Here is a 55,809-nt window from a genome sequence, read left to right on the forward strand (position 1 = left end):
ATTACAGCGGAAAGTCCGGGGACACGCAGTCCCCGGACAGGTGTATCAGGTGATGTCGGCCTTGCTCGGCTCGTCCAGCCCCATGGCATGCAGACGGGCGTAGTAGCCGTTGGCGGCCAGCAGTTGCTCGTGGCTGCCGCGCTCGACGATACGGCCCTGGTCCATGACCAGGATCAGGTCGGCTTTCTCGATGGTCGACAGGCGGTGGGCGATGACCAGGGTGGTCCGCCCCTTCATGACCTGGTCGAGCGCCGCCTGGATATGCCGCTCGGACTCGGTATCCAGCGCCGAGGTCGCCTCGTCGAGGATCAACAGTGGCGCATTCTTCAACAGCGCACGGGCGATGGCCAGGCGCTGGCGTTGACCGCCGGAGAGCAGCACGCCGTTCTCGCCGACCTGGGTATCGAAGCCTTGCGGCAACTGATCGACGAAATCCTTGGCGTAGGCCGCGGCGGCGGCGGCCTCGATGTCCGCACGCGGCGCACCGGCCAGGTCGCCGTAGGCGATGTTGTTGGCCACGGTATCGCTGAACAGCGTGACGTGCTGGGTCACCTGGGCGATGTGCCGGCGCAGGTTGAGCAGGCGATAGTCCTCAACCTCGACGCCATCCAGGAGGATCTCGCCATGACTGTGGTGGTAGAAGCGCGGGATCAGGCTGGCCAGGGTCGACTTGCCGCTGCCGGAGCGACCCACCAGGGCGACCATCTGCCCAGGCTCGACGGAGAAGCTGATGTCGTCCAGAACCAGACGCTCGGTGCCCGGGTAGGTGAAGCTGAGGTTGCGCACGTCGAGACGGCCGGTGACGCTGGCGCGCTCCACGGTGCCCTTGTCCTGCTCGGGCTCGACATCCAGCTGTTCGAAAATGCTTTCGGCACCGGCAACGCCCTTCTGGATCGTCGAGCTGACTTCCGACAGCTGGCGAATCGGCTTGGGCAGCAGGCCAGCCAGGGTGATGTAGGCAACCATGTCACCCGCCGACGCGTCGCCACGCAGGTACAGCACGAGGAACATCAGGATGGCCATGGCGGTGTAGATCACCAGCTGCAGCAGCGGCGTGTAGATGGCGCCGGTGCGGGTCATGCGCAGTTGCTTGTCGGTGTTGCTCTGGCTGGCATTGAGGAAGCGCTTCTGCTCATAGACCTCGCCACCGAAGCTGCGCACCACGCGGTAGCCCTGGATGGTCTCGGAGGCCACATGGGTCACGTCGCCCATGGCCACCTGGATCTTCTTGCTCTGCTTGCGGAATTTCTTGCTGGCGCGGCTGACCATGAAGGCGATCAGCGGCAGGATGGCGATCATCACCAGGGTCAGGCGCCAGTTCATCAGCAGCAGCGAGCCAAACAGGAAGACCACCGTCATGCCCTCGCGGATCACCACCTTGATCGCGTCCGTGGCGGCGCCAGTGACCATGGTGACGTTGAAGGTGATGCGGGAAATCAGGTGACCGGAGTTGTGCCTGTCGAAATAGCGGTTGGGCAGGGTCAGCAGATTGTTGAACAACTGCACCCGCAGGTCATGGACCAGGCCGAGGGAAACCTTGGCCAGGAAATAGTTGCCGAGAAAGGACCCCAGGCCCTGCCAGGCCGCGATCAGGATGATCAGCAGCGGCACCGCCTGGAGCAACTGCAGATCGCGTAGATAGGGCACATTGGGAAACAGGGCGGCTTCGGGATTGGACAGGCCATCGACGAAATACTTGAGGATGTAGCCCAGCATCGGTTGGGTCGAGGCGAAGATCAGGAAACCCACGATACTCAGCAGGAACAACCCGATATAGGGCCGAACGTAGCCAAGCAGGCGGAAGTAGATCTTCATGCTCGAAGGGCTGGCGGAGCCACTGGAATCGGTCATATCACGGAAAGGGAGTGGAAATGGGAGGCCGACTTTAACACAGCTTCATGAGCCGGTATTCGCGGGGCGCCAGGCGACAGGCCAGGTTTCACTGCGCAAAGGCAATGGCTGGGTTAGTATTGCCGCTCCTCAAATCATGACCAGCGTCCCGTATGTACCTGAGCAACATTCATCAAAGTGCCAATCGCCTATTCGACTTCATATGTTTATGGATACTCCCAATAGGCTATTTCCTGTTGCTGAGTGCGCTGTTCTTTCTGCCGGAGCGCAGCCTGCACCATAAACTCTTCTATCTACTGTTCAGTATTCCGACGCTTATTGCCTTGCTCGCGCGGCCGAGTGATTTGAGGGGCTTCATCCGCGAACCGATCGTCATCCTGTTCACTCTGTTCGCAGTCTACGCAGCCATCAGTATTGCCTGGAGCCCTTCCGAATCCGGCGCCAGCAGCCTGATCAAACGCCCCCTGCATACATTCATGCTGTTCGCCGGTTGTTACCTGCTGGTGCGCTACCGTCCCGAAACTTTGAATGCCATCTTCCTGGGCGCAGCCGTATTGGCCCTGTTCGCTTCCGCGCGAAGCATCTATTCCTTTGCCAGCACGTATGTGGAGGGACTGCGTCTGATCGGTTCGGGAGCCTTGGACAACCCGCTGCTCAGTTCCCATCTGTTCGGATTCTTCGCCACTTACTGGCTGTGCATGTGCATCGGCAGCAAGAACCTTCGCACACTTCTACTTAGCCTCGCGGCATTGTCGATCATGCTCACCGCGGTGCTCGCGACAGGCTCCAGGACTCCACTGGTCGCCCTGACAATAGCGGTGGGATGGGTTGCCCTTCTTCGTGCGGACAAGCGCTCGATTCCACTGCTGCTGGCCATTCCAACGGTCGCTATCGCCCTGCTCCTGATCGCTCCTGAAATGATCATGGGTCGTGGTGAATCCTATCGGTTCGAGATATGGCAGATCAGTTGGAACCTGATTCTCGAACACCCCCTCTTCGGCCACGGCTACGATGCGCCCATGAGTGTCGACCTCGGCATCGGCTACATCCTCAGCGAACCACATAACTTCGCCCTCGGTGTGCTCCACAACCTCGGAATTGTCGGATTCTTACCCTGGCTGGGGATGATCGCTTACGGCCTGTACAGCGGCTGGAAACACAGGAAGGAAGCCCCCTTCGTACTTGCCTCGGCACTGCTGGCATTCGGTATCGGTGCAGGCCTTACCGAAGGGGGAGGCATTCTGTCGCGCCCCAAGGAGCACTGGTTCCTGTTGTGGATTCCCCTGGCCCTGATCGCCGCGCTGAACATCGCTCATCGGGCCAGCAGGTTGCTGTGCATCGACGCCCGCGCCTTGAACGCAGAGCAGGCCGGACAGTTGGTCGCCGGCGGGAAGGTCATCGAGGAAGATGGTCGGGGCCCCAAAGTGATTCGCCTGCAGGATGGCAGCTTTCTGAAGATATTCCACCGTCGCCGCTGGTATACCTCGGATACGTTGAATCCCTACTCGAAGCGTTTCGCCCGAAACAGCCAGCAATTGCTCGCCCTGGGTTTCATCGCGCCGCCGGTACTCGATCTCTATCTCTATCCGGATGGCTCCAAGGGCGTGCGCTACCAACCGCTACCAGGCCGGACCCTGCGCCAGGCCCTGGAGGCCTGCGATACGCAGGATGCCCGCCAGATACTTGTTCACCGTCTCGGACGTTATATTGCGCAACTGCATGAACGAGGTGTGTATTTCCGCTCCTTGCACCTGGGCAATGTCCTGCTGCTGAACGACGGGGAGCTTGGCCTGATCGACCTGGCAGATATGCGTATCCTGCCATCCTCGTTGTCCCCTGGATTACGCCAGCGCAACCTGCGCCATATGCAACGCTACACTCAGGACCGCCATTGGCTGTTCGAGGAAAACCAGGAGGCATTGCTCAGTGGTTATTCCGAGATCGCGCCGTCCTGTACACAACGGATGCGTCAACATCTTGCATCCTCGAAGAATGAAAAAATAACAACATGTTGACCGCTCAACTGCTGGCAGTCACAGCCTATCTCCTGGCGCTGGCTACTGCGGCACTCCTGCTACACATTCCGGCCGTCGCGCGCAACCTCAAGGTTGCCGCAGGCCGCTCCACGGCTATCGACGGGTTGCGCGGCTATCTGGCGCTCGGCGTCTTCATCCACCATTCGGCGATCGCCTGGCACTTCCATCAAAGCGGCCAGATAGGCATGCCACCCGAGCGGGTCTTCGCTCAGATCGGCCAGATAGGGGTCGCTCTGTTCTTCATGATCACCGGTTTTCTGTTCTGGGACCGCTTGCTCAAGCAGGCACGCGGCTTCGATTGGCAGGCGTTCGCGATTTCCCGCATTTTTCGCCTTTATCCCCTGTACCTGCCGCTGCTTGCGGCGATCACCGCAACGGCGTTCTTCCTCAAGGACTGGGTGTTGCTGGATGCGCCGGCAGAACTGCTCAAACACCTGTCCCTGTGGCTGATCTTCGAACGTCCGGACATCAATCAGCTCGATGGCACCGGGACGCTGATCTCCAACGTCACCTGGACCCTGGCCTACGAGGTGTACTTCTATCTGGCCCTGCCCTTGCTGGGGATGATCTTCATCTACCGCGGCACCCACGTAAAAACCATTGCCTGCCTGGTCGGTCTGTACCTGCTGGCGCAGGTGGTGGGCTTCGAACACTCGTTGAAGAAGAAATATCTGCTCAGCTTCGTCGGCGGCATTGCCGCAGCGTACTGGATTCGCAGGCCGACACTGGTCGCTTGGGGCCGCAGCCGCATCGCCGCGATCCTGGCAGTAGCCATGCTCCTGGTAGTGATGACGATGTTGCGCAAGACCTTTGCAGTGTTTCCACTACTGCTGCTGAGCGTGTTCTTCTTCGTGGTGGTGTCGGGCAACGAACTGTTCGGTGCGCTGCGCCTGCGCAGCGCCCGCTGGCTTGGAGAAATCAGCTACAGCACCTATCTGCTGCACGGTTTCCTGCTCTGGTGGGTGGTCTATTACATCTATCCGCGGATGGGCCTGGCACTGGACGAGCCGCTACCGTTCCTGGGCCTGATCGCGCTGTGCTGCGTACTGCTGGTGTTGATTAGCAGTCTGACGTTCCTGCTCTTTGAAAAACCCGGGATCGCCAAGGGTAAACAACTCGCGCAGAAGCTGCGGCGCAGACGCGAGGCAAGACAGCCCACCAAGGCAGAAAAGGCCTGAGCCACCTCAGCACTGCCAAGCAGCCCGATACCCCGTGTCGTCAGTTCCGCTCAAGCGGTAGGAAAAACAGCCGTCCCAGGCCACGCCAGGTCTTGCGGGTAAAGGCCCGCAGCGGAATCTGCGCCAGCAGTTCACGCGCCAGCTTGCGGTCGCGATTGGCCACTTTGAGGAACATGGAGTTCAGCGCCTTGAACTTCACTTCCTCGTACGCCGGGTGATCACTGAACTTGGCGTAGATGCGCAGGATGCTCTCGATCATGAAGCGGTGATTCTTGTACGAGTTGGTCGCGTGCTTGCGATAGCGCGCCATCACCACCGGCAGGCCGTCGATGACATAGCCGGCATGGGTGATCTTCAGTTCGATGTACAGGTCTTCAAGGCGGATTTCCGGATCGAACCCCCCGACCTTCTCCAGCGCCTCGCGGCGAAACAGCAAGGTCGGCGCGGGTGGATAGGGCTTGCGTTCGAGAAACATGTCCTCGAAATCCGAGCGGCGGAAGGGAATATCGCGACGCTGGCGCTTTTCCGGGAACAGCTCGCCATTGGAGTCGATCAGCTCGATGTTGCCGGCGCAAATGCCGACCTCGGGCTTGTCGGCCATGTGCGCGACCTGGATGGCGATGCGCTCCGGCATCATGATGTCGTCCGAGCCGAACGTAGCCACCAGTTCGCCATGGGAACGGGCAATACCGTCGTTCAGCGTGCGGGTCAGCCCCTGGTTCTGCTGCACCTTGAAATCGAAGCCATGGATGGCCTGCAGGCGCTGGATGCGCTCGACGCTGTCGTCCGTGGAGCCATCGTCGATCACCAGCAGCTCGATATGCGGGTAGGTCTGGTCGAGCACGCTCTGGATGCTCTGCTCGATGTAGGGTCCATGGTTGTACGAAGCGATGATGACGCTTACCAGGGGTTGCTTGTCGGTCATGCCGGTTCCTTGTTGGCGTTGGCCAGGCCGGACTCGATCAGGTCCAGGTACTGCTGGCGGAATATGTCGATATCGTGGTGGGTCCGCAGATAGGTCCAGGTTTCCTCGCCCTTGGCCCGCAAGGCCTGCTCGTCGAGCGCCAGGTAGGTATCCAGCGCCCGGGTCAGTTGCGCCACGTTGGCCGGTTCCACCGCCAGCCCACCGGCGCCCTCGATCAGCGGCAGCATCGCCGGCACGCTGGAGGCGATCACCGGCAGACGCCCGCTCATGCCTTCGAGCAGGGCCAGGCCAAGGCCCTCGGCCAGCGACGGCATGGTCCAGATGTCGAACGCGCGCACGTATTGCAGGGCGTTTTCCTTGAAGCCCAGCAGGTGCGCCCGCCCGCCCAGGCCCGCCGCGTCGATCTGGTCTTGCAGCTTCTGCTGCTCGCGGCCGGCGCCGATGATCGCCAGGTGAGCCTGTGGATACTTGTCCTTGAGCGCGGCGAACGCCTGGATCAGGTGGGTGTGTCCCTTGACCGGCACCAGGCGGCCCAGGGCCCCGACCAGCCGCGCATCCTGGGGCAGGCCGAGCAGCTCGCGGGCGTGCTCGCGGGAATGCTGCAGGGATTCGGCCTGGGGAATATCGATGGCGTTGGTGATGGCGTGGGTGTTCTGCTCGGTGAACCCGCACTTGCAGTCGATCAGGTACTGCTTCACCGCCGGCGATACCCCGACGAACTGCCAGTGCCCATCGATCAGGCGCTGGGTCTGACGACGGCGATAGAACCGGTCGTATTCGCCGAAGCCGTGGGAAATGCCGATGCAGAGGGGAATCTTCAGCCAGCGGTTGAGCTGCAGCAGCATGTTGACCGGCTTGAAGCGATTGCAGATCACCACATCGAAGCCTTCCTTGCGGCAGAAGCGATAGAGCTTCCACAGCGCCAGCAGGCGCATGCCCTTGAGGGCCTTGTCGCTGAACTCGAAGTACACCGAATGATCGGAACGGCTCACCGGCTCGCCGGGACCTGGCCTGCCCTTGAGGAACGCCATGGTGGTTTCGAAACGCTCGGTCGGCAGGGCCTTGACGATCTGCTCGGCGAGATCGGCGAAGTCATGCCGCTTGATGTTGTAGTCCGGCTGCAGTTGCAGAACCTTGAAACGTCGCTTCATAGGGCTCCCTGGTGAAAACCGTGCTGGTCGAGCATCCAGCTCGACGAAGCGGCCAGTCGCTGGACCTCGGCCGGGTCGGGCGTGGGCAGCTTCGACCATTCGTTGCGCTTCCAGCAGACGAAGTGGAAATACGGGAATGCGCGCTCGCCATCCCGATCATTGGTCAGGCGCCCGTCGCGCCAGAACCAGTGGTGCGGGAAATCACAGCTGCCGTCGTGCCACTTGATCACGCCGCCCGGAGTACTGAAGGCTTCGGTGAACTCGCTGCGGCGACGCAAAGGGTTGAACTTGCCCACCAGCTCGAACAGCGGCTTGGGGAAGTTCTTGCGCCAGAGGAACAGGCGGCTGAACGCGCCTTCGTCGATGGCGTGGTGCTCATGATCGGTAAAACGCTCACGCCAGTTGCGGATCTGCTTGAACAGGCCGCGCTGATCGGCGGTGTTGCGCATCAGGCACAGGTGCCCGGCAACACGCCGCTCATGGGTGGAGAACAGATCGTTGCGGGCCAGGCGTTCGCAGGTGAAATAGGCTCGCAGGTCGCCGTAGATCAGATCGATGTCGCCGAACGCCCAGAAATCGTAACCGTGCAGACGGTCCTCATGGATGTAGCCGAGCGCCGGTTTGATGTCGCACAGTTTGTAGGCCTGCGCCGGGGAAAAATCGATGCCCAGGCGCGCCGACACCAGCCGGCAGTAGTCCTGGTAACCGATCGGCTCGACCCGCACGTTGGGCGGCAGGTTGTCCGGAACGCCACAGTCGCTGAACAGCAACCAGTCGATATCCGGATTGCGTCGGCAACTTTCGAGATAGAACGGCATCCAGAACGGCCATTGCCCGAAATACGGGATGACGAAAAGAATCCGCGGCTTGGATTTGATCACTTGAAGCTCACTGTCTTATTGATTCAGGGTACTCAGCGCATAGCACGAAAAGTGCCCTGCGCATCGCTCGGCAACATTTCGTACAACGATAAGTCCCTGTTTCTTTATTTTCGTTTCACGACCCAAAGAAGTTCGTGACGGCGCACTGCTTTGCGGAAGAACTCGTTTTCACCGAACGTCGACCCCCGCCGCCCCGCCAGCAGGCGTTGCAACACCCTGCGCAGGCGGCGCTTGAACGGCGGCCGCGGCTGCAGGTCATGCATCATACCCAGCGCCATGGCTTTGTCGCACTGGCGCCGAGGGTCCAGCGACAGACTGCAGGGCAGCCACAGATCGTCGCCTTCCGTAACCGGCGGTAGCGCTACCCCGGTACCGGTATCACCCATGGGCCAACGGTCGTTGTCATGCAGGTGATTGGCATAGCCGAGCAAGGTGTCCGGCTGCCAGTCGAGACCCTGCAGCGCCTCGACCACCGCCTGCTGGGCACAGAGGTGATCCGGATGCGGATCGAGCAGCGGGTGCGGCAGCACGATGACCTGCGGCCTGGCGGTCGCGATCAGCGTGCGCAGGTCGGCCAGCAGGTTGTTCCAGCTCGGCACGCCATCGTCGCCGGGCAAGGCCTGGTGGTTGAACTGGCGAAACGGCCGGGTATCGCTGGTATCGGCTTCGCGGGAGCCGACAGGCTGATCGGGGGCTGCCTGCATCGCCGGCAGTTGCAGGCAGAAATAGCCCAATTGCACGCAGCGCGCCTCGGCAACCCCGGCCCAGCGCGGTACCGCGATGCTGTCCCAGGCGCGCAGGCGGCCCTTGAGCTGTGCCGCGGCGGCGGGCGCCAGGCCCATCTGCTGATAGTGTTCGGCCTCGATCTCGCCCGCGGTCAGGGTGACGATCCAGGTTTCCTCGGCCTGGCTGTACAGGCCATAGGCCGCCAGTTCCGCATCGTCGGCGTGGGGGGCGATGACCATCACCCGCTGGCGACGATAGTCGGGATGACGGATGACCCACAGCTTCGGCTCGCCGAGCAACCGGCAGCGATGCCCGCGCAGCGCCAGCCCACCCTCGTCGAGCGCGGCCCCCATGCCGCCGAGGTTGAGATAGCGCAGCCCGTTCACGCCGCGTTCGAAGGTCTGCAGGTCGCGGGCTTCGCCGCTGCCGAGGAACACCCCGGGATCGAGGAAGCGGCCCAGCCAGCTACTCTTGAGCCGAACCTGGAGGATCAGGGTTTCAGTGCCGTCCAGCAGCAACGGCTGCTCCGTGTGCAGGCGCCCCTCGCGCAAACGCACCGGCTGCTCGCAATCATCCGGGAAGCGATAGCGATAATCCTGCGCGGGCGAGTAGAACAGGTGATCGGCGAACCAGGCTTCGTGGGCGACCCACGCCACCAGCGCGAGCAGCAAGGGTACCCACCAGGCCACCAGCACGCCGACGGCGACCAGCAGCACCAGGCCGACCAGCAGCGCCACGCGCTTGTTGCGCCGGTGGCGCCGGAGCAATTGCTGCTTGCGGCTCACAGCTGGAACACCGGCACGGGGTTGCACCAGCGGTCCTTGTACTCGCGATCCGCACGACCAAAGGAGAAACGCAGCGGCTTGTTGCGCGCCCGCGCGTCTTCCCAGGCGCTCTGGGTATTGAGGAAGCTGAGCACGCTGCCGGGACTGAACTCGCGGGTCTCGGGGTCGACGCCGCCGTTGATGTACTCGACGCTGACCCACTGCGGCGCTTCGACCCGGTACACCAGCTGGATGGCGATCGGCGTGTCATTGAGAAACACCACCGAGCCGATCAGCAGGGAACGCAGGCGCTCGACCGCCTCGGCCATGTGCTCGGCACCGGTGGCGGGGAAACCCCAGCGGCGCTGGAACAGATCGCAGTACATCGCGGCGATTTCCGCGCTGTCGAAATCCTGGATCGGCTTGACCACACCGCCCGCCTCTTCCAGCAGGCGCAGTTCGCGACGCTGGTTGTAGCGGAACTTCTTCGACAGCTCTTCCGGCTGGCGGGCCATGGCCAGCGCTTCGGTCTGCGGCTTGAGCCCGACGAAACGCCCCTGGTTGAGCTCGGAGAGGTAGCGCGCGGCATGGCGCAGCGGCGCCTGGGCAGTGTCGGCGGCCGGCAGGATGATTTCGGCGTTGCCGAGGTCGAACAGGCCTTTCTTGCCCTTGCGCTTGAGCACGTCCTTGGACAGGGCCAGGAAACGCCCCCAGGTCGGGATCGCCGCCTGGATCTCGCCGGAGTGCTGCCAGGCCAGGTAGCGCACCGGGATATCGGCCATCTCCGCCAGTTGCGCGACCACCAGTGGGTGAGTCGCGACGCTGCCGCCGAAGCGCGACCAGGTCTGTTCGTAGGTGCGTGCGTCGATGACGCTCCAGCCACGCTCGCGCCAGCCTTGAATAGAGTTGAGCATCAGACCTCCGCGGTCAGCGCGACGACAGCGGGCAAGCGCCAGAAAACGTCGCGTACCGCCTCGTCGGAAAAGCGCTGACGCAGGCGTTCCAGCATACGGGCGCGACATTCCTGGCGTTGCCCGTCATCCATCCCGGCGAGCACCTGCAGCGCTTGCGCCAGCCCGGCAGGATCGGCCAGCGGAAACAGCACGCCAACACCCTCGACGACTTCCGGTGCACCGCCACAGGCGGTCGCCGTTACCGGCACACCGGCCACCATGGCTTCCAGCAGGACCATGCCGAACGGCTCGTGGTCCGAACTCAGGGCGAAAGCGTCGAACGCGGTGAAGTAACGCCGGGCATCGGTCACCTGGCCGAGGAAGTCTACCTGCCCGGCGATGCCCAGCTCGGCGGCCAGGGCCTCCAGCTTGTCGGCGAGGCGCCCCTTGCCGAGGATCGCCAGACGGGCACCCGCCGGCAGGTTCGGCAGGGCCTGGGCGAACCCGCGCAACAGGGTCGCCTGGTCCTTGTCCGGATGCAGGCGCCCGACGTTGCCAACGATCCACGCCCGCGGATCCAGCTTCAGCGCCGCGCGCGCCTCGGCGGCGGGCACCAGCTGGCCTTGCAGCGCTTCGATATCGATGCGGTTGTACAGGGTCTGGATGCGTTCGGCCGGCCACTTTTTCAGCGAGCGGCGCATGTCGTCACGCACCGCGTCGGACACCCCGAGCAGGCTCAGACGCTTGCTGAACAGGTTGGCCAGCAACTGGCGGCTGCCGCGCTGGTAGTCACCGAAGGCGTGATGCACGCCAATGACCGCCAGACGCGTGGCCAGCAGTGCGATGTAGACGGGCTTGAAACGATGGGCGATGCAGAAACTGAAGTCGCGCGCCGCCACGATCCTGCGCAGCGCGGCGATCGCGCCCAGCTTCAGGCCACGAATGGCGCTGGAGCTGAATTCGAGAAACAGCACTTCGTCACTGGCGCAGCCCTCGGCGACCCGGGGATCGGCCTTGCCAGTGAGAAATACCGTGGTGACCTTGTAGCCGCTGCCGGCGAACAGGCTGGCGTACTGACGGGCGCAATCGAGAAAGGGCCCGTCATAGCCATGGCAGAACTGCAGGACGCGCTTGTCAGTCGAGCGTGTCATAGGCTTTCGCGCCGTCCTTCACCACCAGAATGTCTTCCATGATCAGGTACTGAAGGTCGGAACCGAAGAACATGTTCAGTGCGTCGGTCGGCGAGCAGATCATCGGTTCGCCACGGCGGTTGAGCGAGGTGTTCAGCGACACACCGTTGCCGGTCAGGACTTCCAGCGCTTTCATCATGTCGTAGTAGCGCGGGTTGTACTCGCGCTTGAGCACCTGGGCACGGGACGTACCGTCTTCGTGAACCACTTCCGGCACACGGGTCTTCCACTCTTCCGCCACTTCGAAGGTGAAGGTCATGAACGGCGCCGGGTGGTCGACCTTGATCATCTGCGGGCCGACGGTGTCCAGCATGGACGGGCAGAATGGCCTCCAGCGCTCGCGGAACTTGATCTGCTCGTTGATCCGGTTGGCCACGCCCGGCACGCTCGGGCAGCCGATGATGGAACGACCGCCAAGGGCACGCGGACCGAACTCCATGCGGCCCTGGAACCAGGCCACCGGATTGCCGTCGACCATGATTTTGGCGATGCGCTCCGGCATGTCGTCGATCTTGCGCCACTTCGGCGCGCTCGGATGACGGGCACAGGCGGCGATCACGTCTTCGTTGGAGTAGGACGGGCCGAGGTAGACGTGCTCCATCTTCTCCACCGGCACACCACGGGCGTGGGAGACGTAGGCCGCGGCACCGACCGCGGTACCGGCGTCGCCGGACGCCGGCTGGACGAACAGCTCCTTGAGGTCCGGGCGGGCGATGATCTTCTGGTTCAGCTTGACGTTCAGCGCGCAGCCGCCGGCGAAGGCCAGCTTGCCGGTTTCCTTGAGGATGTCGCCCAGGTAGTGGTCGATCATCTGCAGCGCCAGCTTCTCGAACAGCGCCTGCATGCTCGCGGCGTAGTGGATGTACGGCTCGTCGGCGATGTCGCCTTCGCGCTTCGGCCCCAGCCACTCGATCAGCTTCGGCGAGAAGTAGAAGCCCTTGCCCTTCTCTTTGTAGCGGCGCAGGCCGATGACGTTGGCGTACTCGGTGTTGATCACCAGCTCGCCATTTTCGAAGCTGGCCAGGCGCGAGAAGTCATATTTGCTGGCGTCGCCATACGGCGCCATGCCCATGACCTTGAACTCGCCGTCGAGCATCTCGAAGCCGAGGAACTCGGTGATCGCGCCGTACAGGCCGCCCAGCGAGTCCGGATCGTAGAACTCCTTGAGCTTGTGGATCTTGCCGTTCTCGCCGTAGCCGAAGAAGGTAGTGGCGTATTCGCCCTTGCCGTCGATCCCGAGGATCGCGGTCTTCTCCTTGAAGCCCGAGCAGTGATACGCGCTGGACGCGTGGGCCAGGTGGTGCTCGACCGGCTCGATCTTGATCTTCTTCGGATCGAAGCCCAGTTGCTCCAGGCACCAGACGATCTTCTTGCGGTAGCGCTTGTAGCGGCGGTTACCCATCAGGATCGCGTCGAGGGCGCGGTCAGGGGCATACCAGTAGCGCTTGGCGTAGTGCCAGCGAGCCTTGCCGAACAGGCTGATGGGAGCGAACGGGATCGCGACCACATCGACGTCGGACGGCTTGATGCCGGCCTGTTCGAGACAGAACTTCGCCGATTCGTAAGGCATGCGGTTCTTTGCATGTTTATCGCGCACGAAGCGCTCTTCTTCAGCGGCGGCGATCAGCTTGCCGTCGATGTACAGGGCCGCGGAAGGATCATGGCTAAGGGCGCCGGACAGGCCAAGAATCGTCAATGCCAAGGGTCTAGCCTCTTCATTCGGTAAAAATGCGCCCCGGCCTCATGGGCGGGCGGCGGCGAAAGGGCGGGATTATAGCGCAAAGCGGGTGGGCAATTGGAGGGGCGGTGGAGGCCCGGTTTTGCGGGGGAATGCTGAAGTTTTATTGATCTTGAGGGACTCATCGCTGGCAAGCCAGCGATAAGGCCCTCAAGCCCGCTACATCATTCAGCGATCAGCCAGTCCATGCGCCAACTGCCGCCGGTCTGCCCCAGGCACTCGGCCAGCCACGGCAGGAACGCGCGCAGTTCCTCCTCCAGCCCCCACGGCGGGTTGGCGATGGCCAGCCCGGAGCCATTCAGGCAGTCCGGGGTGTCCTGCGGATGCACATACAGCTCGACCCGCAGCAGCTTCGGCGCGCCGGTGCTGGTCAGGTCCTGGTAGAAGCGCACCAGCTGGCGCTGATCCTTGATCGGGTACCAGATCGCCGCGACGGTCTGGCGCATGCGCGCGATCGCCTCTTTCATCGCGGTGGTGCAACGTTTGAGCTCATCAGGCTTTTCGAACGGCGGGTCGATCAGCATCACCGCGCGCTTTTCCTGCACCGGCAGCAGCGCCCGCGGCACGTGCCAGCCCTCGCCCAGGTGCACGGCGACGCGCGGGTCCTTCTTCATGTTGTCCTTGAGCAGGCGCCCGTCTTCCGGGTGCTTCTCGTTGAGCAGCACGCGGTCCTGCTGGCGCGCCATGCGCCGCGCCAGCTCCGGCGAGCCCGGGTAGTAACGCAGTTCGCCATCGGCATTCAGGCGCCGCACGATGCGCAGGTAATCCGCGGTGATCTCCGGCAGATCGTCGCGCCCCCAGAGCCGGCCGATACCCTCGATCCACTCGCCGGTGCGGGTCGCCTGGTCACCCTGCAGGTCGTACAGGCCGAGGCCGGCATGGGTGTCGATATAGGCGAACGGCTGCTCCTTGCGCGACATCAGGGCAATGAGGCGGGTCAGCACGATGTGCTTGAAGACGTCGGCGTGGTTGCCGGCGTGGAAGGCGTGACGATAGTTCATGGCAACTCCTGAGGGGCCGGGAAGTTTACCCGTTCAGGCACGCGCCGTCAGGTTGCGCCCGCCGAAACGACAACGGCCCGCCTCTCGGAAAGAGGCGGGCCGTTTCAGACGACGCTAACGCAGGTTACTTGTTGGCGTGGTAGTCCGCGTCGGCCTTCTCGAAGCGCGCGACCATGCTGGACGACGCACGACCGGCCTTGCTCACCAGCACGATGGCGATGGTGGCGAAGAGGAAGCCCGGGATGATCTCGTACAGGCTGGTGCCCGAATAGTTCTTCCACAGGATCACGGTCAGCGCACCGACCACGATGCCAGCCAGCGCACCGTTGCGGGTCATGCCTTTCCACAGCACCGAGAGCAGTACCACCGGACCGAAGGCGGCACCGAAGCCGGCCCAGGCGTAGGCAACCAGGCCCAGTACGCGGTTTTCCGGATTGGCGGCCAGGGCGATGGCGATCAGGGCCACGGCCAGGACCATCAGGCGGCCGACCCAGACCAGCTCACCCTGCGAAGCGTTCTTGCGCAGGAAGGTCTTGTAGAAGTCTTCGGTCAGGGCACTGGAGCAGACCAGCAGCTGGCAGCTCAGGGTGCTCATCACCGCCGCCAGGATGGCCGACAGCAGGACACCGGCGATCCATGGGTTGAACAGGATCTTGGCCAGCTCGATGAACACGCGCTCGTGGTTCTCGGTGACCGGACCCGCCACTTCAGGATGCGCCGAGAAGTAGGCGATGCCGAAGAAGCCCACGGCACAGGTACCGGCCAGGCACAGGATCATCCAGGTCATGGAGATGCGACGGGCGTTGGCGATCGACTTCACCGAGTCGGCGGCCATGAAACGCGCCAGGATGTGCGGCTGGCCGAAGTAGCCCAGACCCCAGCCCATCAGCGAGATGATGCCGATGAAGGAGGCGTTGCGGAACATGTCGAAGTTGGCCGGGTTCTGCGCCTCGATGGCGAGGAAGGTGGTATCCACGCCACCGGTGGCCAGCAGGACGAAGATCGGCGTCAGCAGCAGGGCGAAGATCATCAGACCGGCCTGCACGGTGTCGGTCCAGCTCACTGCCAGGAAACCGCCGACGAAGGTATAGGCGATGGTCGCGGCGGCACCGGCCCACAGCGCGGTCTCGTACGGCATGCCGAAGGTGCTTTCGAACAGACGGGCACCGGCAACGATGCCGGACGCGCAATAGATGGTGAAGAACACCAGGATCACCACCGCGGAGATGATCCGCAGCAGACCGCTGTGGTCTTCGAAACGGCTGGCGAAGTAATCCGGCAGGGTCAGCGCATCGCCGTTGTGCTCGGTCTGTACCCGCAGGCGACCGGCGACGAACAGCCAGTTCAGGTAGGCGCCGATGGTCAGGCCGATGGCGATCCAGGCTTCCGACAGACCCGACATGTAGATGGCGCCCGGCAGGCCCATCAGCAGCCAGCCGCTCATGTCGGAGGCGCCGGCGGACAGTGCGGTCACGACGCTGCCGAGGCTGCGGCCACCGAGGATGTAGTCGGAAAGGTTCTTGGTGGAGCGATAGGCCATGAAGCCGATCAGCACCATTACCGCGATGTAGATCACGAAAGTGATCGTGATGGGATTGCTTGTCATGTATTGCGCCCTGGCGTTTGTTTTTATGTAGCGACAGCCTCAGACGAGGTTGCACCCAGGCCACGAATGCTATGCAACAACCCAAACGAGGTGCAACCATTTTTACAAAGGTAGTTGCACCTTTGACCAAAAATCCGACAACAGCCTCTTTTTGCTTCTTTTCGGCGCAAAAAAATCGTTTTTCATAAGCGAATGCACCTATAAAAGCCGTTTCAGTCGTACGGTTTTCCGCGACATGACGAGTTGCACCTCCGCTCGCGAAAAATTGGGTTGCACTAGGTTGCACCCGGAAACGCGCACGGCTAATCTTGGCGCCAGCTTAGCCACGGCCCAGTGGCAATAAAGAGGATAAGAAATGGCGACGACCACCCTTGGGGTCAAACTCGACGACCCGACCCGTGAGCGACTCAAAGCAGCTGCGCAGTCCATCGACCGCACGCCGCACTGGTTGATCAAGCAGGCGATCTTCAATTACCTGGAGAAGCTGGAGGGTGGCGCTACCCTGACCGAACTCAATGGTCAGCCCGGCAACCTGGCCGATGACGCGGGCGACGTGCAGCCCGACCACAGCCATCAGTGCTTCCTCGAATTCGCCGAAAGCATCCTCCCGCAATCGGTCCTGCGCTCCGCCATCACCGCCGCCTACCGCCGCCCCGAGCAGGAAGTGGTGCCGATGCTGCTGGAACAGGCCCGCCTGCCCGCCGCCCAGGCCGAAGCCACCAACAAGCTGGCCGCCGGCATCGCGGAAAAACTGCGCAACCAGAAGAGTGCCGGCGGTCGCGCCGGCATCGTCCAGGGCCTGCTGCAGGAATTCTCCCTGTCGTCCCAGGAAGGCGTGGCCCTGATGTGCCTGGCCGAAGCCCTGCTGCGTATCCCCGACAAGGGCACCCGCGACGCCCTGATCCGCGACAAGATCAGCACCGGCAACTGGCAGCCGCACCTGGGCAACAGCCCGTCGCTGTTCGTCAACGCCGCCACCTGGGGCCTGCTGCTGACCGGCAAGCTGGTCTCCACGCACAACGAATCCGGCCTCACCTCGTCCCTCAGCCGCATCATCGGCAAGAGCGGCGAGCCGATGATCCGCAAGGGCGTCGACATGGCCATGCGCCTGATGGGCGAACAGTTCGTCACCGGCGAGACCATCGCCGAAGCCCTGGCCAACGCGAGCAAGTTCGAAGCCAAGGGCTTCCGCTATTCCTACGACATGCTCGGCGAAGCCGCACTGACCGAGCACGACGCGCAGAAATACCTGGCGTCCTACGAGCAGGCCATCCACTCCATCGGCAAGGCCTCCCATGGCCGTGGCATCTATGAGGGCCCGGGCATCTCGATCAAGCTCTCCGCCCTGCACCCGCGCTACAGCCGCGCCCAGTACGAGCGCGTGATGGACGAGTTGTACCCACGCCTGCTGTCGCTGACCCTGCTGGCCAAGCAGTACGACATCGGCCTGAACATCGACGCCGAGGAAGCCGACCGTCTGGAGCTGTCCCTCGACCTGCTCGAGCGCCTGTGCTTCGAACCGCAACTGAGCGGCTGGAACGGTATCGGCTTCGTCATCCAGGCCTACCAGAAGCGCTGCCCGTACGTGATCGACTACGTCATCGACCTGGCCCGCCGCAGCCGTCACCGCCTGATGATCCGTCTGGTGAAGGGCGCCTACTGGGACAGCGAGATCAAGCGCGCGCAGATCGAAGGCCTGGAAGGCTATCCGGTCTACACCCGCAAGGTGTACACCGACGTTTCCTACATCGCCTGCGCACGCAAGCTGCTGTCGGTGCCGGAAGTCATCTACCCGCAGTTCGCCACCCACAACGCCCACACCCTGTCGGCCATCTACCAGATCGCCGGTCAGAACTACTACCCGGGCCAGTACGAATTCCAGTGCCTGCACGGCATGGGCGAGCCGCTGTACGAGCAAGTCGTGGGCAAGGTCGCCGATGGCAAGCTGAACCGTCCGTGCCGCGTGTACGCACCGGTCGGCACCCATGAAACCCTGCTGGCCTACCTGGTCCGTCGTCTCCTGGAGAACGGCGCCAACACCTCGTTCGTCAACCGTATCGCCGACCACTCGATCTCGATCCAGGAACTGGTCGCCGACCCGGTCGCCACCATCGAGCGCATGGCCACCCAGGAAGGCAGCGTCGGCCTGCCGCATCCGCGCATCCCGATGCCACGCGACCTGTATGGCAGCGAGCGGGCCAACTCGGCCGGTATCGACATGGCCAACGAGCATCGCCTGGCCTCGCTGTCCTGTGCCCTCCTGGCCTCCGCGCACAATGACTGGAAAGCCGCGCCGCTGCTCGGTTGCGCCGCCAGCCAGGAAGCTGCCGCTCCCGTGCTCAACCCGGCGGACCATCGCGATGTGGTCGGTCATGTTCAGGAAGCCACCGTCGGCGACGTCGACAACGCCATCCAGTGCGCGCTGAACGCCGCACCGATCTGGCAGGCCACGCCACCGGCCGAGCGCGCCGCGATCCTCGAACGCGCCGCCGACCTGATGGAAGCCGAGATCCAGCCGCTGATGGGCCTGCTGGTCCGCGAAGCGGGCAAGACCTACGCCAACGCCATCGCCGAAGTCCGCGAAGCCGTCGACTTCCTGCGCTACTACGCGGTGCAGGCTCGCAACGATTTCAGCAACAACGCACACCGTCCGCTGGGCCCGGTGGTCTGCATCAGCCCGTGGAACTTCCCGCTGGCGATCTTCAGCGGCCAGGTCGCCGCGGCCCTCGCCGCCGGCAACCCGGTCCTGGCCAAGCCGGCCGAACAGACCCCGCTGATCGCCGCCCAGGCCGTGCGCCTGATGCTCGAAGCCGGCATTCCGGAAGGCGTGGTGCAACTGCTGCCGGGCCGCGGTGAAACCGTCGGTGCCCGCCTGGTCGGTGACGAGCGCGTCAAGGGCGTGATGTTCACCGGTTCCACCGAGGTCGCCCGCCTGCTGCAACGCAATATCGCCGGACGCCTGGATGCCCAGGGTCGCCCGATCCCGCTGATCGCCGAAACCGGTGGCCAGAACGCCATGATCGTCGACTCCTCGGCGCTGACCGAGCAGGTGGTGATCGACGTGGTTTCGTCCGCCTTCGACAGCGCCGGCCAGCGTTGCTCGGCCCTGCGCGTGCTGTGCCTGCAGGAAGATTCCGCCGATCGCGTCATCGAAATGCTCAAGGGTGCCATGGCCGAAAGCCGCCTGGGCAACCCGGAGCGCCTGTCCGTGGACATCGGCCCGGTGATCGACGCCGAAGCCAAGGCGGGCATCGAGAAGCACATCCAGGGCATGCGCGAGAAAGGTCGCTCGGTCTACCAGGTCGCCCTGGCCAACAGCGACGAATGCAAGCGCGGCACCTTCGTCATGCCGACCCTGATCGAACTGGAGAGCTTCGACGAACTGAAGCGTGAGATCTTCGGCCCCGTGCTGCACGTGGTGCGCTACAACCGCAAGGACCTGGACCAGTTGATCGAGCAGATCAACGCCTCTGGCTACGGCCTGACCCTCGGCGTGCATACCCGCATCGACGAGACCATCGCCAAGGTCATCGACAGCGCCCATGCCGGTAACGTCTACGTCAACCGCAACATCGTCGGTGCCGTGGTCGGGGTGCAGCCGTTCGGTGGCGAAGGCCTGTCCGGCACCGGTCCGAAAGCCGGTGGCCCGCTGTACCTGTACCGCCTGCTGTCGACCCGTCCGGCCGACGCCATCGAGCAATCGTTCCAGCGCGGCGACGCCGGCAATGCGCCGGACAGCCGCCTGCGCGAAGCGCTGCTCAAGCCACTGGAAGCGTTCAAGGCCTGGGCTGCGAAGAACCAGCAGAACGACCTGGTGCAGACCTGCGAACAGTTCGCCCGCCAATCGCAGAGCGGCATCACCCGCCTGCTGGCCGGCCCGACCGGCGAGCGCAACAGCTACACCATCCTGCCGCGCGAGCACGTGCTGTGCCTGGCCGACAGCGAAGCCGACCTGCTGACCCAACTGGCTGCGGTGCTGGCGGTGGGCAGTTCGGCGGTGGTCCTCGACGGCGAACCGGGCAAGACCCTGCGCTCGCGCCTGCCGAAGGAAGTCCAGGCGCGGATCAAGCTGGTGGCCGACTGGAACAAGGACGACGTGCTGTTCGACGCCGTCCTGCACCATGGCGACTCCGACCAGCTGCGCGGCATCTGCGAGCAGATCGCCAAGCGTCCGGGCGCCATCGTCGGCGTGCATGGCCTGTCCTCGGGTGAAACCGCGGTGGCCCTGGAGCGACTGGTGATCGAACGGGCATTGAGCGTGAACACGGCTGCGGCCGGTGGTAATGCGAGCCTGATGACGATCGGCTGATAGTCGCCGGAAAATGAAACGGGGCGGGTTTTGCGGATTCCTTTGGGAATATCGCGAAACCCGCCCCGTTTTGTTTTCGATTGCCAGCGAATCGGGTATCGGCACACCACTACAAGTAAGCGAGCAACAGAAGCGTGGCGACACTGGAGAAGTACAGAACCCAGATAACCACACCCAATGTCATCCACCCCTTGTTGGCACCCGTGAATTCCGAGTTGGAACGCCCTTGCGGATCCTGCTCATGAGCATTGATAACGTGCTGAATGCAGCACACCAGCCAGAGAGTCGCTCCGAGTTGCAGCATCGATTCGATCAAATAGCGCAGATGAAGAGGCGCATCATGCTGCAGTTGTCCTATTGGCTCGGGCGTCATGGCTCCCGAAGCCAGGCTGATAATGACGATCATCCACATGGTCAAGGCCAGGTTCAAAGGCGACCATGCAAACTCCCGCCCCGACTGCCTGAATCCCTGATCGATCCTTTTCAGCAACGGGTAGATGAAAAGCACAGGAATGATGGCGCGCAACAAAGGAATCACGCGCTCTCCCGTAGCGGCCCGGTAAATGGCCCAATTCCTGTAGAACCAATAAAAGAGATAAACACCGGTCGTCAGCAGGCTCATGGTGATCAATTTGTTGATCGACACGACGAAGAACATCGGCTGCCGTGGATTATCGTGATCGATATCGGGGGCAATACTGCACGTCGACATGAAAATTTCCTTGTGATAAACGGGCGGCCATCAAATACCTCTCCTCGATAAATTGCTGTAGGCCCAATCCGATAGGTCAAAGGGAAAAGCCGAAAGATTCGAGTGACGTGCTGGGTGCCCCTAATACCCGAGAACAATCCAGCCTGATGTGAATATGGATATCCACAACCAGTTCACCGCCGTGAGCTGCGCATTCCCGCCCCCTTGCGGATCGCCTTCGCAGAAGTTGATCGCTCGCTGAACCTCGCCCAGCGCCAGGAGGAACAGGGCGATCATCATCAGCACCGCGTCAATCCACCCCGGAATGGGCAGCGACACCATCCACAGCTGGACGCCAAGCACCCACGCCAACAGCATCCCGCACGCCAACCACCAGGGCGACCACTCATAGTTTCGCCCCGAAGCACGAATGCGCCGATCGACCCGGCTCAACAGCGAATACAGAAATAACTCCGGCCACAGGATGCGCGGCAGCAGCATGACCCTGGCGCCACTGGCCCTGCGGTAGAGCTCCCAGTTGCGCAGGTACCAGAACAGGCCATACAGGCCGCAGGTGGACATGGTCATAAGGATCAGCTTCGGAATCGAGACAACGAAAAACGCAGGCTGAACTTCAACTGCCGGGGAAATGATCTCTGTAGACATGGAAAGGACCGTCGTGATGGGACGATCCATTTCACGATGCTTAGCGGGTTTACTGAAGCCAGCCCGTTCTAATCAAAAAGAATGATTTTTCCGACAAAGACGAAGCCCGGATCTCATGGGGTTAGATAGCACCCGAGCTCGCCCTGCTGATTCGGCTCTACTTCAATATCCGCCAAAGACTGTAGGTTTTTACAGACTCCGACAAGACTACGAAAGCGACCAGAAACCAGGAAGCCAAGCTCGGGACATAGGCCACTACCATTAAAAAAAACGAAAACGAGGGCAACATAAAAAACAGTCTGAATGGAACCTGAATCACCCCCAGATATGCCCCCATTCGCCACCCGAGAACTAACATTATCGAACTAAAAACTATCGAAATGTGCAACACAGCCCCGAACACAGCCAGCACTACTACAAAGCCGCCAAAGCCCTCGGTCATCCGGACCGAATTGAATACATCCGTAACATAAGGAATTTCATCACGACGCAGACACCCCTGAACGTAGATAGCCACAAAAATCGCGTCCATCAACCCCCAAAAGAACAGAGTTCTTCGCGCAACCTTACTGGTGAACGACCTCAATTTCCTCCCCCTCGGGCCTCGTAAACTTCATTCGCCACAGCCGGGGTCCATTGCCATGATTTACCGCTAATCTGCCAATGGTCATCTCCCTCCAGGTACCGCTGCTCTATGTTTCTTGTCACCCCGTAGATACGAACTACAGAGCTGTGCTTCATGTAAGCATCGTGGGCATCCAAGGGAACCCACTGCTGTGTCACTGTTTGCACGGTATTCGCAAAGTCCTTGCCATCAGACCCGAATAAGCGGCCCTCATCACCCATGGATGTAATACGGTTCGAGAAGATCACAGCGACATTTACCCCAGCATGTTTTTTGACATTTACTGTTCTCCATTTTCCAGGCCCTTGTTGCTCAGTACGAACCATCCCCGTTCCAACGGAACCTTCTTCCCGATTCCGCGCAAGCACCATGGACAACCATGGGTAATAATCATCAGGATAACTAACAAGTGGCTTCACCGGTCTTTCAGTAATCAAAAGCCAGTCACCCTTTCTTATTTTTGCAAGAACCTCTCTCTTGCTCTCGGGTGGAAAGTTGTAAAGTGAATAAACCCCACATGACCTCAGAAGTTCATCAAGTCCATCCAGGCGCCCCCGCGACATAAGCAAATCCTCGACTCGGGGCTCTGCGAAGAACGGACTTTCGATTCTATCTGGATCTTCATGCCTCAAATCCATCCAATGGACTAATTTCCTCATTCCGTCAGTTCCTAACACGTAAAGACGGAAATTTGAGCTCAGAACCTGCCCCTATAAAAACAGGAGTTTTCCCAGGATCCTGTATGACCCTTCCCTGTCTCTTGTCATCATCCCCATCAATCATACTGGCGCCCCACCTACCCCCCTTCCTAGACTCGCCCCACCCCGAATCAAAGGACCGCCGCCATGACCGAGACCCTGCTCAGCGCCCGCAACCTGGCGTTCGAACTCTATGAAGTGCTGGATGCCGAGGCGCTGACCCGTCGCGAGCGCTTCGCCGAGCACAGTCGCGAGACCTTCGACGCGGCGTTGTCCACCGCGCGCAGCATCGCCGAGAAGTACTTCGCCCCGCACAACCGCAAGGGCGACGAGAACGAGCCGCGCTACGAGAACGGCGAGGCGGTCCTGATTCCGGAAGTGAAGCCGGCGGTGGATGCGTTTCTCGAAGCCGGTTTCCTCAACGCCAACCGCGACTTCGACGTGGGCGGCATGCAGTTGCCGACCCTGCTGTCCCAGGCCTGCTTCGCCCACTTCCAGGCGGCCAACGCCGGAACCACGGCCTATCCGTTCCTGACCATGGGCGCGGCCAACCTGATCGAGAGCTTTGGCAGCGAGGAACAGAAACGCCTGTTCCTGCAGCCGATGATCGACGGGCGCTTCTTCGGCACCATGGCCCTGACCGAGCCCCACGCTGGCTCCTCCCTGGCCGATATCCGCACCCGCGCCGAGCCCTCCGCCGATGGCAGCTACCGCCTGCGCGGCAACAAGATCTTCATTTCCGGCGGCGACCATCCGCTGTCGGAAAACATCGTGCACATGGTCCTGGCCAAGCTGCCGGACGCGCCGCCCGGGGTGAAGGGCATTTCCCTGTTCATCGTGCCCAAGTTCCTGGTCAACCCGGACGGCAGCCTCGGCGCGCGCAACGATGTGACCCTGGCCGGGCTGTTCCACAAGATGGGCTGGCGCGGTACCACCTCGACGGCGCTGAACTTCGGCGACAACGGCAATTGCGTCGGTTATCTGGTGGGCAAGCCGCACCAGGGCCTGGCTTGCATGTTCCAGATGATGAACGAGGCGCGCATCGGTGTCGGCATGGGCGCGGTGATGCTCGGCTACGCCGGTTACCTGTACTCGCTCGACTACGCGCGCCAGCGTCCGCAGGGTCGCCTGCCGGACAACAAGGACCCGTCCACCGCCGCCGTGCCGATCATTGCCCACAGCGATGTGAAACGCATGCTCCTGGCGCAGAAGGCCTATGTCGAAGGCGCCTTCGACCTCGGCCTGTACGCGGCGCGGCTGTTCGACGACACCCAGACCGCCGAAACACCGGAGGCGCGCCAGCAGGCCCACGAACTGCTCGACCTGCTCACCCCGATCGTCAAGTCCTGGCCCTCGGAGTTCTGCCTCAAGGCCAACGAACTGGCGATCCAGATCCTCGGCGGCCATGGCTACACCCGGGAATACCCGGTGGAGCAGTACTACCGCGACAACCGCCTGAACCCGATCCACGAAGGCACCCACGGCATCCAGTCCCTCGACCTGCTCGGGCGCAAGCTGGCGCAGAACGGCGGGTCCGGGCTCAAGCAACTGGTGCGGCTGATCGCCGGCACCTGCGAGCGCGCCCATCGCTTCCCCGGTCTGGACGCCCTGCGCCAGCCGCTGGAGCAGTTGCTCACCCGTCTGCAAGCGGTGACCCTCGGCCTGCTCGGCGATCTGGCCAGCGGCAAGGTCAATGCCGCCCTGGCCAACTCGGCGCTGTACATGAAAGCCTTCGGTCACTGCGTGATCGGCTGGCGCTGGCTGGAGCAGGCGATCCGCGCCGAAGAAGGCCTCGCCACGGCCAACGACGCAGACCGTGACTTCTATCGCGGCAAATTGCAGGCGGCGCGATTCTTCCTCACCTGGGAAGTACCACCCTGCCATAATGACATCACGCTGCTCGAAGCACGGGACGACACCTGCCCGGGCATGCATGAGGAGTGGTTCTGAATCAGGGCCACCGCCATCCGGAGGCCCGTTCATGTTCGATTCCACCGCGTCGCTGCGCCAGCGCTTCGACAGCCTGCGCAGCGGCGGCGAGTTTTTCTCCCTGCGCCATGTGCGTCAGTCCCGTCAGCACCTGTCGGTGCGCAAGAACGTTGCCGAGCCGCCCAGCCTCGGGCGCGACGAAGGCGCCATGCTCACCGTGCGGGTCAATGGCGTCGAGGCCTACGCGGCCACCGCCGATCTGTCCCGGGCCGGTCTGCAGCAGGCACTGGACCGCGCCGAAGCGCTGGCCCGGCAGATCGCCAGGTATTCCCTGCTGGACCTGCGCGACCAGCCCGTCGCCACCGCCCGCGCCGACTACTGTTCGCCCGATCTGGAGCAGGCCTTCCCGTCCCTCGCCGAGTGCTACGAACTCCTCGACCGGGAGTCGAACTCGGTGCCGAAGGACGAGCGCCTGGTCAACTGGCAGGTTGGCCTCGGCCTGAGCAGCGTCGAGCAGATCTACTTCAACAGCGCCGGCGCCGAGCTGCGTCAGGCCCAGCGCTTCGTTTTCCCCGGCCTGAGCGTCACCGCCTTCGGCAATGGCGACAGCCAGACCCGTACCTTCGGCAACGACAACTTCGGTCGCCAGGGCGGCCCCGAGCTCATCCAGCGCAGCGGCCTGATCGGCGCCGGGGCGCGGATCGCCGACGAAGCCCTGCAACTGCTGCTGGCGCCCAACACGCCGAGCGGTACCCGCGACCTGCTGCTGATGCCGGACCAGATGATGCTGCAGATCCACGAATCCATCGGCCACCCGCTGGAGATGGACCGCATCCTCGGTGACGAGCGCAATTTCGCCGGCACCAGCTTCGTCAAGGCCGAGGACTTCGGCCATCTGCGATACGGCTCGAAACTGCTCAACGTGACCTTCGACCCGACCCTGCGCGAAGAACTGGCCAGCTATGGCCATGACGACGACGGCACGCCGGCGACCAAGCAGTTCCTGATCCGCGATGGCCTGCTGGTGCGCCCGCTGGGTGGCGCGCTGTCGCAGTTCCGCTCGGGGCTGGACGGGGTCGCCAACAGCCGTGCCTGCAACTGGAACCGCGCGCCCATCGACCGCATGGCCAACCTCAACGTCGAGCCGGGGGACCAGCCCCTGGAGCAACTGATCGGCGGCATCGAGCACGGCATCCTGATGCGCACCAACCGCTCCTGGTCCATCGACGACGCGCGCAACAAGTTCCAGTTCGGCTGCGAGTGGGGCCAGTTGATCGAGAACGGCGAACTCAAGGGCGTGGTGAAGAATCCCAACTACCGCGGCATCTCCGCCAACTTCTGGCGCAACCTCAGTGCCGTCGGCGATGCCGGCACCTTCCAGGTCCTCGGCACGCCGAACTGCGGCAAGGGCGAGCCGAACCAGGTGGTGCGGGTCGGACATGCCTCGCCGGCCTGCGTGTTCAGCCAGATCGACGTATTCGGAGGGGATGCCTGATGGCTGACCAATTCCTGCCTGGTTTCCAGACCCTGGTCGCCTGGCTGCGCGCCAACGTGCGGGCTACCGAGCACTTCACCCTGAGCTTTGCCGGGGAACATTCGCAGTTCGTTCGCTTCAACCACGCCAAGGTGCGCCAGGCGGGCGAGGTGCGGCAGTCGAGCGTCACCCTGCGCCTGATCGCCGACGGTCGCCAGGCCGACCTGGACCTGACCCTGAGCGGCGACGCCGAAACCGACCTGCCGCACCTGGGAGAAGCGCTGGAGCAACTGCGCCAGACCTTGCCGCTGATTCCCACCGATCCTTATCTGCTGCTCAACGACAGCGTCTGGGCGAGCGAGCATCGCCAGGACCAGCCCTTGCCCGACTTTGCCCGGGCGCTGGAGCAGATCGAGGCCGGTGCCGGCAACCTGGACCTGGTCGGTTTCTATGTCGCAGGTCCAGTGTGCCGCGGCTTCGCCAGCTCGTTCGGTGCCTTCGGCTGGCACCAGGCGAACAGCTTCAGCTTCGAGTGGAGCCTGTTCCACGCCAACGGCCAGGCGGTGAAGACCACCTATGGCGGGCAGGTCTGGGATGAGCAGCAGTTCGCCGCGCGCCTGGCCCAGGCCCGCGAACAACTCGACTACCTCGGCCGGCCGCTGAAGGTCCTGGCGCCGGGTCAGTACCGCGCCTTTATTGCCCCCGGCGCGATGGACGAGATCGTCGACCTGCTCGGCTGGGGTGGTTTCTCGACCCAGGCCATCGCCAACAAGCACAGCCCGCTGCAGCGCCTGCATGCCGGCGAAGCGACACTGAGCCCGCTGGTGAGCTTCAGCGAACAGGTCAGCGGCTCGATCTGCCCGGCGTTTTCCGGCGAGGGGTATCCGCGTGACGATGTCACCCTGATCGAGGCTGGCGCGGTACGGGACAGTCTGACCAGCGCGCGCAGCGCCGCGGAATTCCAGCGCCAGGCCAACGGTGCCGAGTCCTGGGAGGCGCCCACCGCGCTGAGCATGGCCGGCGGCGACCTGGAGCTGGACCAGGTGCTGGCGCGACTGGGCACCGGGCTGTACATCAGCAACCTGTGGTACCTGAACTATTCGGACCAGCCAGCCGCGCGGATGACCGGGCTGACCCGCTTCGCCACCTTCTGGGTGGAGGACGGCCAGATCCAGGCGCCGGTGAGCACCATGCGCTTCGACGACAGCCTGTACAGCCTGCTCGGATCGAACCTGGAGGCGCTGACCCGCGAGCGCGAGCTGGTGCTGTCGACCCGCACCTACAGGCAGCGGCAGACCGGGTCGAATCATTTGCCGGGGGCGCTGGTCAAACGGCTGACCCTCACATTGTGAACAAGGGGCCGCGTTGCGGCCCTTCGCGGGCAAGCCACGCTCCTACAGAGATAGATCGCGACCTCCTGTAGGAGCGTGGCTTGTCGGGGCGCCGAACCGCCGCGAAGGCCTGCAAAGCAGGCCCAAAGGCACCCAAGGACATTCCATGCCGGACCGCGCCTCACTAGACCCCACCACCGCCCGCTGGATCCCCTGGGTGGTGGCCATCGCCTTCTTCATGCAGTCCCTCGACGGCACCATCCTCAACACCGCCTTGCCGGCCATGGCCCGCGACCTGGCGGAAGACCCGCTGCGCATGCAGTCGGTGATCATCGCCTACATGCTCACCGTGGCCCTGCTGATTCCCGCCTCGGGCTGGATCGCCGACCGCTTCGGCACCAAGCGGATCTTCTTCGGCGCCATCCTGCTGTTCAGCCTCGGCTCGCTGCTCTGCGCCCTGGCCGGCAGCCTCGGCATGCTGGTGGCGGCACGGGTCATCCAGGGCCTGGGCGGTGCGCTGATGCTGCCGGTGGGGCGCCTCGTCGTGCTGCGTGCCTACCCCCGCTCGGAGCTGGTGCGGATCATGAGCTTCATCACCATCCCCGGCCTGCTCGGTCCGCTGATCGGCCCGACCATGGGCGGCTGGCTGGTGGAAATCCTCAGCTGGCACTGGATCTTCCTGCTCAACCTGCCGGTGGGCGCCGTCGGCTGCTACGCGGTGTGGAAGTTCATCCCCGATCTGCGCGGCACCTCGCGCACCCGCTTCGACAGCGTCGGCTTCGTCCTGTTCGGCGCGGCGATGGTGCTGATCACCATCGCCATGGAAGGCCTCGGCGAGCTGCACCTGCCGCACCTGCGCGTGATGCTCCTGCTGTTCGCCGGCATGGCCTGCCTGGCCGCCTACTGGCTGCGCGCGGGCAGCATCGACAACCCGCTGTTCTCGCCCCGCCTGTTCCGCGTGCGGACCTTCTCCGTGGGCATCCTCGGCAACCTCTTCGCCCGCCTCGGCAGCGGCGCCCTGCCCTTCCTCGTGCCGCTGCTGCTGCAAGTGGCGCTGGGCTATTCGCCGGCCGAAGCGGGGATGAGCATGATCCCTCTGGCCGCCGCGGCGATGCTCGCCAAGTCCATCGCCCGGCCGCTAATCGAGCGTTTCGGCTACCGCACCATCCTCACCGGCAACACCCTGCTGCTGGGGCTCATGCTGGCCAGCCTCGGCCTGGTCGACGAAAGCACGCCGCACGCGGTGCTGCTGGTGCAACTGGCGCTGCTCGGGGCGATCAACTCGATGCAATTCACCGCGATGAACACCGTGACCCTGATCGACCTCGACGACGCCAGCGCCAGCAGCGGCAACAGCCTGCTGTCGGTGGTCGCGCAGTTGTCCCTGAGCCTTGGCGTGGCCTGCGCCGGCGCCCTGCTCGGCGGTTTCACCGCGGCGGGCAGCGCCGACGGCGTGGAAACCACCCTGGGCGCGTTCCAGCTGACCTTCGTCACCATCGGCCTGATGGCGATGCTCGCGGCGGCCATTTTCCTTCAGTTGGCGAAGACAGACGGACGACGTGCCCCTCGTCAGGAAGCGGAGATCGAGCCGTAGGGCGAATGGCCATGGGGCTGGTACACTGCGCGACATTTTGTTTTGCAGGCCCGCCTCGTGACCACCAACGCCACCGCTTTCGCCACCCTGCCGCTGTCCGCCGCCATGCTGGCCAACCTGGACGCCCTCGGCTACACCGAGATGACCCCGATCCAGGCCCAGAGCCTGCCCGTCATCCTCAAGGGCCAGGACCTGATCGCCCAGGCCAAGACCGGCAGCGGCAAGACCGCCGCCTTCGGCATCGGCCTGCTCAACCCGATCAACCCGCGCTACTTCGGCTGCCAGGCGCTGGTGCTGTGCCCGACCCGCGAGCTGGCCGACCAGGTCGCCAAGGAGCTGCGCCGCCTGGCCCGCGCCGAGGACAACATCAAGATCCTCACCCTGTGCGGTGGCGTGTCCCTCGGTCCGCAGATCGCCTCGCTGGAGCATGGCGCGCACATCATCGTCGGCACCCCCGGCCGGGTGCAGCAGCACCTGAGCAAGGGCACCCTGGTGCTGGACGGGCTCAACACTCTGGTCCTCGACGAAGCCGACCGCATGCTCGACATGGGCTTCTTCGATGCCATCGCCGATATCGTCGGGCAGACCCCGAAGCGCCGGCAGAGCCTGCTGTTCTCCGCCACCTACCCGGCGGGGATCAAGCAACTGGCCTCGTCGATCATGCGCGACCCGCAGCAGGTCAAGGTCGAGGCGCTGCACAGCGACAGCCAGATCGAACAGCACTTCTACGAGATCGACGCCGAAGACCGCCTGAGCGCCGTCACCCGCGTGCTCGGGCATTTCCGTCCGCAGTCCTGCGTGGCGTTCTGCTTCACCAAGCAGCAGTGCCAGGAGCTGGTCGACCACCTGAAGAGCAAGGGCATCGCCGCCGAGGCCCTGCACGGCGACCTGGAACAGCGCGATCGTGATCAGGTCCTGACCGTGTTCGCCAACCGCAGCACCTCGGTGCTGGTGGCCACCGACGTGGCGGCGCGCGGCCTGGATATCGACGCCCTGGACATGGTGATCAACGTCGAGCTGGCCCGCGATGCGGAGATTCATGTGCACCGCGTCGGGCGTACCGGCCGGGCCGGCGAGAAGGGCCTGGCGGTGAGCCTGGTGGCCCCGGCCGAGGGCCATCGCGCCCAGGCCATCGAAGCCCTGCAGAAGGCCCCGTTGCGCTGGGAACAGCTGGACGGCCTGAAGAGCAAGGGTGGCGAGCCGCTGGTGCCGCCGATGTCGACCCTGTGCATCGCCGCCGGGCGCAAGGACAAGCTGCGCCCGGGTGACATTCTCGGCGCGCTGACCGGCGATGCCGGGATCGCCGGCAAGCAGGTGGGCAAGATCGCCATCTTCGATTTCCAGGCCTTCGTGGCGGTGGAGCGCGAGGTGGCCAAGCAGGCCATGCAGCGGCTGAACAGCGGCAAGATCAAGGGCCGCGCGCTCAAGGTCCGGATCATCTGAATGCCGTTGGGCCTGCTTTGCAGGCCTTTCGCAGGCAAGCCAGCTCCTACAGAAAATCGGGCCCGCGCAACCTTTGTAGGAGCGCGGCTCGCCCGCGAAGGACCGCAACGCGGTCCCAGTCAAGAGAAGAACCATGCATTCCACCGATGTGATCATCATCGGCGCCGGCGCCGCCGGCCTGATGTGCGCCCGCACCGCCGCCCTGCGCGGCCGTCGGGTCGTGCTGCTGGACCACGCCAACAAACCCGGCAAGAAAATCCTCATGTCCGGCGGCGGCCGCTGCAATTTCACCAACATGTACACCGAACCGGGCAATTTCCTCTCGCAGAACCCGCATTTCTGCAAATCCGCCCTGGCCCGCTACACCCAGTGGGACTTCATCGAGATGGTCGCCAAGCACGGCGTGCCCTATCACGAGAAGAAACTCGGCCAACTCTTCTGCGACAACAAGTCCAGCGACATCCTGCAGATGCTCCTCGACGAGTGCGACAGCGCCGGCGCCACGCTGCGCATGGATACCCGCATCGAAAACATCGAAAAGCTCGAACACGGCTACCTGCTGAACACCAGCGCCGGCCCGTACCAGTGCCAGTCGCTGGTGATCGCCACCGGCGGCCTGTCGATTCCCACCCTCGGCGCCAGCGGCTTCGGCTACCAGGTGGCCCGCCAGTTCGGCCACAACGTGCTGCCGACCCGTGCGGGCCTGGTGCCGTTCACCATCACCGACCAGCTCAAGACCCTGTGCGGCGAGCTGTCCGGCACCTCGGTGGACTGCATCGCCAGCTGCAATGGCACCAGCTTCCGGGAAAACCTGCTGTTCACCCACCGCGGCCTCAGCGGCCCGGCGATCCTGCAGATTTCCTCGTTCTGGGAAGCCGGCGACACCGTCGAGATCAACCTGCTGCCGGACCACGACGCCCTCGCCTGGCTGCAACAGCAGCAGGCCGAACGCCCCAACAGCGAGCTGAAGACCCTGCTCGGCGAAATCTTCACCAAGAAGATGGCCAACCTGCTGGCGGAAACCTGGTTCGTCTCCAAGCCGATGAAGCAGTACACCCCGGCGGAGCTGGCCCAGGTCGCCGACAAGCTGGGCAACTGGCAACTGGTGCCGGCCGGCACCGAGGGCTACCGCACCGCCGAAGTGACCCTGGGCGGAGTGGACACCCGCGAGGTGTCGTCGAAGACCATGGAGTCGCTGAAAAGCCCGGGCCTGTACTTCATCGGCGAAGTGCTGGACGTCAGCGGCCACCTTGGCGGCTTCAATTTCCAGTGGGCCTGGGCCTGCGCTTACGCCGCGGCGCAGTTCGTCTAGAATCAGCCTCCATCACGGAACGCATTTTGCTGGTACGTGACCACCGCGACGGTTTGCCGTCGCGGTGACCGCTCACTCCAGACCCCGCCCAGCAGGCCCGCCGTCCACCATGTCGTCCTCTTCTTTCAGCCAATCGTTGCGTCGTCTGTGGGCGCTGGACAAATTCAGCTACAGCATCCGGGTCCTGATCGCCCTGACCGGCAGCATGGCGCTGTGCTGGTTCCAGGATCAGATGAACCTGCTGATCCCGCTGTTCCTCGGCATCATCGCCAGTGCCCTGGCCGAGACCGACGACAGCTGGCAGGGCCGCCTCAACGCGCTGGCGGTGACCCTGGTGTGTTTCACCGTCGCCGCGCTGGCGGTGGAGCTGCTGTTCCCCTATCCGTGGATCTTCGTCAGCGCCATGGCCCTGGCGGCGTTCTGCCTGACCATGCTCGGCGCCCTCGGCGAACGCTACGGGGCGATCGCCCAGGCCACGCTGATTCTCTCGGTGTACACCATGATCGGCGTGGACCAGCGCGGTGGAGAGGTCGCCGACTTCTGGCACGAACCGTTGCTGCTGGTGGCCGGCGCGGCGTGGTACGGGCTGCTCTCGGTGCTGTGGCAGGCGCTGTTTTCCAACCAGCCGGTGCAGCAGAGCCTGGCCCGGCTGTTCCGCGAACTGGGTATCTACCTCAAGCTCAAGGCCACCCTGTTCGAGCCGATCCGCGGCCTCGACGTGGAAGCGCGGCGCCTGGAACTGGCGCAGCAGAACGGCAAGGTGGTGGCGGCGCTGAACAGCGCCAAGGAAATCATCCTGCACCGGGTGGGCAACGGCCGGCCCAGCTCCAAGGTCAGTCGCTACCTGAAGCTGTACTTCCTCGCCCAGGACATCCATGAGCGCGCCAGTTCCTCGCACTACCCCTACAACGCCCTGACCGAGGCGTTCTTCCACAGCGATGTGCTGTTCCGCTGCCAGCGCCTGCTGCGCCAGCAGGGCAAGGCCTGCCAGGAGCTGTCGGGGTCGATCCAGATGCGCCAGCCGTTCGTCTACAACAGCGGTTTCGCCGAGGCCCTGGAAGACCTGCATGCCTCGCTGGAACACCTGCGCATCCAGAGCAACCCGGCCTGGCGCGGCCTGCTTCGCTCGCTCCGCGCCCTGGCGGCCAACCTGGCGACCCTCGACCGTCTGCTCAGCGACGCCAGCAATCCCGACAGCCTGGCCGACAACACCGATCCGAGCCTGCTCGACCGCTCGCCGCGCAACCTGGCGGACGTGTGGAATCGCCTGCGCCAGCAACTGACGCCCACCTCGCTGATCTTCCGCCATGCCCTGCGCCTGCCGCTGGCCCTGGCGGTCGGCTACGGCATGGTGCACCTGATCCACCCGACCCAGGGCTACTGGATCATCCTCACCACCCTGTTCGTCTGCCAGCCCAACTACGGGGCGACACGACGCAAACTGGTGCAGCGGATCATCGGCACCGCCATCGGCCTGACCGTCGGCTGGGCGCTGTTCGACCTGTTCCCCAATGCGCTTATCCAGTCGCTGTTCGCGGTGGCCGCCGGGGTGGTGTTCTTCGTCAACCGCACCACCCGCTACACCCTCGCCACCGCGGCGATCACCCTGATGGTGCTGTTCTGCTTCAACCAGATCGGTGACGGCTACGGTCTGTTCCTGCCGCGCCTGTTCGATACCCTGGTGGGCAGCCTGATCGCCATTTCCGCGGTGTTCCTGTTCCTCCCGGACTGGCAGGGCCGACGCCTGAACAAGGTGCTGGCCAACACCCTCACCTGCAACAGCGTCTACCTGCGCCAGATCATGCAGCAGTACGCCCAGGGCAAGCGCGACGACCTCGCCTACCGCCTGGCCCGGCGCAACGCGCACAACGCCGACGCGGCGCTGTCCACCACCCTGGCCAACATGCTCATGGAGCCGGGGCATTTCCGTAAGGAAGCGGATGTCGGCTTCCGCTTCCTGGTGCTCTCGCACACCTTGCTCAGCTACCTCTCGGCCCTTGGCGCGCACCGTGAAAGCCCCCTGCCCGGCGAGGCCCGCGAACAACTGATCGACAGCGCCGGGGCGAAGCTGGCCGAGAGCCTGGACGAAATCGCCAGCGGCCTGGCCGGCAGGAAACCGGTGGCGATCCACAGCGACGCCGAGGAAACCCTTGCCGGCGAACTGGAGCAGATGCCCGAGGAGATGGACGAGAACCTGCGGACGGTGCAGACCCAACTGGCGCTGATCGCCCGTCACCTCGGTCCGCTGCGCACCCTCGCCGCGCACCTGATCAAGGAGCCACCGCCGGCTTGAGGGCATAGCTGTCGAGGATCCGCGCATAGCTGCCGTCGGCCTTCATCGCGCCGATGGCCTGGTCGAAGGCCGCGACGATCTGCTCATGCCGCGGATGCTTGAGGCTGACCAGGATATGCAGGTCGTTCTCGCTGACCGGCTTGCCGAAGAACTCCACCATGTCCCTGGCCCTGCCGTGTTCCTTCTGCAGGAACCAGCTGGCGACGTATTCGTCCTCCACCGCCAGGGTCACGCGGCCGGCGGCGAGCATGCCGATGGCCACGGAGAAGCTGCGCACCGGTACCTTCTGCAGCTGCGCATCGCTATCGAAATCGGCGGAATAGGCGTAGTCACGGACCACGGCGATGGGGTGCGGGTAAAGGTCGGCCAGGCGTTCGAACCGGATGGCATCGGTCTTGCGCTTGAGCAGGCGGATGCGGTTGGTGAGGTAGCCGCCAGAGAACTGGCCGATGCGCGTGCGCGAATCGTTGTACCAGGCGTTGACCAGCACGTCGTAGCGCCCGTCGCTGATCCCCATCAGCGCCCGTGCCCAGGGTACCTGTTCGAATTCGCTGGCATAGCCGGCGCGCTCCAGCGCCGCCTTGACCAGCGCGGTAGCCAGCCCGCCGCGATCGAGGGTGGCGTCGGTGAACGGTGGCCAGGCATCGGCGACCAGGCGAAGCTTTTCTGCGTGAACCGGGGTAACTGACAACATTCCAAGCAAACACAAGACTCGGAGCAAGGGCATGCTCAAATCCTATAGCGGAGGCGTTCCGCGTTCTGGTTTGACCGCTGGGAATTGCAGTGCCGATAAATCCAATCGCGATGGCCAGATTACACAAACAGCCGTCCGTGTGGCATCAGCAAATAATAGCCATGTGCCTCTATTCTTGCCGGTTTTGCGGGCACTTTGACTTTCGACGGGAAGTTGCAACGGGCTATGCTCGGCGTCGAACCCATTGAGAGATTTCCCCATGTCCGTCGACTGGATCTGCAAACATCACACCGACCTTGGCAAGGAGCAGCTGTACGCCGTGCTGCAACTGCGCAACCAGGTGTTCGTGCTGGAACAGAAGTGCCCGTATCAGGACCTCGATGGCCAGGACCTGGCCGGGGATACCTGCCACCTGATGGCCTGGCAGGATGACCAGTTGCTCGGCTACCTGCGCCTGCTCGACCCGACCTCCCAGGGCGGCGACGTGGTGATCGGCCGGGTGGTGGTGTCCGAGGCCGGGCGCGGGCACGGCCTGGGGCACAAGCTGATGGTTCGTGCGCTGGAACAGGCCCAGGAGAACTGGCCGGATGTGCCGGTGTACCTCTCGGCCCAGGCGCATCTGCAGGAGTATTACCGCAAGCACGGCTTCGAGGTGGTGGGCGAGGCGTATCTGGAGGATGGGATTCCGCATATCGGCATGCGGCGGGGATAAGGGGGCCTGCTTTGCAGGCCCAAGGGAATCATGGATACCCCAGCACTTCGCGAATCGTGCGCAGGTGCTGGATGATCCATTCCTTGTCGATCGCGCCCCAGTCGCGGATCCGGTAGTGCCCGGCGTGATTCCGCGCCCCCGCCTGCTGCTCGAACTCGCAGACGATATCCAGGTCCGCCAGCGCCGCGATGGTGTCCTGCGCGGTGCGCCGGGGCATGCCGGTGGCCGCCATCAGGGCCGGGACGCTGCTGGCGGTCTGGCTGTCGATCAGCCAGGCGACGTACAGACGACGGTAGAAACTGCTCTTGGTCTTGCTCACTTCCATGCAAAAGGTTCCTTGACTCACTGATTGCCCGGCAGGTCGCGCCAGGTCAGATAGACACGCAGGTCGAATTCCAGTTGATGGTAGCCGGGCTGCATGTATTCGCAGAGCTGGTAGAAGGCCTTGTTGTGCTCGGCCTCCTTCAGATGCGCCAGCTCGTGCACCACGATCATCCGCAGAAACTCCGGTGCCGCCTCGCGAAACAGCGAGGCGATGCGGATTTCCTTCTTCGCCTTGAGCTTGCCGCCCTGTACCCGCGACACCGCGGTGTGCAGGCCGAGGGCGCGATGGGTCAGGTCGAGACGGTTGTCGAACAGCACCTTGTCCAGGTTCGGCGCATTGCGCAGGTGCTCCTGCTTGAGGCCCTGGGCATAGGTGTACAGCGCCTTGTCGCTCTGCACGTCATGCCGGCCCGGATAGCGCTTGTGCAGGTAGTCGCCCAGCTGACCACGGGCGATCAACTGGCGCACCTGGTCTTGCAGGGCGGGCGGATAGGCTTGCAGGTACTTGAGGACAGTCATGACTACGGTGGACGACAGGACGAAGGCCGCAGTGTACCGAACTACATCGCCCGCCAGTCAAAAAACGCCGGAAAGCGCCCGGCCTCGATGGCCGTGATCGGTCGCGCCACGAGAAAGCCCTGCACGTACTGGCAGCCGTGCTCACGCAGCCACTCGGCCTGCTCCAGGGTTTCCACACCCTCGGCGATGACACTGATGTTGTACTGCTGGCACAGCTCGATGACGCAGCGCACCAGCGCCACATTGGCTTGCGACTCCGGCAGCAGCGCCACCAGGTGACGGTCGAGCTTGAGGGTGTCGATGGGCAGGTCGCGCAGCAGGCGCAGGGAACAGTCGCCGGCACCGAAATCGTCCAGCGCCACGCGCACGCCCAGTTCGCGCAGCTTGTGCAACTGACGCAGGGCTGCGTCGAGGTTGTCGGTCAGCGAGGTTTCGGCGATTTCCACTTCCAGCTGGCTGGCCGACAACCCCGCGCTGACGATGACCTGGCCCAGTTCGTCGACCAGGTTGGGCATTGCGAACTGCACCTTGCTCAGACTGATGCCCAGGGTGATCTCGTCGGGGAAATGCCCACACCAGGCCCGCCGCTGCGCGGCGCCCTGGCTGTAGATCCAGCTGGCCAGACGGCTGATCAGCCGCGCCTCTTCCAGCAGTGGCAGGAACAGCCCCGGCGGCACGTCGCCAACACTCGGGTGACGCCAGCGCAGGAGCGCCTCGAAGCCGCGCAGGCGACCATCGGAGAAGGCCACCTGGGGCTGGAACACCAGAGTGAAATCCTGGTTGTCCACCGCGGCGCGCACACTGTCTTCCAGCATCAACCGGGAGCGCGCGCGGCCGTTGAGGTCTTCGTCGTAATAGCGGTACTGCTGGCGCCCGGCCTGTTTGGCGGCGTACATCGCCGTGTCGGCGGCGCGCAGCAGGTTGTCGAGGTTGGCACCGCAGTCCGGGTAGATGGCGATGCCGATACTGACCCCGAGGATCACTTCCAGCCCGTCGATATGCTGACGGATCGACATGCGTTCGATGCACTTCTCGGCGAAGCGCGCGGCCTGCTCCGGGTAGTCGAGATCGTCGAGCAGCGCGGTGAACTCGTCGCCACCCATGCGCGCGAGAATGCCGTGGCCGCCCAGGCAGTCCTTCAACTGCTCGGCGACCCAGTGCAGCACCTGGTCGCCGGTCTCATGGCCGAGGGAGTCGTTGACCCGCTTGAAGCCGTCGAGGTCGAGGTACATCAGCGCGTGATGCTTGTCGGAATGCTCGCTGCGCACCAGGGCGCTTTCCGCCGCCTGGTAGAAACCGCGGCGATTGAGCAGGCCGGTGAGCGGGTCGGTGACGGCCTGCTGTTCCAGTTGCTGGTGCAGGCTGCGCACCACCGACATGTCCAGCACCGTGACCACCATGGCCCGCTGCTCGCCGGGCAACGCCGCGCAGGACAACGCCACCGACAGCGCCTGGCCATTGCTGGTGCGCAACACCGCGTCGTGCAGGCGGTAGATGTCGCGTTCCAGATAAGCCTGGTAGAACGCCGACTCGCGCCATTGCGTGGCCGCCGGCGACAGCACGAACTCCAGCAGGCTGGCGCCCTGCAACTGATCCACCGAGGCGGTGAGCAGGCGCGAGATGGCCGGGTTGGCGAAGCGGATAATGCCGTCCTCGGCCACCACGAGAATGCCTTCGGCGGCGTTTTCCAGAACCGAGGCGTTGAACGCGCGAGCCGCCTCCAGGTCGCGGGTCAGGCGCTGCAGGGCGCGGCGGTTGCGCTGCTGGTCGAGCAGGGCCTGCACCTTGGGCTTGAGAATCTGCGGATCGAAGGGTTTGAACAGATAATCCACCGCGCCGCTGGCATAGCCCTTGAGTACCGCGGCCTGGCTCTGTTCGTTGGCGGTGAGGAAGATGATCGGCGTCAGCCGGGTGCGCTGGCTGCCACGCATCAGGCGAGCGACTTCGAAGCCGTCCATCTCCGGCATCTGCACATCCAGCAGAACCAGATCGACTTCGTGTTCGAGCAAGGTGCTCAGGGCTTCGATACCCGAACTCGCGGTCAACACCTGCCAGTCCTGACGAGCCAACAGCGCCCGCATGCTGATCAGGTTCTCCGGGTAGTCATCAACCACCAGTAGCGTCGAGCCGCTCTCTTGTGTGGGGATTTGAGCGCATTCCATGCTGCTTCTCTTGTGGCAACCACGTCAGTCTTCAGATTGAAATTCTGCCGGGTTTCACTCTAGACCCGAGTGTTACAAATCTAAAGCTGGCACAAGGCCAATATACCGTTCGCCGACTAACGGTCTAATCCGGAAGTGATGGCGAATGCCCCGTCGTCCGTGGCCCGGGCAAAAAAAAGGACCGCATCGCGGTCCCTTTTTCGTCGCACAAACCTGAACTCAGTTGACCTTGGCGGCCAGCTCGCCCTTGGCGTAGCGCAGGTACATCTCGTCCAGCGACACCGGCTTGATCTTCGAAGCGTTACCGGCAGTGCCGAAGGCTTCGTAGCGAGCGATGCAGATGTCACGCATGGCTTCGACGGTCTTGGCGAAGTATTTGCGAGGGTCGAACTCGGACTTGTTCTGCTCCAGGAAGCGACGGATCGCACCGGTGGAGGCCAGACGCAGGTCGGTGTCGATGTTGACCTTGCGCACGCCGTGCTTGATGCCTTCGACGATTTCTTCGACCGGTACGCCGTAGGTCTCTTTGATGTCGCCGCCGAACTCGTTGATGATCGCCAGCCAGTCCTGCGGAACCGAGGACGAACCGTGCATCACCAGGTGGGTGTTCGGAATGCGCTGGTGGATCGCCTTGATGCGGTCGATCGCCAGGATGTCGCCGGTAGGCGGCTTGGTGAACTTGTAGGCGCCGTGGCTGGTGCCAATGGCGATGGCCAGGGCGTCGACCTGGGTGCGCTTGACGAAGTCCGCGGCCTCTTCAGGGTCGGTCAGCATCTGGCTGTGATCGAGGATGCCTTCGGCGCCGACGCCGTCTTCTTCACCGGCCTGACCGGTTTCCAGGCTGCCCAGGCAACCCAGTTCGCCTTCCACGGACACGCCGCAGGCGTGGGCGAATGCCACGGTCTGCTGGGTCACGCGGACGTTGTATTCGTAGTCGGACGGGGTCTTGCCGTCTTCACGCAGCGAGCCGTCCATCATCACCGAGCTGAAGCCCAGCTGGATCGAGCGCTGGCAGACGTCAGGGCTGGTGCCGTGGTCCTGGTGCATGCACACCGGGATGTGCGGGAACTCTTCGATGGCGGCCAGGATCAGGTGGCGCAGGAATGGTGCGCCAGCGTATTTGCGGGCACCGGCGGAAGCCTGGACGATCACCGGGGAGTCGGTCTTGTCGGCCGCTTCCATGATGGCGCGCATCTGCTCGAGGTTGTTGACGTTGAAAGCCGGAACGCCGTAACCGAATTCGGCGGCGTGGTCCAGCATCTGGCGCATGCTAATGAGTGCCATTGTGTATCTCTCTCCCGACAAGCGTCGTTATTTCATGCAAGCCTGCCGCAACGGCGGTTTGCTGTTCAAATTGTGTGGGCCGACGGATCTTGCCGGCCCGGCCAGTCACGGTGCCTTGCAGCCCCGCCCTATCAGATCGTTGGTCGCCACCCAGTACACCAGGCCCTCATCGCCCCGGGTGTGCAGGGCCAGCACGCCATCGCTGTACAACGCTCCGGACCCCGAAGGTTCGGGCTTGAGCCGGTAGACCTGGTCGCCGCCACCAAGGCGCACGTCCATGTCATTGCCGACCTGGCGCCAGAGCACCTGTGCCTTGCTCTCGCAGAGCCAGGTGGTCCATGTGTCGGCCACCGGAGGCTCGGACTTGAAGCCTGCGCATCCCGCGAGTACCGCCATGGCCATCACGGCCAGAACGCCTTTCATTCCTTTCCTCCAGCAGACCACAAAGCCGGCGACAGGTTGTCGCGAGCCGATCAAGGGCATCCCTTGGCTCGGCGCTGATGTTCGTCGTCGTACTTTTCCAGGCCATCCGGGCCGAGGCGCTTGTTGATCACCGGAGCGGTCTCGGCCTGCCATTCGGACTGGTAGCAGCCGCCCTTCTCGGCGGCGGGGCTGTCGGGAGCGACGTCCGACGTACTGGAGCAGGCGCCCAGCGCGACGGTGACGAGCATCAATGACAGTCGCTTGATCATCGCTTCGCTCCCTTTCCCGGTGGCCGGACGACTCAGGCCTTGGCCCGCTGTTCCAGCACTTCGACCGCCGGCAGGACCTTGCCTTCGACGAATTCGAGGAACGCGCCGCCACCGGTAGAAATGTAGGAGATATCGGAAGCCACGCCATATTTGTCGATGGCCGCCAGGGTGTCGCCACCACCGGCGATGGAGAACGCGGCGCTGTCGGCGATGGCCTTGGCCAGGGTCCGGGTGCCGTTGCCGAACTGGTCGAACTCGAACACGCCGACCGGACCGTTCCACAGAATGGTCTGCGACGACTTCAGCAGCTCGGCGAACTGCTCGGCGGTTTTCGGGCCGATGTCGAGGATCATGTCGTCGTCGGCCACGTCGGCGACCGCCTTGACGGTGGCCTCGGCGTCTTCGGCGAAGGCCTTGGCCACCACCACGTCAACCGGCAGCGGTACGTTGACCTTGGCCGCGATGGCCTTGGCGGTCTCGACCAGGTCGGCTTCGTACAGCGACTTGCCGACCTTGTGGCCAGCAGCGGCGAGGAAGGTGTTGGCGATGCCGCCACCGACGATCAGCAGGTCGCAGATCTGGCTCAGGCTGTTCAGCACGTCCAGTTTGGTGGAGACCTTGGAGCCGGCGACGATGGCGGCCATCGGCTTGGCCGGGGCCTTCAGGGCCTTGCCCAGGGCGTCCAGCTCGGCGGCCAGCAGCGGACCGGCCGCGGCGACCTTGGCGAACTTGGCGACACCGTGGGTCGAGCCCTCCGCGCGGTGCGCGGTGCCGAAAGCGTCCATGACGAACACGTCGCACAGGGCGGCGTATTTCTGCGCCAGCTCGTCGGCGTTCTTCTTCTCGCCCTTGTTGAAGCGCACGTTCTCGAACAGAACGATGTCGCCAGCCTGCACCTCGACGCCGTCCAGGTAGTCGGCGACCAGCGGCACTTCACGACCGAGGGCCTTGCTCAGGTAGTCGGCGACCGGCTTGAGGCTGTTCTCGGCGGAGAATTCACCTTCGGTCGGACGACCCAGGTGCGAGCAGACCATCACCGCCGCGCCCTTCTCCAGGGCCAGCTTGATGGTCGGCAGCGAAGCGAGGATGCGCGCGTCGCTGGCAACCACACCGTCCTTCACGGGGACGTTGAGGTCTTCGCGAATCAGTACGCGCTTACCTTGCAGGTCGAGGTCGGTCATCTTCAAAACGGTCATGAATGCAGTCCTTCAGGGCTGTTTGCTGGTGGTGCGGTTGGTGTCCACGACGCGCAGAAAGTGATCGGCGACGTCGAGCATACGGTTGGCGAACCCCCATTCGTTGTCGAACCAGGCCAGCAGGTTCACCAGGCGGGGGCCGGAAACACGGGTCTGGCTGGCATCGACGATGGCCGAATGCGGGTCATGGTTGAAATCGCAACTGGCATGGGGCAACTCGGTATACGCCAGCAGTCCCTGCAGCGGGCCGCGTTCGGCGGCCTCGCGCAGCACCCGGTTGACCTCGGCCGCCGTGGTGTCGCGGCGGGTCTGCAGGGTGATGTCCAGGCACGACACGTTGACCGTCGGCACCCGCACGGCTTTGGCCTGGATTCGCCCGACAAGTTCCGGAAGCAGGCGCTCGATACCCCGGGCAAGACCGGTGGATACCGGAATCACCGACTGGAATGCCGAACGGGTGCGGCGCAGGTCCTCATGGTGATAGGCATCGATCACCGGCTGGTCGTTCATCGCCGAGTGGATGGTGGTGATCGACACGTAGTCGATACCGAATGCCTGGTCCAGCACGCGCAGCAGCGGCACGCCGCAGTTGGTGGTGCAGGAGGCGTTGGAGACCAGGGTCTCGGCGCCGCTCAGGCAGTCCTGGTTGATGCCGTAGACCACCGTGGCGTCGACATCCGCCTCGCTGGCCATGGGTTGCGAGAACAGCACCCGCGGCGCGCCGGCGTCGAGAAAACGCTGGCCGTCGGCACGGGTGTTGTAGGCCCCGGAGCATTCCAGCACCAGGTCGACGTCCAGCGCCGCCCAGTCGATGCCCTCGGGCGTGGCGCTGCGCAGAACCTTCACGCAGTCGCCGTTGATATGCAGACAGTCGCCATCGACCTTCACCTCGCCGGGGAAACGCCCGTGGGTGGAGTCGAAGCGTGTCAGGTATTCGAGGCTGGCCTGGTCGGCCAGATCGTTCAGCGCGACGATCTCGAAGCCCGCCTTCTCCCCGCGCTCGACCAGTGCGCGCAGGACACAACGACCGATACGGCCGTAACCATTGAGTGCAACTCTGTAGGGACGCGGTTGGGGCATGTGGGACTCACGGACAGATCTATCGGTACAACCTGCGGGATTCAGGGATTCCAATCGCGGGCAAGCCCGCTCCTACAGGAGCGGGCTTGCCCGCGATCAGGGGCGACACCGCCCGCAGCTCGTTACATCAGTCTTCCAGCAGTTCTTCGGCAGTGCCCAGGATGTTCTCCAGGGTGAAACCGAATTCCTCGAACAAGGCGCCGGCCGGGGCCGACTCACCGTAGGTGGTCATGCCGATGATGCGACCTTCCAGACCGACGTACTTGTACCAGAAGTCGGCATGGGCGGCCTCGATGGCGATGCGCGCACCCACCTGCAGCGGCAGTACCGACTGCTTGTAGGCAGCGTCCTGGCTATCGAACACGCTGGTGCTCGGCATCGATACGACGCGAACCTTGCGGCCCTGCTCGCTCAGCTTGTCGAACGCCTGAACGGCCAGGCCCACTTCGGAACCGGTGGCGATCAGGATCAGCTCAGGCTCGCCGGCGCAGTCCTTCAGGACATAGCCACCACGGGCGATATCGGCGATCTGCTGGGCGTCGCGGTCCTGATGCTGCAGGTTCTGGCGCGAGAAGATCAGCGCCGAAGGGCCGTCCTTGCGCTCCAGGGCGGACTTCCAGGACACCGCCGATTCAACGGCGTCGGCCGGACGCCAGGTGTCCAGGTTCGGCGTGCTGCGCAGGCTGCTCAGTTGCTCGATCGGCTGGTGCGTCGGGCCGTCTTCGCCCAGACCGATGGAGTCGTGGGTGTAGACGTGGATCACGCGCTGTTTCATCAGGGCGGACATGCGCACCGCGTTGCGGGCGTATTCCATGAACATCAGGAAGGTCGCGCCGTAAGGCACCAGGCCGCCGTGCAGGGCAACGCCGTTCATGATCGCGGTCATGCCGAACTCGCGCACGCCGTAGAACATGTAGTTGCCGTTGGCATCCTCGGCGCTGACGCCCTTGCAGCCTTTCCACAGGGTCAGGTTGGAACCGGCCAGGTCGGCGGAACCGCCCAGCAGCTCAGGCAGCAGCGGGCCGAAGGCGTTCAGGGTGTTCTGGCTGGCCTTGCGGCTGGCGATGGTTTCGCCCTTGGCCGCGACTTCCTGGATGTAGCCGGCGGCCTTCTCGGCGAAGTCGGCCGGCAGCTCGCCATTCAGACGACGCTTGAGCTCGCTGGCCAGCTCGGGGAAGGCGGCGGCGTAGGCGTCGAAACGCTGGTTCCACTCGGCTTCGACCTTGGCACCGGCTTCGCGGGCGTTCCACTCGGCGTAGATGTCGGCGGGGATTTCGAACGGACCGTGGTTCCAGTTCAGTTCCTGGCGGGCCAGGGCGATTTCGTCGTTGCCCAGCGGTGCGCCGTGGCAGTCTTCCTTGCCCTGCTTGTTCGGCGAACCGAAGCCGATGATGGTCTTGCAGCAGATCAGGGTCGGCTGCGCGCTCTTGCGCGCGGTCTCGATGGCGGTCTTGATCTCGTCGGCATCGTGGCCGTTGACGTTGCGGATCACCTGCCAGTTGTAGGCTTCGAAACGCTTCGGCGTGTCGTCGGTGAACCAGCCTTCGACTTCGCCGTCGATGGAGATGCCGTTGTCGTCGTAGAAGGCGATCAGCTTGCCCAGGCCCAGGGTGCCGGCCAGGGAAGCGACTTCGTGGGAAATGCCTTCCATCATGCAGCCGTCGCCGAGGAACACGTAGGTGTTGTGGTCGACGATGGCGTGGCCTTCACGGTTGAACTGGGCGCCCAGCACCTTCTCGGCGATGGCGAAGCCCACGGCGTTGGCCAGGCCCTGGCCGAGCGGGCCGGTGGTGGTCTCGACGCCCGGGGTGTAGCCGTATTCCGGGTGACCCGGGGTGCGGCTGTGCAGCTGACGGAAGCTCTTCAGGTCGTCGATCGACAGGTCGTAGCCGGTCAGGTGCAGCAACGAATAGATCAGCATCGAGCCGTGGCCGTTCGACAGGACGAAACGGTCACGATCGGCGAAGGCCGGGTTGCTCGGGTTGTGCTTCAGAAAATCACGCCACAGAACCTCGGCGATATCCGCCATGCCCATCGGGGCACCGGGATGGCCGCTGTTGGCTTTCTGCACGGCATCCATGCTGAGGGCACGAATGGCGTTGGCACGCTCACGACGGCTGGGCATCGCTTGTCTCCTGGAAACTGAAAAGGAAGTGACGGAAAAAAGGCGGCCATTTTCGCCCAGGCACACCTTCCGGGGCAATCACGGATGGTCGAACTGGAGCGATTTTCCTGCGATTGCAGGGCCATTGCGCGGTTTGACCGACGAAACAGCCGAAAAAGCCTGGCTCCCCAGCAGTTTTAGCTCCGCCCATCGCGCAATATCAAAACTTTTTGATATTGGTCTTGCGACGCCGGTTGGCCCTGACTAGACTGCCGGCCCATGAACATTCGCGTACCCGTTCCCGATCAGCAGCAAAGCGAACGCCTGGCCGCCCTGTGCAAGGCCGGCGGCGATCCCCTGCGCCTGAACGTGTTGCGCGCCCTGGCCAACGACTCGTTCGGCGTGCTGGAACTGGCGCAGATCTTCGCCATCGGCCAATCGGGGATGAGCCACCACCTCAAGGTGCTGGCCCAGGCCGAACTGGTGGCGACCCGCCGCGAAGGCAACGCGATCTTCTACCGCCGCGCCCTGCCCGACAGCCTCAGCCTCGGCGGCAAGCTGCACGCCGCGCTGCTCGAAGAGGTGGACGGCCTGCCGCTCCCGGGCGAGATGCAGGCGCGCATCGGCCAGGTCCAGCAGCGCCGCGCGGCCACCAGCCAGGACTTCTTCCTGCGCGTGGAAGAGAAATTCCGCGCCCAGCAGGACCTGATCGCCGGCCTCGCCCAGTACCGCGAAAGCCTCCTGGCCCTGCTCGACAAGCTCAGCTTCGAAAGCGCCGCCACGGCACTGGAAGTCGGCCCCGGGGACGGCGAATTCCTGCCCGAGCTGGCCCGTCGCTTCGCCCGGGTCACCGCGCTGGACAACAGCCCGACCATGCTCGAACTGGCGCGCCAGGTCTGCCAGCGCGAACGCCTGGCTAACGTAAACCTGCAACTGGCCGATGCCCTCAGTACGACTGACGCGCAGGCCGATTGCGTGGTGCTGAACATGGTCCTGCACCACTTCAGCGACCCGTCCGCCGCCCTCGCGCAACTGGCCGGACGCGTCAAACCAGGCGGCAGCCTGTTGCTTACCGAGTTGTGCAGCCACGACCAGGATTGGGCCCGCGACGCCTGCGGCGACCTCTGGCTGGGCTTTGAGCAGGACGACCTGCTTCGTTGGGCGTGCGCTGCGGGACTGGCTCCCGGAGACAGCCTCTATGTGGGCTTACGTAATGGTTTCCAGATCCAGGTCCGCCATTTCCAGCGACCGGCTGGCGACACTCACCATCTTTAAACTCAGGAACCCGTCGAGATGAGCGAATACTCCCTTTTCACCTCCGAGTCCGTATCTGAAGGGCATCCGGACAAAATCGCCGACCAGATTTCGGACGCGGTGCTGGACGCCATCATCGCCCAGGACAAATACGCCCGCGTGGCCTGCGAAACCCTGGTGAAAACCGGTGTCGCCATCATCGCCGGCGAAGTCACCACCTCGGCCTGGGTCGACCTGGAAGACATCGTCCGCAACGTCATCACCGAGATCGGCTACAACAGCTCCGACGTCGGCTTCGACGGCGCCACCTGCGCGGTGATGAACATCATCGGCAAGCAGTCCGTGGACATCGCCCAGGGCGTCGACCGCAGCAAGCCGGAAGACCAGGGCGCCGGTGACCAGGGCCTGATGTTCGGCTACGCCAGCAACGAAACCGACGTGCTGATGCCAGCACCGATCTGCTTCTCCCATCGTCTGGTCGAGCGCCAGGCCGAAGCGCGCAAGTCCGGCCTGCTGCCGTGGCTGCGCCCGGACGCCAAGTCGCAGGTCACCTGCCGTTACGAAGGCGGCAAGGTGGTCGGTATCGACGCCGTGGTGCTGTCGACCCAGCACAACCCCGAGGTCTCGCAGAAAGACCTGCAGGAAGCGGTGATGGAGCTGATCGTCAAGCACACCCTGCCGGCCGAACTGCTGCACAAGGGCACCCAGTTCCACATCAACCCGACCGGCCAGTTCATCATCGGCGGCCCGGTGGGTGACTGCGGCCTGACCGGTCGCAAGATCATCGTCGACAGCTACGGCGGCATGGCTCGCCACGGTGGTGGCGCGTTCTCCGGCAAGGACCCGTCCAAGGTCGACCGTTCGGCCGCCTACGCCGGTCGCTACGTGGCCAAGAACATCGTCGCCGCGGGCCTGGCCGAGCGTTGCGAAATCCAGGTTTCCTACGCCATCGGCGTGGCCCAGCCGACCTCGATCTCGCTGAACACCTTCGGCACCGGCAAGATCTCCGACGAGAAGATCGTCCAGCTGGTGCGCGAGTGCTTCGACCTGCGTCCGTACGCCATCACCACCATGCTCGACCTGCTGCACCCGATGTATCAGGAAACCGCGGCCTACGGTCACTTCGGCCGTACCCCGCAGCAGAAGACCGTCGGCGACGACACCTTCACCACCTTCACCTGGGAACGTACCGACCGCGTTGACGCCCTGCGCGCCGCCGCCGGCCTGTAATACCCGGTAACCGCTGTAGCGAAAGCCCCGGCCAGTGCTCTGGCCGGGGCTTTTTTCTGGGCGCAACACACCTTCTGACAAAGCTGAACGGGCAGTTTGCGGGGGCCTTCCTAGGCTGGGATTTCCCCCCCAAGAGCAAGGACGCTCGCCATGTCACGCCTGATTGCCCTGCTGCTTTCCTGCTTCGCCCTGCCCGCCCTCGCCGACACATGCCCCGACTGGCCGGAAGCGACCGCCAACACCCGCATCACGGAACTGCGCGAGCGCATCGGCCATTGGGACCGCTACTACCACAGCCTCGGCCAGTCACCGATCAGCGACGAGCTCTACGACCAGTACCTGGCCCGCCTGCAGCGTCTGCGCCTGTGCTTTCCCGGTATCGCCGAAGCCGTCGGCAACCCGCTGGCCAGCGCCGCCGGGCCGCTGCGCCATCCGGTTGCGCATACCGGGCTGGACAAGCTCGCCGACGAACAGGCGGTGGGCGAGTGGCTGACAGGGCGCCAGGGGGTATGGATCCAGCCCAAGGTCGACGGCGTGGCGATCACGCTGGTCTATCGTGGCGGCAGACTGGTGCAACTGATCAGCCGTGGCGATGGACTCCACGGCCATGACTGGAGCCGGCACATTCCGGCGCTGCCGGTGAACCTGCGCGAGCTGGCCGGGGAGCACGACCTGATCCTCCAGGGCGAGCTGTTCTGGCGCCTGGACGGGCATGTCCAGGCCGAGGCCGGCAGCCGCAACGTGCGCAGCAAGGTCGCCGGACTGATGGCGCGGCAACATCTCGACGCCGAGGACGCGACGGGGCTGGACCTGTTCATCTGGGCCTGGCCGCGGGGGCCGGAGGATCCACGCGAACGCTTCGCCCGCCTCGCTGCCCTCGGCCTGCCCAACACCGAGCGCTACAGCCAGCCGGTCGGCAGCCTCGACGAGGCCGCGCGCTGGCGCCAGCACTGGTATCGCTCGCCACTGCCGTTCGCCAGCGACGGCGTGGTGCTGCAGCAAAGCCGGCAACCCGCCGCGGCCCGCTGGCAGGCGCGACCTTCGCACTGGAGCGTGGCCTGGAAGTACCCGTTCGCCCAGGCCCTGGCCGAGGTCCGCGACGTGGAATTCCGCGTCGGGCGTACCGGGCGCATCACCCCGCTGGTCCACGTCGAACCGGTGCGTCTCGACGACCGCACGGTGCGCCAGGTCAGTGCCGGTTCGCTGAAGCGCTGGGGCGAACTGGATATCCAGCCGGGTGACCAGATCGTCCTCAGCCTGGCGGGGCTGACCATCCCGCGCATCGAAGCGGTGGCGGAACGCGGCCCGGAGCGCCGCGTGCTGGTGGCACCGGACCCCGCCCGCTACCACGCGCTCAGTTGCTGGCAACCGACCCCGGGCTGCCAGGCACAGTTTCTCGAACGGCTGAACTGGCTGGCCGGCAAGCAGGGGCTGAACATGACCGGGGTCGGCCCGCAGACCTGGCGCAGGCTGCAGGAGGCCGGGCAACTGGAGAGCCTGGTCGACTGGATCGAATTGCCGGCGCAAGACCTCGCGCGCCTCGACGGCATTGCCGAGCGCAGCAGCCAACAGCTGTATCGCACCTTCCAGCAAGCCCGCAAGCAGCCATTCGCGCGCTGGGTCCGCGGCCTGGGCATACCCGCGCCGAGTGCGCTGGATCTGGGCGATTCCTGGGCCGCGCTGGCCGCACGCAGCGTCGAACAATGGCGGCAGCAAGCCGGGGTCGGAGCGCTGCGCGCGCGGCAACTGGTGGCGTTTTTCCAGGACCCGCAGGTCAGCAGCCTTGCCGCTCGTCTGCGCGAACAGGCGATCGAGGGTTTCTAAATCCCGTGGATCAGGGCAGCATCACAGGTTCTGCCTGCCCGATGACGGAGCCTTACATGAAATCGACTTCCCCGCTTGCCCTGTTCACCGTCTGCGCCCTGCTCGCGGCGCCCGCCCTGGCCGCCGAAGAACAACCTGGCCTGACCGGCTGCGCGGCCAAGCAGCAGAGCATCAGCGCACAGATCGAGCAGGCGCGCAGCCACGGCAACGCCGAGCAGCAGAGCGGACTGGAAATGGCCTTGCGCGAAGTACAGGCGCACTGCACCGACGCCAGCCTGCGCAAGGAACGCGAACAGAAAGTGCTGGATGCCCGTCATGAAGTGGCACAGCGCAAGAAGGACCTGGACAAGGCCATGAAGAAAGGCGACGCGGAGAAGATCAACAAGCGCAAGGACAAGCTGGCGGAAGCGAACAAGGAACTGCAGGCGGCGCTGCAGGAGCTGGAGCAGTAAGCGAGGCCTCAAGACCCGCACAAAACCCTGTGGGAGCAGACTCCCGGAAGGTTTTGTGCAAGCTCCTGAACATCAATGGTTACGAAATTCCGTATGACAGGCTTTGCACGCCGCCTCGACCTTGTCCATCGGTCCCTGCACCGTTTCGACCCGCAAAGGCTGGGCATTGCTCGCGATCACCAGCTCGCCGGTGGCCCCTTCCAACTGCCGCGCCAGCTCCTGGAAGCGTGCCTGTTTCTCCCAGACATCCGCCCGTGCGCTGGTATCATCCGTCTCCTTGACCTGTGGGAAGTGTTTCCACGGCTCGTGGGACAGTGCATCGAGTTTCACCGCGCCATCGGCGAATTTCTGCCCGTCGAACGCCAGCCGTCCGCGCAGCATGCCGCCCATGTCCTCGCTGGTCTTGAGCATCTGTTTGAAAATCGCCTTGCGCTGACCCAGCGGCGAGTTCGGATCGACGCCGCCACAGGCGGTCAGGGTCAGGCAGGCCAGCAGTACGACGGAACAACGTTTGAGCATCATGGTCATCGGCTCACGGAAAAAAAGGCGGCCAGTATCCTCGCCTGACCGGCAAAGACCAATACCCCCATGAAAAACATGGATTGCGCACAGACCTTTTTCGGCGGCGCCATCCCCCAAGGAAATACCCGCATGAACATCCCTCTGCGCCGCCTCGGCTGGAGCCTTTCCCTGTTCGCCCTGCTGGCTGGCTGCAACGGCGGCGCCCCGGAAAAGCCCACGCCGCACCCGATCGCCACCTACACCCACGCCACCTGGAAAGACCTGCCGACGGTCAGCGACAGCGACCTCGTGGCCGGCTTCGAGTCCTGGCGCAGCGCCTGCCAACGGCTGAAAAGCGACCCGGTGTGGGCCGCGACCTGTGTCGCCGCCGCCGATGTGCCGGCGGATGCCCGCAAGATCGGCGAATTTCTCGGCGCGCACCTGGAGGTCTACAGCCTGCGCTCGGCGCAAAACAGCGCCACCGGCCTGATCACCGGCTACTACGAGCCGGTCTATCCCGGCAGCGAAAGCCGCACCGAGCAGGCCAACGTGCCGGTCTACGGCATTCCCGACGACCTCATCGTGGTCGCGCTGGACAGCGTCTACCCCGAGCTCAAGGGCAAGCGCCTGCGCGGCCGCCTCGAAGGCCGCGTGCTCAAGCCCTACGACACCGCCGAGGTGATCCAGCGCCAGGGCGTCAAGGCGCCGGTACTGGCCTGGCTGACCGATCCGATGGACCTGCAGTTCTTGCAGATCCAGGGCTCGGGCCGCATCCAGCTGGAAAATGGTCGGCAACTGCGCCTGGGCTATGCGGACCAGAACGGCCATCCGTACCGTCCGGTCGGGCGCTGGCTGGTGGAGCAGGGTCAGTTGAAGAAAGAAGACGTGACCATGGGCGCCATCCACGCCTGGGCCCAGGCCAATCCGGCGCGGGTGCCGGAACTGCTGGCGAGCAACCCGAGCTACGTGTTCTTCAGCACCCGCCCGGACAGCAACGAAGGGCCACGCGGCTCGCTCAACGTGCCACTGACCGCGGGCTACAGCGTGGCGATCGACCGCAAGGTGATTCCGCTGGGCAGCCTGTTGTGGCTGTCCACCACCCGTCCTGATGGCAGCCCGGTGGTACGGCCGGTGGCGGCACAGGACACCGGCGGGGCGATCACCGGCGAGGTGCGCGCGGACCTGTTCTGGGGCACGGGTGAAGCGGCGGGGAAACTGGCCGGGGACATGAAGCAGCAGGGGCAGATCTGGTTGCTGTGGCCGAAGGGCATGGCGTTGCCTGAAATGCCGCAGACCGAGACCAAGTAAGAGGTTGTTCTTCAGGGCCTCATCGCCGGCAACGCCGGCTCCCACAGGTTCAGGGTCGCAACGGACCTTGTGGGAGCCGGCGTTGCCGGCGATGAGGCCGTCACGTCAGACCGAAGCCACGAAGAACCCCACGATCAACCCCACCCCCACGAACCACACCAGCGAGCGCAACGCCGCCCAGTCCGCCAGGTAGCAGATGATGTAGAGCAGCCGGCTGGTGATGAACAACACCGCCAGCACATCCTGGGTCACTTGCTCGGCATTGCCCACCACATCGGCGATCAGCACCGCCGCGATGAACGCCGGGAGTATCTCGAAGCTGTTCAACTGCGCGGAATGCGCACGCCGCGGCATGCCCTCGAGACGGTCCTGGAATGCCCGTGGGTCATGGTTCTGCTGCAGATTGAAACGTCCACTGGCGATCTTGGCGATGCTGGTACACAGGTACGGCAGAATCAGCGCGATCAGTACGCACCAGAAAGCGACGGTCATGGTCAGGTCCTTTGCAATGTAAGAGTTCGCGGCCGGTCAGAGCTTCATCACCAGCATGCCCAACAGCACCAGCGCACAGGCTGAGAGCCTGGGTCCGCCAAAAGGTTCTTTGAGGTAGCGCATGCCCATCAGCACCACGAGGATCACACTGACCTCGCGCAGCGCCGCCGCTTCCGCCACCGACCCCAGGTGCATGGCCCAGAGCACCAGAGCGTAGCTCAGCAACACGCAGACGCCGACCGTCAGCCCCAGCTTCCACTGGCTGCGCCAGAACATCACGAACGGCGCGCGCCGCGCCACCCCGGCGATCAGCGGAAATGGCAGGGAACTGGCCAGGGTCAGCCACACCAGGTAGTCCAGCGGTTGCGCCCAGCGGCGGATGGCCTGGCCGTCGAGCCAGGTATAGCAACCGATGCACAGCCCGATCAGCGCCACCACCGGCAGCATGCTCCAGGGCAGGCGGTCACCGCCGCCGCCATGCCAGAGCAGGCAGGCCATGCCGCAGGGAATCAGAAGAATGCCGAGAATCTGCTGGCCGCTCAGGTGCTCGCCGGCGAACACCAGGGTCAGCGCCAGCACCACCAGCGGCGACAGGCCGCGCATCAACGGATAGACCAGACCGAGGTCGCCGACCTTGTAGGCCTGGATCAGCAGGAAGCGGTAGAGCAGCTCGAACAGCGCCGAGGCCAGCAGCCACGGCCAGATCTCGGCCGGCGGGAACTCGACGAAGCCGACCATGACCACGGCGAACACCAGCGCCACGCTGTCCATGCTGGCGATCATCAGCAGGCGCTCGCCACTGAACTTGACCAGGGTGTTCCAGGTTGCATGCAGCAGTGCCGCGACGAGCACCAGGGAAGTCGCTACCACGTCTCGATTCCTTCGCCATCCACGGACCGGGTCCGCCCACCAGAGCGCGGAGTTTCAACCACTCGCAACAAAACAGCCAGCGCGCTGTCAATCGCGGCACTGAAAGAAACTGTGTCGCGAACCGGTCAAAAGGCCATCAAACCTTTTGTCCGCCGTGCGCGGGCACAGAATCGGAAGCCAATACAGGAACCAGGATGCTCGAATTAGTTGCCGCGTTTATCTGCCTCACCACCCTCCTCACCTACGTGAACTACCGCTTCATCGGCCTGCCACCGGCCATCGGCGTGATGGTCACCGCCCTGCTGTTCTCCCTGATGCTTCAAGGCCTGAGCCTGATCGGCTACCCCGGCCTGGAAGAGCGGGTCGAGGGCCTGATGAACCAGATCGATTTCAATGACCTGCTGATGCACTGGATGCTGTCGTTCCTGCTGTTCGCCGGCGCGCTGCACGTCAACCTCGGCGACCTGCGCAGCTACCGCTGGCCGATCGGCCTGCTGGCCACCTTCGGCGTACTGATCGCCACCGTGGTGATCGGTTACCTGGCCCACTGGGTGTTCGCCCTGTTCGGCTGGCACGTCAGCCTGATCTACTGCCTGCTGTTCGGCGCGCTGATCTCGCCGACCGACCCGATCGCGGTACTCGGCGCGCTGCGTACCGCCAATGCCTCGAAACCGCTGAAAACCACCATCGTCGGCGAATCGCTGTTCAACGACGGCACGGCGGTGGTGGTGTTCACCGTACTGCTGGGGATCATCCAGCTCGGCGAGACCCCGAGCGTTTCCGACACCGTCATCCTGTTCGTCCGCGAGGCCATCGGCGGGGTGATCTTCGGCGGCCTGATCGGCTACGCCACCTACCGCATGATCAAGAGCATCGAGCAGTACCAGGTCGAGGTCATGCTGACCCTGGCCCTGGTCATCGGCGGCTCGGCGATGTGCTACGAGCTGCACGTCTCGGCACCGATCGCCATGGTCGTGGCCGGGCTGATCATCGGCAACCTGGGACGCAACCTGGCGATGAACGACATGACCCGGCGTTACATGGACGGTTTCTGGGAGCTGATCGACGACATGCTCAACGCCCTGCTGTTCGCCCTGATCGGCCTGGAGCTGTTGCTGCTGCCCTTCAACTGGATGCACCTGGCGGCCGGCGGCGTGCTGGCGCTGGCGGTGCTGGCTTCGCGCTTGCTGACCGTGGCGCCGGCCATCCTCTTGCTGCGACGCTGGCGCAGTGTGCCCAAGGGCACGGTGCGGGTGCTGACCTGGGGTGGTCTGCGCGGGGGTGTCTCGGTGGCCCTGGCGCTGTCGCTGCCGGTGGGTGAGGAGCGGGACCTGCTGCTGTCGATCACCTACATCGTGGTGCTGTCATCGATCCTGGTGCAGGGGCTGACGGTCGGCCGCGTCGTGCGCGGGGTCAGCGAGCAGCCGACCTGACAGCGCGTCACGCCGGTTATTCCACGGTGCTGTCCGGGAACTGGTCCTGGACATACTTGATCTGGGTCCGCCCATGCGCGGCCGGCAGACCATCCTCGCCGAGGTTGACGAAGACCATGCGGTCGACGATGAGGATCGCCTTGCGCGTGATCTTGTTGCGCACTTCGCACTTGAGGGTGATCGAGGTGCGACCGAACTCGGTGGCGGTGATGCCCAGCTCGATGATGTCGCCCTGGCGCGAGGCGCTGACGAAGTTGATCTCGGAAATGTACTTGGTCACCACGCGCTGGTTGCCCAGCTGGACGATCGCGTAGATCGCCGCCTCCTCGTCGATCCAGCGCAGCAGGCTGCCGCCGAACAGGGTGCCATTGGGGTTGAGGTCTTCGGGTTTTACCCATTTGCGGGTGTGGAAATTCATGCGTGCTCCTGACGACCTGACAGGTGAAGCAGGGCCTCCAGGGCCCTGCCCGTACAGGGTAGCCGCATTTTTGCAGGCCATGTCCACGGCCTTTGCACGACCATGGTCCAGTCACCGGTCGTACGCGCTGCTTTAGTCCTTGGGCCGACACGAAAGCCCGGCTATAATCCCCGCGTTTTTATCCGGCGCCGACCCTCCGCGGTCGTCGCTCCCGCCACCCGATCGAGGGGCGCTGCAGCAGGTTCGCTCCTGTCAGGCTCGATCGGGGCGTTGTCCACGGCTTGCCGGCGGACGCTCAACGCACAACGGCGCCCATTCGCACACTACGAATGGAGGCTCTACATGAGCGCTGTAAACACGCCTGCAGGTTTCACCGACTACAAGGTCGCCGACATCTCCCTGGCCGCCTGGGGCCGTCGCGAAGTCATCATCGCCGAATCGGAAATGCCTGCGCTGATGGGCCTGCGCCGCAAGTACCAGGAAGAGCAGCCACTCAAGGGCGCGAAAATCCTCGGCTGCATCCACATGACCATCCAGACCGCCGTGCTGATCGAAACCCTGGTTGCCCTGGGTGCCGAAGTGCGCTGGTCGTCCTGCAACATCTTCTCCACCCAGGACCAGGCCGCCGCCGCCATCGCCGCCGCCGGCATCCCTGTGTTCGCCTGGAAAGGTGAAACCGAAGAAGAGTACGAGTGGTGCATCGAGCAGACCATCCTCAAGGACGGTCAGCCATGGGACGCCAACATGATCCTCGACGACGGCGGCGACCTGACCGAGATCCTGCACAAGAAATACCCGGCGATGCTGGACAAGATCCACGGCGTCACCGAAGAAACCACCACCGGCGTGCACCGCCTGCTGGACATGCTGGCCAAGGGCGAGCTGAAGATCCCGGCGATCAACGTCAACGACTCGGTCACCAAGAGCAAGAACGACAACAAGTACGGCTGCCGTC

General features: G+C 64.1%; 45 protein-coding genes and 1 riboswitch. Of the genes, 18 read left to right on the plus strand and 27 right to left on the minus strand.

All coding sequences use genetic code 11. The features are described 5' to 3' along the window. Positions 1–45 precede the first annotated feature (45 nt). On the minus strand, positions 46–1,851 hold the full coding sequence (gene msbA, locus CHB99_RS02545; RefSeq protein ID WP_042120349.1) for a lipid A export permease/ATP-binding protein MsbA: 1,806 nt from the start codon (positions 1,849–1,851) through the stop codon (positions 46–48). A 152-nt stretch (positions 1,852–2,003) separates the two neighbouring features. On the opposite strand from msbA, the gene CHB99_RS02550 reads away from it, so the two are divergent. Beyond that, a complete protein-coding gene (locus tag CHB99_RS02550; protein WP_042120351.1) occupies positions 2,004–3,866 on the plus strand; it encodes a bifunctional O-antigen ligase/aminoglycoside phosphotransferase family protein in 1,863 nt (620 codons plus the stop codon). Beyond that, complete coding sequence (locus CHB99_RS02555) at positions 3,860–5,065, plus strand: acyltransferase family protein (protein WP_042120354.1); 1,206 nt, start codon at positions 3,860–3,862, stop codon at positions 5,063–5,065. Before CHB99_RS02550 ends, CHB99_RS02555 begins: the two co-directional genes overlap by 7 nt. A 40-nt stretch (positions 5,066–5,105) precedes the next feature. Here the strand turns inward: CHB99_RS02555 and CHB99_RS02560 are convergent, their stop codons facing one another. The 9 genes from CHB99_RS02560 to putP all read right to left on the minus strand — a co-directional run bounded on the left by CHB99_RS02560 (position 5,106) and on the right by putP (position 15,940). Further along, positions 5,106–5,990 carry a glycosyltransferase gene (locus tag CHB99_RS02560; protein ID WP_042120355.1) on the minus strand — a complete coding sequence of 295 codons (885 nt, stop codon included), beginning with the start codon at positions 5,988–5,990 and terminating at the stop codon, positions 5,106–5,108. Beyond that, the gene (locus tag CHB99_RS02565) at positions 5,987–7,141 is read right to left on the minus strand and encodes a glycosyltransferase (RefSeq protein ID WP_042120356.1); all 1,155 of its coding nucleotides are present in this window, start codon (positions 7,139–7,141) and stop codon (positions 5,987–5,989) included. Before CHB99_RS02565 ends, CHB99_RS02560 begins: the two co-directional genes overlap by 4 nt. Beyond that, a complete protein-coding gene (locus CHB99_RS02570) occupies positions 7,138–8,022 on the minus strand; it encodes a DUF6625 family protein (RefSeq protein ID WP_042120357.1) in 885 nt (294 codons plus the stop codon). The genes CHB99_RS02565 and CHB99_RS02570 overlap by 4 nt, the downstream gene beginning before the upstream one ends. A 104-nt stretch (positions 8,023–8,126) precedes the next feature. Then, positions 8,127–9,533 carry a PIG-L deacetylase family protein gene (locus tag CHB99_RS02575; RefSeq protein WP_042120359.1) on the minus strand — a complete coding sequence of 469 codons (1,407 nt, stop codon included), beginning with the start codon at positions 9,531–9,533 and terminating at the stop codon, positions 8,127–8,129. Continuing rightward, positions 9,530–10,426, minus strand: a complete 897-nt coding sequence (locus CHB99_RS02580) for an antimicrobial resistance protein Mig-14 (RefSeq protein WP_042120361.1) — start codon at positions 10,424–10,426, stop codon at positions 9,530–9,532. The genes CHB99_RS02575 and CHB99_RS02580 overlap by 4 nt, the downstream gene beginning before the upstream one ends. Further along, positions 10,426–11,556 (minus strand): glycosyltransferase, encoded by a 1,131-nt coding sequence (locus CHB99_RS02585; protein ID WP_042120363.1) that lies wholly within the window; start codon positions 11,554–11,556, stop codon positions 10,426–10,428. Before CHB99_RS02585 ends, CHB99_RS02580 begins: the two co-directional genes overlap by 1 nt. Beyond that, on the minus strand, positions 11,540–13,297 hold the full coding sequence (locus CHB99_RS02590) for a carbamoyltransferase family protein (protein WP_042120365.1): 1,758 nt from the start codon (positions 13,295–13,297) through the stop codon (positions 11,540–11,542). Before CHB99_RS02590 ends, CHB99_RS02585 begins: the two co-directional genes overlap by 17 nt. A gap of 200 nt (positions 13,298–13,497) precedes the next feature. Continuing rightward, entirely contained in the window at positions 13,498–14,334 is an 837-nt protein-coding gene (locus CHB99_RS02595) for a 23S rRNA (adenine(2030)-N(6))-methyltransferase RlmJ (RefSeq protein WP_042120367.1), read from the minus strand. A 124-nt stretch (positions 14,335–14,458) separates the two neighbouring features. Further along, positions 14,459–15,940, minus strand: a complete 1,482-nt coding sequence (gene putP, locus CHB99_RS02600) for a sodium/proline symporter PutP (protein WP_042120368.1) — start codon at positions 15,938–15,940, stop codon at positions 14,459–14,461. A gap of 355 nt (positions 15,941–16,295) precedes the next feature. Between putP and putA the strand changes: the two genes are divergently transcribed. Next, positions 16,296–20,249: a trifunctional transcriptional regulator/proline dehydrogenase/L-glutamate gamma-semialdehyde dehydrogenase gene (gene putA / locus CHB99_RS02605; protein ID WP_042120370.1), complete on the plus strand. Its 3,954-nt coding sequence runs from the start codon at positions 16,296–16,298 to the stop codon at positions 20,247–20,249. A 109-nt stretch (positions 20,250–20,358) separates the two neighbouring features. Here putA and CHB99_RS02610 read toward each other — a convergent pair whose 3' ends face one another. The 3 genes from CHB99_RS02610 to CHB99_RS29395 form a co-directional block, all read right to left on the minus strand. After that, positions 20,359–20,961, minus strand: a complete 603-nt coding sequence (locus CHB99_RS02610) for a hypothetical protein (RefSeq protein WP_042120372.1) — start codon at positions 20,959–20,961, stop codon at positions 20,359–20,361. A gap of 120 nt (positions 20,962–21,081) precedes the next feature. Then, positions 21,082–21,636 carry a hypothetical protein gene (locus tag CHB99_RS02615; protein ID WP_042120373.1) on the minus strand — a complete coding sequence of 185 codons (555 nt, stop codon included), beginning with the start codon at positions 21,634–21,636 and terminating at the stop codon, positions 21,082–21,084. 552 nt (positions 21,637–22,188) lie between these two features. Then, positions 22,189–22,890, minus strand: coding sequence for a hypothetical protein (locus tag CHB99_RS29395; RefSeq protein ID WP_141137234.1), 702 nt, complete (start codon positions 22,888–22,890; stop codon positions 22,189–22,191). 186 nt (positions 22,891–23,076) lie between these two features. Here CHB99_RS29395 and CHB99_RS02625 point away from each other — a divergent pair, with 186 nt between their 5' ends. The 7 genes from CHB99_RS02625 to yccS all read left to right on the plus strand — a co-directional run bounded on the left by CHB99_RS02625 (position 23,077) and on the right by yccS (position 34,305). Then, the gene (locus tag CHB99_RS02625; protein ID WP_042120377.1) at positions 23,077–24,879 is read left to right on the plus strand and encodes an acyl-CoA dehydrogenase; all 1,803 of its coding nucleotides are present in this window, start codon (positions 23,077–23,079) and stop codon (positions 24,877–24,879) included. Positions 24,880–24,910: 31 nt separating this feature from the next. Then, positions 24,911–26,353, plus strand: coding sequence for a TldD/PmbA family protein (locus CHB99_RS02630; RefSeq protein WP_042120379.1), 1,443 nt, complete (start codon positions 24,911–24,913; stop codon positions 26,351–26,353). Then, complete coding sequence (locus tag CHB99_RS02635) at positions 26,353–27,684, plus strand: TldD/PmbA family protein (RefSeq protein ID WP_042120382.1); 1,332 nt, start codon at positions 26,353–26,355, stop codon at positions 27,682–27,684. Before CHB99_RS02630 ends, CHB99_RS02635 begins: the two co-directional genes overlap by 1 nt. 145 nt (positions 27,685–27,829) lie before the next feature. Further along, positions 27,830–29,257: a multidrug transporter subunit MdtD gene (gene mdtD, locus CHB99_RS02640; RefSeq protein ID WP_042120384.1), complete on the plus strand. Its 1,428-nt coding sequence runs from the start codon at positions 27,830–27,832 to the stop codon at positions 29,255–29,257. A 105-nt stretch (positions 29,258–29,362) separates the two neighbouring features. Then, positions 29,363–30,700, plus strand: coding sequence for an ATP-dependent RNA helicase DbpA (gene dbpA, locus CHB99_RS02645; protein WP_245655562.1), 1,338 nt, complete (start codon positions 29,363–29,365; stop codon positions 30,698–30,700). 133 nt (positions 30,701–30,833) lie between these two features. Next, positions 30,834–32,012: a BaiN/RdsA family NAD(P)/FAD-dependent oxidoreductase gene (locus CHB99_RS02650; protein WP_042120386.1), complete on the plus strand. Its 1,179-nt coding sequence runs from the start codon at positions 30,834–30,836 to the stop codon at positions 32,010–32,012. Positions 32,013–32,121: 109 nt separating this feature from the next. Further along, positions 32,122–34,305, plus strand: a complete 2,184-nt coding sequence (gene yccS, locus CHB99_RS02655; RefSeq protein WP_042120388.1) for a YccS family putative transporter — start codon at positions 32,122–32,124, stop codon at positions 34,303–34,305. Here the strand turns inward: yccS and CHB99_RS02660 are convergent. Then, entirely contained in the window at positions 34,283–35,032 is a 750-nt protein-coding gene (locus tag CHB99_RS02660) for a substrate-binding periplasmic protein (protein ID WP_042120390.1), read from the minus strand. The two genes, yccS and CHB99_RS02660, sit on opposite strands and share 23 nt — an antisense overlap. Positions 35,033–35,258: 226 nt before the next feature. On the opposite strand from CHB99_RS02660, the gene CHB99_RS02665 reads away from it, so the two are divergent. Next, positions 35,259–35,711: a GNAT family N-acetyltransferase gene (locus CHB99_RS02665; protein ID WP_042120391.1), complete on the plus strand. Its 453-nt coding sequence runs from the start codon at positions 35,259–35,261 to the stop codon at positions 35,709–35,711. A 28-nt stretch (positions 35,712–35,739) separates the two neighbouring features. On the opposite strand, the gene CHB99_RS02670 is transcribed toward CHB99_RS02665, so the two are convergent. The 9 genes from CHB99_RS02670 to tkt form a co-directional block, all read right to left on the minus strand. Then, positions 35,740–36,036: a winged helix-turn-helix domain-containing protein gene (locus CHB99_RS02670; RefSeq protein WP_042120392.1), complete on the minus strand. Its 297-nt coding sequence runs from the start codon at positions 36,034–36,036 to the stop codon at positions 35,740–35,742. A gap of 17 nt (positions 36,037–36,053) precedes the next feature. After that, entirely contained in the window at positions 36,054–36,554 is a 501-nt protein-coding gene (locus CHB99_RS02675) for a M48 metallopeptidase family protein (RefSeq protein WP_042120394.1), read from the minus strand. Between the two features lie 41 nt (positions 36,555–36,595). Then, a complete protein-coding gene (locus CHB99_RS02680) occupies positions 36,596–38,716 on the minus strand; it encodes a putative bifunctional diguanylate cyclase/phosphodiesterase (protein WP_042120395.1) in 2,121 nt (706 codons plus the stop codon). Positions 38,717–38,935: 219 nt separating this feature from the next. Beyond that, positions 38,936–40,000, minus strand: coding sequence for a class II fructose-bisphosphate aldolase (gene fba / locus CHB99_RS02685; protein ID WP_042120397.1), 1,065 nt, complete (start codon positions 39,998–40,000; stop codon positions 38,936–38,938). 105 nt (positions 40,001–40,105) lie between these two features. Further along, positions 40,106–40,423 (minus strand): MliC family protein, encoded by a 318-nt coding sequence (locus CHB99_RS02690; protein WP_042120398.1) that lies wholly within the window; start codon positions 40,421–40,423, stop codon positions 40,106–40,108. A gap of 50 nt (positions 40,424–40,473) precedes the next feature. Continuing rightward, entirely contained in the window at positions 40,474–40,692 is a 219-nt protein-coding gene (locus tag CHB99_RS02695) for a hypothetical protein (RefSeq protein WP_042120400.1), read from the minus strand. Positions 40,693–40,724: 32 nt separating this feature from the next. Further along, a complete protein-coding gene (locus CHB99_RS02700; protein WP_042120404.1) occupies positions 40,725–41,888 on the minus strand; it encodes a phosphoglycerate kinase in 1,164 nt (387 codons plus the stop codon). Positions 41,889–41,900: 12 nt separating this feature from the next. After that, complete coding sequence (epd, locus tag CHB99_RS02705) at positions 41,901–42,968, minus strand: erythrose-4-phosphate dehydrogenase (RefSeq protein WP_042120406.1); 1,068 nt, start codon at positions 42,966–42,968, stop codon at positions 41,901–41,903. 127 nt (positions 42,969–43,095) lie between these two features. Continuing rightward, complete coding sequence (tkt, locus tag CHB99_RS02710) at positions 43,096–45,093, minus strand: transketolase (protein ID WP_042120407.1); 1,998 nt, start codon at positions 45,091–45,093, stop codon at positions 43,096–43,098. A gap of 258 nt (positions 45,094–45,351) precedes the next feature. On the opposite strand from tkt, the gene CHB99_RS02715 reads away from it, so the two are divergent. The 4 genes from CHB99_RS02715 to CHB99_RS02730 all read left to right on the plus strand — a co-directional run bounded on the left by CHB99_RS02715 (position 45,352) and on the right by CHB99_RS02730 (position 49,832). Then, complete coding sequence (locus CHB99_RS02715; protein ID WP_042120410.1) at positions 45,352–46,347, plus strand: ArsR/SmtB family transcription factor; 996 nt, start codon at positions 45,352–45,354, stop codon at positions 46,345–46,347. 18 nt (positions 46,348–46,365) lie between these two features. Next, positions 46,366–47,556, plus strand: coding sequence for a methionine adenosyltransferase (metK, locus tag CHB99_RS02720; protein ID WP_042120412.1), 1,191 nt, complete (start codon positions 46,366–46,368; stop codon positions 47,554–47,556). A 150-nt stretch (positions 47,557–47,706) separates the two neighbouring features. Beyond that, positions 47,707–49,380 (plus strand): NAD-dependent DNA ligase LigB, encoded by a 1,674-nt coding sequence (gene ligB / locus CHB99_RS02725; protein ID WP_042120413.1) that lies wholly within the window; start codon positions 47,707–47,709, stop codon positions 49,378–49,380. A gap of 56 nt (positions 49,381–49,436) precedes the next feature. Further along, on the plus strand, positions 49,437–49,832 hold the full coding sequence (locus CHB99_RS02730; protein WP_042120414.1) for a DUF1090 domain-containing protein: 396 nt from the start codon (positions 49,437–49,439) through the stop codon (positions 49,830–49,832). Between the two features lie 72 nt (positions 49,833–49,904). Here CHB99_RS02730 and CHB99_RS02735 read toward each other — a convergent pair whose 3' ends face one another. Next, positions 49,905–50,354, minus strand: coding sequence for a c-type cytochrome (locus tag CHB99_RS02735; RefSeq protein WP_042120656.1), 450 nt, complete (start codon positions 50,352–50,354; stop codon positions 49,905–49,907). 129 nt (positions 50,355–50,483) lie between these two features. On the opposite strand from CHB99_RS02735, the gene mltA reads away from it, so the two are divergent. Further along, positions 50,484–51,641 (plus strand): murein transglycosylase A, encoded by a 1,158-nt coding sequence (gene mltA / locus CHB99_RS02740; protein WP_042120415.1) that lies wholly within the window; start codon positions 50,484–50,486, stop codon positions 51,639–51,641. A gap of 105 nt (positions 51,642–51,746) precedes the next feature. Here the strand turns inward: mltA and CHB99_RS02745 are convergent, their stop codons facing one another. After that, on the minus strand, positions 51,747–52,133 hold the full coding sequence (locus CHB99_RS02745; RefSeq protein WP_042120416.1) for an MAPEG family protein: 387 nt from the start codon (positions 52,131–52,133) through the stop codon (positions 51,747–51,749). A gap of 36 nt (positions 52,134–52,169) precedes the next feature. Continuing rightward, positions 52,170–53,003 (minus strand): EamA family transporter, encoded by an 834-nt coding sequence (locus tag CHB99_RS02750; RefSeq protein WP_042120418.1) that lies wholly within the window; start codon positions 53,001–53,003, stop codon positions 52,170–52,172. 194 nt (positions 53,004–53,197) lie between these two features. Between CHB99_RS02750 and CHB99_RS02755 the strand changes: the two genes are divergently transcribed. Continuing rightward, on the plus strand, positions 53,198–54,436 hold the full coding sequence (locus CHB99_RS02755; protein ID WP_042120419.1) for a cation:proton antiporter: 1,239 nt from the start codon (positions 53,198–53,200) through the stop codon (positions 54,434–54,436). Between the two features lie 16 nt (positions 54,437–54,452). Here the strand turns inward: CHB99_RS02755 and CHB99_RS02760 are convergent, their stop codons facing one another. Continuing rightward, positions 54,453–54,854, minus strand: a complete 402-nt coding sequence (locus CHB99_RS02760; RefSeq protein WP_042120421.1) for an acyl-CoA thioesterase — start codon at positions 54,852–54,854, stop codon at positions 54,453–54,455. 218 nt (positions 54,855–55,072) lie between these two features. Then, positions 55,073–55,175: riboswitch (S-adenosyl-L-homocysteine riboswitch) on the plus strand. A 21-nt stretch (positions 55,176–55,196) separates the two neighbouring features. On the opposite strand from CHB99_RS02760, the gene CHB99_RS30000 reads away from it, so the two are divergent. Continuing rightward, positions 55,197–55,809, plus strand: a 613-nt coding sequence (locus CHB99_RS30000) for an adenosylhomocysteinase (protein ID WP_249299685.1), incomplete at its 3' end; no start/stop codon positions are given.

The organism is Pseudomonas japonica (genome assembly GCF_900188455.1).
Lineage (GTDB): Bacteria > Pseudomonadota > Gammaproteobacteria > Pseudomonadales > Pseudomonadaceae > Aquipseudomonas > Aquipseudomonas japonica.

Excerpts from the sequence above, each read along its gene's own strand:
- msbA (WP_042120349.1), bottom strand. The coding sequence starts at position 1,851 with ATGACCGATTCCAGTGGCTCCGCCAGCCCTTCGAGCATGAAGATCTAC.
- CHB99_RS02550 (WP_042120351.1), top strand. The coding sequence starts at position 2,004 with ATGTACCTGAGCAACATTCATCAAAGTGCCAATCGCCTATTCGACTTC.
- CHB99_RS02555 (WP_042120354.1), top strand. The coding sequence starts at position 3,860 with ATGTTGACCGCTCAACTGCTGGCAGTCACAGCCTATCTCCTGGCGCTG.
- CHB99_RS02560 (WP_042120355.1), bottom strand. The coding sequence starts at position 5,990 with ATGACCGACAAGCAACCCCTGGTAAGCGTCATCATCGCTTCGTACAAC.
- CHB99_RS02565 (WP_042120356.1), bottom strand. The coding sequence starts at position 7,141 with ATGAAGCGACGTTTCAAGGTTCTGCAACTGCAGCCGGACTACAACATC.
- CHB99_RS02580 (WP_042120361.1), bottom strand. The coding sequence starts at position 10,426 with ATGCTCAACTCTATTCAAGGCTGGCGCGAGCGTGGCTGGAGCGTCATC.
- CHB99_RS02585 (WP_042120363.1), bottom strand. The coding sequence starts at position 11,556 with ATGACACGCTCGACTGACAAGCGCGTCCTGCAGTTCTGCCATGGCTAT.
- CHB99_RS02595 (WP_042120367.1), bottom strand. The coding sequence starts at position 14,334 with ATGAACTATCGTCACGCCTTCCACGCCGGCAACCACGCCGACGTCTTC.
- putP (WP_042120368.1), bottom strand. The coding sequence starts at position 15,940 with ATGACAAGCAATCCCATCACGATCACTTTCGTGATCTACATCGCGGTA.
- putA (WP_042120370.1), top strand. The coding sequence starts at position 16,296 with ATGGCGACGACCACCCTTGGGGTCAAACTCGACGACCCGACCCGTGAG.
- CHB99_RS02610 (WP_042120372.1), bottom strand. The coding sequence starts at position 20,961 with ATGTCGACGTGCAGTATTGCCCCCGATATCGATCACGATAATCCACGG.
- CHB99_RS02615 (WP_042120373.1), bottom strand. The coding sequence starts at position 21,636 with ATGGATCGTCCCATCACGACGGTCCTTTCCATGTCTACAGAGATCATT.
- CHB99_RS29395 (WP_141137234.1), bottom strand. The coding sequence starts at position 22,890 with ATGAGGAAATTAGTCCATTGGATGGATTTGAGGCATGAAGATCCAGAT.
- CHB99_RS02625 (WP_042120377.1), top strand. The coding sequence starts at position 23,077 with ATGACCGAGACCCTGCTCAGCGCCCGCAACCTGGCGTTCGAACTCTAT.
- CHB99_RS02630 (WP_042120379.1), top strand. The coding sequence starts at position 24,911 with ATGTTCGATTCCACCGCGTCGCTGCGCCAGCGCTTCGACAGCCTGCGC.
- CHB99_RS02635 (WP_042120382.1), top strand. The coding sequence starts at position 26,353 with ATGGCTGACCAATTCCTGCCTGGTTTCCAGACCCTGGTCGCCTGGCTG.
- mdtD (WP_042120384.1), top strand. The coding sequence starts at position 27,830 with ATGCCGGACCGCGCCTCACTAGACCCCACCACCGCCCGCTGGATCCCC.
- dbpA (WP_245655562.1), top strand. The coding sequence starts at position 29,363 with ATGCTGGCCAACCTGGACGCCCTCGGCTACACCGAGATGACCCCGATC.
- CHB99_RS02650 (WP_042120386.1), top strand. The coding sequence starts at position 30,834 with ATGCATTCCACCGATGTGATCATCATCGGCGCCGGCGCCGCCGGCCTG.
- yccS (WP_042120388.1), top strand. The coding sequence starts at position 32,122 with ATGTCGTCCTCTTCTTTCAGCCAATCGTTGCGTCGTCTGTGGGCGCTG.
- CHB99_RS02660 (WP_042120390.1), bottom strand. The coding sequence starts at position 35,032 with ATGCCCTTGCTCCGAGTCTTGTGTTTGCTTGGAATGTTGTCAGTTACC.
- CHB99_RS02665 (WP_042120391.1), top strand. The coding sequence starts at position 35,259 with ATGTCCGTCGACTGGATCTGCAAACATCACACCGACCTTGGCAAGGAG.
- CHB99_RS02670 (WP_042120392.1), bottom strand. The coding sequence starts at position 36,036 with ATGGAAGTGAGCAAGACCAAGAGCAGTTTCTACCGTCGTCTGTACGTC.
- CHB99_RS02675 (WP_042120394.1), bottom strand. The coding sequence starts at position 36,554 with ATGACTGTCCTCAAGTACCTGCAAGCCTATCCGCCCGCCCTGCAAGAC.
- CHB99_RS02680 (WP_042120395.1), bottom strand. The coding sequence starts at position 38,716 with ATGGAATGCGCTCAAATCCCCACACAAGAGAGCGGCTCGACGCTACTG.
- fba (WP_042120397.1), bottom strand. The coding sequence starts at position 40,000 with ATGGCACTCATTAGCATGCGCCAGATGCTGGACCACGCCGCCGAATTC.
- CHB99_RS02690 (WP_042120398.1), bottom strand. The coding sequence starts at position 40,423 with ATGAAAGGCGTTCTGGCCGTGATGGCCATGGCGGTACTCGCGGGATGC.
- CHB99_RS02695 (WP_042120400.1), bottom strand. The coding sequence starts at position 40,692 with ATGATCAAGCGACTGTCATTGATGCTCGTCACCGTCGCGCTGGGCGCC.
- CHB99_RS02700 (WP_042120404.1), bottom strand. The coding sequence starts at position 41,888 with ATGACCGTTTTGAAGATGACCGACCTCGACCTGCAAGGTAAGCGCGTA.
- epd (WP_042120406.1), bottom strand. The coding sequence starts at position 42,968 with ATGCCCCAACCGCGTCCCTACAGAGTTGCACTCAATGGTTACGGCCGT.
- tkt (WP_042120407.1), bottom strand. The coding sequence starts at position 45,093 with ATGCCCAGCCGTCGTGAGCGTGCCAACGCCATTCGTGCCCTCAGCATG.
- CHB99_RS02715 (WP_042120410.1), top strand. The coding sequence starts at position 45,352 with ATGAACATTCGCGTACCCGTTCCCGATCAGCAGCAAAGCGAACGCCTG.
- metK (WP_042120412.1), top strand. The coding sequence starts at position 46,366 with ATGAGCGAATACTCCCTTTTCACCTCCGAGTCCGTATCTGAAGGGCAT.
- ligB (WP_042120413.1), top strand. The coding sequence starts at position 47,707 with ATGTCACGCCTGATTGCCCTGCTGCTTTCCTGCTTCGCCCTGCCCGCC.
- CHB99_RS02730 (WP_042120414.1), top strand. The coding sequence starts at position 49,437 with ATGAAATCGACTTCCCCGCTTGCCCTGTTCACCGTCTGCGCCCTGCTC.
- CHB99_RS02735 (WP_042120656.1), bottom strand. The coding sequence starts at position 50,354 with ATGATGCTCAAACGTTGTTCCGTCGTACTGCTGGCCTGCCTGACCCTG.
- mltA (WP_042120415.1), top strand. The coding sequence starts at position 50,484 with ATGAACATCCCTCTGCGCCGCCTCGGCTGGAGCCTTTCCCTGTTCGCC.
- CHB99_RS02745 (WP_042120416.1), bottom strand. The coding sequence starts at position 52,133 with ATGACCGTCGCTTTCTGGTGCGTACTGATCGCGCTGATTCTGCCGTAC.
- CHB99_RS02755 (WP_042120419.1), top strand. The coding sequence starts at position 53,198 with ATGCTCGAATTAGTTGCCGCGTTTATCTGCCTCACCACCCTCCTCACC.
- CHB99_RS02760 (WP_042120421.1), bottom strand. The coding sequence starts at position 54,854 with ATGAATTTCCACACCCGCAAATGGGTAAAACCCGAAGACCTCAACCCC.